The organism is Brevundimonas sp. (assembly GCF_036402095.1).
Classification (GTDB): Bacteria; Pseudomonadota; Alphaproteobacteria; order Caulobacterales; family Caulobacteraceae; genus Brevundimonas.
Map to the genome: position 1 here is coordinate 1 of NZ_DASWTO010000061.1, position 51167 is coordinate 51167.

Consider the following 51167-nt stretch of genomic DNA (forward strand, 5'->3'; position numbering starts at 1 on the left):
GGCCCGCGGCATCGCCCTCGACACCCGCGGCCGCCTGACGTCGTCGAACGGGCGCGTGACCTACGTCGCCGCGGCCTGCACGCCGGTCACGGTCGTGCGGCTCGAACTGGGCGAGAACGACGTCACCGACGTCTCCGGCCGGGCCTGTCCGACCGGCCGGCCGCTGGTCAGCATCGCCGACGGGCGCTGGCGCGCCGACGGCGCCCTGGCCGGCCTCGACGCCTCCGCCCCCTTCCTCGCCATGCACTTCCGCGACGCACGCGGGCGCTTCACCGCCACCGGCGGCCCGGCCGGACTCGGCCTCGAAGCAGGCATCGACGGCGCCACGGTCGAGGACGCCCCCACGCCGCTGCGCTTCAACCCGTTGCAGGCCTCAGGTTCGGCCCGGCTCGCCGGCGAGGACTGGACCGGCGCCTTCGACCTGTCGCGCGACCAGACCGCCCTCGGCCGCCTGACCCTCGCCCATGACGGCCCTTCCGGCGCCGGCGGCCTGACCATCGACGCCCCCTCCATCGTCTTCACGGAAGACGGCCTGCAGCCGGCCGACCTCAGCCCCCTCGCCGGCGACTTCGTCGGCTCGCCCGCGACCGGCTCGGTGTCGTTCGAGGGCCGGGTCGACTGGCTCGCCGACGCCGAGGGCTCCAGCTCCGGCCGCCTCACCATTCCCCACCTCGACTTCGTCAGCCCGGCCGGTCCGGTGAAGGGACTGAAGGGCGTCGTCGACTTCGTCAGCCTGGCGCCCCTCGTCACCGCCCCCGGCCAGCGGCTGACAGCCGACCTGCTCGAGTCCGTGGCGCCGCTGACCGACATCGAACTGACCTTCGGCCTCGACAAGTCCGCGGTGACCGTCGAGGGCGGCGACCTGGCCGTGGCCGGCGGCGTCGTCCGCGTCGAGCCCTTCGCCCTGCCGCTGGATCGCAGCCAGCCGTTCACCGGCGTCATCGTGCTGGACAAGGTCCAGCTGGGCGAGATCATCGCCGGCGCCGGATTCGGCGACAGGGTGGCGCTCGACGCCGTCGTCTCGGGACGCCTGCCCTTCACCTCCGACCCGACGGCGGGCATCCGCATCTCCGGCGGGACGCTGGCCGCCGTCCAGCCCGGCCGCCTGTCGATCCAGCGCGAGGCGCTCAGCGGCCTCGAGGCCGGCGGGGGCGGGGAGGGCGTGCCGCCCAACACGGTCCAGGACCTCGCCTACCAGGCCATGGAGAACCTGTCGTTCGACATCCTCTCCGCCGAGGTCAACAGCCTGGACGCCGGCCGCATCGGCGTCCTGTTCCACATCCGCGGCCGCCACGATCCGCCCGTGCACCAGGAGCTGCGCATCGGCATCGCCGAGTTCATCAGCCGCGAGTTCCTCAACCGCGAGCTGCCCCTGCCCTCGGGGACCGGCATCGACCTGACCCTCGACACCACGCTGAACCTGAACCAACTGGTCGGCGATCTGCTGGAGCTGAACCGGGCCCGCGCCGGCCAGCCTTCGCCCGGGGCCGCCGCGCCGCCGCCCGCCGACCCGACGCCGCCTTCACCCACGGCATGATCGCGCCGCCTTGGCCGTTCAGAACCCGTTCACCCTGTCCGGCGTTAGATCGCCGCGGATCAATACCGGAGACCCTGCCCATGACCCGGACGCGCGCACGTCTCGCCCTGATCGGCTTCATCGCCGCCGTCGGCGCGGGCGCCTGCACGCCCACGGTTCGACTGCAGGTCGATCCGATCCAGATCTACGCCAAGCTGGACGCCGATATCCGCGTCCGTCTCGACAAGGAGCTTCAGGACCTCCTCGCCGAGAACCCGAACCTGTTCTGATGCGAAAGCCGCTTCCGATGTCGTTCCGCAAGCTCTTCGTCATCACCGCCGCCGTCGCCGCCCTGGGCGTCGCCGCCGGCGCCGCCTTCGCGCAGACCTCGCAGCAGAAGGCGATGATCGACGCCGCCAAGGCGCAGGGGGTCGTGGGCGAACAGGCCGACGGCTATCTCGGCTTCCGTCAGCCTTCCTCCGACACCGCCCTGACCCAGGCGGTTACGGTGACCAACAACGCCCGCCGCGAAGGCTACGCCCGCAGCGCCCAGGCCGCCGGCGACGGCGCGACCACCGAGGCCGCCGGCGCGCGCGCCTTCCAGACCATCGTCATGCCCCGCATCCAGAGCGGTCAGTGGTACCGCAACGCCCAGGGCCAGTGGGTCCAGCGCTGACGGCAGGGGCCGCGAGGCGCGCACCTGCGTAATCCTACGAGGGTGCTCCCGGCGGCGGGGTCGGCGTAGGATCGACGGATGTCCCCAGTACGCATTGTTCTTGTCGCCGCCGGCGTCGCCGTCCTGTCGATCGCCGGCATCAGCTGGGCCTGGACCGCCATCGGCGGCGGCGCCATGCCCGCCCACGGTTTCGTCGCTCTCACCCTCGGCGTCCTCGGCACCATCGCCCTCGCCTGGATTCTGATGGCCCTGGCCTTCCGCTCAGATCGCGACGGCTGGGACGAACGCGCCGATCGCTCGGGCAGCGCCGACATCAAGAAGCTCGACGAGTCTTGAGCCCGCGCCCCGCCCGGGCGATAGGTCGCCGATGACCGACACCTCCGAACAGCGCCCGTCCGGGATCACCTACGCCGGCTATCTGGCGCTCGACGACCTGCTCTCGGCCCAGCATCCGCTGTCGGATCAGCACGACGAGATGCTGTTCGTCATCATCCATCAGGCCAAGGAGCTGTGGCTCAAGCAGATCCTGCATGAGGTGGCGCAGGCGCAGGCGCAGATCCGCGCCGGCGATCTGGTCCCCGCCTACAAGGGTCTGGCCCGGGTCAGCCGCATCCAGGCGGTAATGACCATGAGCTGGGACATCCTGGCGACCATGACGCCCGCGGACTACCTGCGCTTCCGCGGGGTGCTCGGCTCATCCTCGGGCTTCCAGAGCGACCAGTTCCGCCGCGTCGAATATATGCTCGGGCTCAAGGATGCGCGGTTCCTGCGCTTCCACGAGGACCGGCCCGCCGCCCATGCGGCGTTGAAGGCCGCGCTTGAGGCGCCCAGCCTCTACGACGACGCCCTCGCCCAGCTGGCCGCCGCCGGCCTGCCGGTGCCGGTCAGCGTGCTGAACCGTGACGTCAGCCAGCCGTACGAGGCGTCCGAAGGCGTCGAGGCCGCGTGGCTGGAGGTCTATCGCGACACCGCCCGATGGTGGCCGCTCTACCAGCTGGCTGAAAAGCTCGTCGATCTGGACGACGCCCTGCTGACCTGGCGGCACAAGCACGTGGTCACCGTCGAGCGCATCATCGGCCGCCGCCGGGGCACCGGCGGCACGGAGGGTGTCGCCTATCTGACGGAGACCCTGCAGCGCCGCTGCTTCCCCGAGCTGTGGTCGCTGCGCACCAGACTGTGAAGGAGGCCCGGATGCGTATCGTCCTGCTTGCCGCCGCCCTGCTCGGCCTCGCCAGCTGTGGCCGCGAGGAAGCGTCCGCCCCTCCCGCGCCGGTCGAGCCGCTCCCCATTCCTTCGAAACCGCCCCTCGTCCAGCCACCCGAGGCGCCCTCCGTCATGGCCTTCGTCGACGCCGGCGGCGTGGAACGCCTCCAGCTCGCCTGCCGCGCCGGCGATCCGGCGTTCCGGATCACCGTGCCCGGCTTCGAACCGATCGGCAGCGAGGACCGGCTGACGCTCGGGGCCGGCGACGAGGCCTTCGCCCATGTGGCCGACCTGGAGGCGTCCGGTCCGGGGGTCGCCGCCGGCGGGCCGATCGATGCCGACCTCCTCGACCGGCTGGCCCGGGGCGAGCCGGTCCGGGCCGTCTACGGCGCCCAGTCCGTGGGGCCCCTGCAGGCGGCGCGGCCGGAGACGCTGGCCGCCTTCGCCGGGCGTTGCCGCGGCCTGCGGGACAGCTGAACAGGCAACCAATACGGCCAAGGCGGGGTTTAAGGGCGGAGAACCCGCGGGGATTCCGTCATGTCCAACGCCAATCGTCACGACATCCACGTTCTGAACACCCTGATCCAGACCACCATCGATAGCGCAGACGGCTATCGCCTCGCGTCGACCGAGACCGACGACCCGGGGCACCGCGACCTGTTTGGCCGCCGCAGCTTCGAACGCCGCCAGGTCGCAGAGGAACTGCAGTCGACCGTCCGCGCCCTCGGCGGCGACCCCGCGGCCGAGGGCTCGATCCTGGCCAAGGCCCAGCGCGCCTTCGCCGACGTCAAGCACGCCCTGATGCGCGATGAGACCGGCATGATCGGCGCCGTCGAGACCGCCGAGGAGGCCGTCCGGGCCCGGTTCGAAAAGGCGCTGGAGGACAGTCACATCTCGGCCACGACGCGCGACACCATCCGCCGCGCCTTCTCCCGCGTGAGCGAGGGCCGCGACGAGGTGCACGAGCTCCGCCACAGCCTCGAAGGTCAGCGCGACGCGGGCAACCGGCTGTACCCCCACTAGCGGCGGCGCATGAAAAAGGCCCCGGCGTCTCCACCGGGGCCTTCGTCATTTCAGGACCGTGAAGCGGCTTACGCTTCGGTGTCGGCCGGGCCTTCGGCCTTGCCGGTTTCCGGCACCACCACGCCCTTGGGCGCGCGGACGGTCTGCTTCTCGGCGATCCGGGCCGACTTGCCGCGGCGATCACGCAGGTAATAGAGCTTGGCGCGCCGCACGACGCCGCGACGCTTGACCTCGATGGAGTCGATGTTCGGCGACAGGATCGGGAACACCCGCTCCACGCCCTCGCCGAACGAAATCTTCCGCACGGTGAAATTCTCGTTCACGCCGCCGCCGGCGCGGGCGATGCAGACGCCCTCGAAGGCCTGGATGCGTTCGCGCTCGCCTTCCTTGATCTTGACCATGACCCGCAGCGTGTCGCCGGGCTGGAAGTTCGGGATGTCGCGCTTGGCGATCAGGCGGGCTTTTTCTTCGGCTGCGATCGTCTGCAGGATGTTCATGTCATTCTCCTCGAGCTTTTGCGCTCTTTACCTGTGATTTGGCGGGCTCAAGTCCCGCAGGGTGTTTCGCCAGATGCGCCGCCCAGAGATCCGGCCGCCGCTCCCGCGTGGTCTTCGCCCGCTGCTCTTCGCGCCATTGTGCGACCTTCTTGTGGTCGCCCGACAGAAGCACCTCGGGTATCTCCAGCCCCTCGAACGTCCGCGGTCGCGTGTACTGCGGATATTCCAGAAGCCCGTCCTCGAAGCTCTCCGAACCCAGGCTTTCGGCCTGGCCCAGCACTCCGGGGATCAGTCGTACGCACGCCTCGATCACCACCATCGCCGCCGCCTCGCCGCCGGCGAGCACCGCGTCTCCGACGGAGACCTCCTCGAACCCGCGCGCGTCGAGCACGCGCTGATCCACCCCCTCGAACCGGCCGCACAGCACCGTGACGCCGTCGGCTTTGGCCCATTCCTTGACGCGCGCCTGGGTCAGGGGCCGACCCCGGGCGCTCATGTACAAAAGCGGCCGCGCCGGTCCGGAAACGCTGTCCAGCGCCCTCGCCACCACGTCCGCCTTGAGCACGGCTCCCGGTCCGCCACCCGCGGGGGTGTCGTCCAGGAAGCCGCGCCTATCCTCGCTGAAGCCCCGAATGTCAAGGGTTTCGAGGCTCCACAGGCCCTTCTCGCGCCACGCCGTGCCGATCAGCGACACGCCGAGCGGCCCCGGAAAGGCCTCGGGAAACATGGTCAGGACGGTGACGGTGAAGGGCGGGCGGGCGGTCATGGCGCGGCTCATAGCGCAATCGCGCCCAAGCAGCGAGCGACCGCGTCGTGCGCGTCAGCGCCCTACCGGCGTGACCCGATCCAGCCGTCGACCTGGTCCTCCAGCACGTCGAGCGGCACCGAGCCGGAGCCCAGCACCACGGCGTGGAAGTCGCGGATGTCAAACCGGTCGCCGAGCGCCGCCTGGGCCCGATGCCTCAGCTCCATGATCTTCAACTCGCCGATCTTGTAGCTGGTCGCCTGCCCGGGATTGGTGATGTAGCGCTCCACCTCCTTGACGATGTCGCGCTCGCTGAGCAGCGAGTTGGCCCGGAAATACTCGATGGCGTCCTCGCGGCTCCAGCGCTTGGCGTGCAGACCGGTGTCCGTCACCAGCCGCACCGCCCGCCACAGCTCGGTCGAGAGCCGGCCGAAATCCGAATACGGGTCCTGATAGAAGCCCATCTCCTTGCCCAGCCGCTCGGCGTACAGGCCCCAGCCCTCGGCGTAGGCGCCGTAGCCGCCGAAGCGGCGGAACGACGGCAGGCCCTGCATCTCCTGCGCCCAGGCGATCTGGAAATGGTGCCCCGGCGCGCCCTCGTGATAGCTGATGCCCTCGATCTGCGGCTTCAGCACCTGGGTCATGTCGGACAGGTTGACGTAGTAGATGCCGGGCCGCGAACCGTCCGGGGCCGGGGCGTTGTAGAAGGCGATCGAGGCCGTCGCCTCGCGCCACGGCTCCACCGCCCGCACCTCCAGCGCCGCCTCCGGGAGATCGCTGAACCACTGCGGCGCCGCCGCCATCACCTGGGCGATGAAGGCGCGGCTGTCGGCCAGATACTGCTCCTTGCCCTCCGGCGTGTCCGGATACTGGAAGCGCGGATCGGTCTTCAGCAGGGCGAACATCTCCTGCAGCGAGCCCTCGAACCCGACCTGGTCCATGATCGTCTGCATCTCGGCGTGGATGCGCGCCACCTCGTTCAGCCCGATCTGGTGGATCTGGTCCGCCGTCAGGTCGGTGGTCGTCGAAAGCCGCAGGCGGGCGTTGTAGTAGTCCTCGCCCTGCGGCAGCCGCCATACGCCCGCGTCGCGGTCCGGCATCGCCGCCGCCTGCGCCTGCACCTCGGCCAGCGCCGCCAGCACGTGCTCGTAGCCGCGCTTCCACTCGCCTGTCAGGGCCGCCCGGCCGTCGGCCAGCAACTGGTCCTTGGTGAAGGCGTCGACCTGCATCGGGTCGAGGGCTTGCACCTTCCTCTGGAAATCGGCCCAGACCGGGTTGTCGGCTCCGCCGTCGAACGGCGCGCCGGTGATGATGTTGCGGGTGTTGGCGATCGACGGCTCGAACACGAAATTCGGCGAGATCACGCCCGCCGCCGCGCGCTGGCGCAGTTCGGCCGCGATCTCGCCCATGACCCGCTCGGAGTCCCGCAGACGCGAGACATAGGCCTCGGCGTCGGCGACGCTGTCGACCCGGTGGTTGTTGATCATGAACACCGGCAGACCCGTGGTCGGATTGCCGTTCGCCGCGAACTGATAGCCCCAGTCCCGCCAGCGGTTCGACAGCCGCGCCTGTTCGACGCCGTACTCAAATAGCCGCCACGACATCCGGCTCTGTTCGCTCAGGGTCTGCGGGTTGAACTGGTCGTTCAGCTGCTCCAGCTGCCGCTCCATCAGCGCCAGGCCGCGTTCGGCGGCGGCGTCGGTGACCTCGTCCAGCTTGCCGTAGTCGCGCTTGATGCCCAGCGAGGTCATGGTCTGCGGCGACAGGGCGATCCGCTCCTGGAAGGCCTGTTCGAAGAAGGCCGCCAACCGCGCGTCCTCGCTCTGCGCGACGGCGGCCGGCGCGGCGGCGTCCTGCGCCAGAGCCATGGCTGGCGCGCCCGCCAGAACCGCGACCGCGCAGACGGTGGAGACGAGCAGACGACGCATGGAAACCCTCCCGGACACTTCAGCCCGGGACCATCACCGCTGACACGCCGCGGCGCAAGTTACGGCGGCGTCAGGATTCCCCTAGAACTCCCGCCAGCTGTCGCCGGGATCCCGTTCGCCGGGGTCGACGCTCTGCTGCCCCCAGGCGACGATCATCAGCAGCTTGTGGCTGCGGATGCGGAACTCGCCGGTCATCGGCAGGACCGCGCCCAGCGGGGCGCCCGTTTTCGGCTCGTAGAGGAAGGCCGAGAACTCGGCCACGCCGACCCGGTCGCGGCGGCTGTAGACCGACAGTTCCGGGACAGAGACGACGTTGAAGCTGTCGTTGATCGGGATGCGCATCTCCGGCACCCCGAACACCCGGCGCATCTGCTCCAGCGACAGGGCGCCGGCGCGCAGCTCCAGCACCGCCTCGGCCTCCTGCTTCGAAGACGCCAGCGCATAGCCTGCCTCCGACAGGGCCGCCCGCACCGCGCTGACGGCGTAGGGCGCGTTCTCTGCGCGGAAATAGGCGTCGTCGACGAACACCCGCGTCCCGTCCGGGATCGGCAGGGTCAGGCCCTCGACGGCGCGGTCGGCGGCGCGGGCGACCAGCAACTGCTCGGTGGCCGTGCGCGACGGATAGGTTTCGGAGGTCGAGGCGCAGGCGCCGAGGGCCAGCGCGCCCAGCAGCGCCAGCGACGCGGTGATGCGAATGTTCAGCTTACCAGCTCCCGGTGTTGGGCATGGAGGCCCAGGGCTCGGCGGGCGCCAGCGGCGCGCCCTCCTGCAGCAGTTCGATCGAAATCCCGTCCGGCGAGCGGACGAAGGCCATGCGCCCGTCGCGCGGCGGCCGGTTGATCGTCACCCCGCCGTCCATCAGCCGCCGGCAGGCGGCGTAGAGGTCGTCGACCTTGTAGGCCAGGTGGCCGAAATTGCGCCCGCCGCCATAGGGCTCCGGGTCCCAGTTGTAGGTCAGCTCGACCTCGGGCGACCGCTCCGCCTCGGAACGCGCCTGATCGGCGGGGGCGGCGAGGAAGACCAGGGTGTAGCGACCCGCCTCGTTCTCCATCCGCCGCATCTCCCGCAGACCCAGCAGGTCGCACCAGAAGCGCAGCGAGGCGTCCAGGTCCGTCACGCGGACCATGGTGTGCAGATAGCGCATGGGTCTTCCGGTCGTGGGGAGCGGCGGGAGGCGGAGGCGGCCTCTATAGCGGCCGATGGCCGCGATCGCGACTCACGCCCTGTTTCGACAGGTGCGCGGCGGCGCGGCGGCTGCTAGAGCCGGGGCTCTCGCGCCCGTTGGGCCACGACCGGGGACTGCATGCTTCGCAAGCTTTACGACTGGGTTTTCTCGCTGGCCCGGAGCCGGCACGCCACGCCGGCCCTCGCCGTCATCTCCTTCGCCGAGAGCTCGATCTTCCCCGTCCCGCCCGACGTCATGCTGGCGCCGATGATCCTGGCGCGGCCCGAGAAGGCCTATTTCTACGCCTTCGTCTGCACCGTCGCCTCGGTTCTGGGCGGCATCCTCGGCTACGCCATCGGCTACTATCTGACCGATCTCGGCCTGTGGCTGATGAATCTGCTCGGCCACTCCGACGGCCTGGCCGAGTTCCAGCACTGGTTCGACCAATGGGGTCTGGCGGTGATCCTGATCAAGGGCCTCACCCCCGTCCCGTACAAGCTCGTGACCATCGCCTCGGGCCTCGCGGCCTTCAGCTTCCCGGTCTTCGTCGCCGCCTCAGTGGTCACCCGCGGGGCGCGCTTCTTCCTCGAGGCCTGGGTGCTCCGGCGCTGGGGCCCGGCCATGCTGGCCCAGGTCGAGAAGCGGCTGGCCATGTGGAGCGTCATCGGCATCGTGGTGCTGGTCGGCGCCGTGTTGGCGGTGAAGCTTCTCTGAGCGGGCGAGCCGCATCGACGCCGCGCTCCGGCCCCGCTATGAACGGTGTCCGATGAGAGGCCTGTACCGACTCCTGACGCGGTGGTGGACCGCCTTCGCCCTTGCGGCCTCGCTGGCGCTGCTCGGCGCCGCGCACGCGTTCGAGCGCTTCGGCGGCCTCGCGCCCTGCAACCTCTGCCTCAAGCAGCGCGAGGTCTACTGGGGCGCCGTGGCCATCGCCCTGACCGCCACCCTCTGGCATGTGATCAGCCGCGGCAGCCGCGGCACCCCGCGCATCGCCGCCTTCCTGCTGGCGGTGGTCTTCACCACCGGCGCGATCACGGCCGTCTTCCACATGGGCGGCGAGAACGATTGGTGGGAGCTCCCGGCGGCCTGCATGGGCGGCGGCGACGTCAGCCTCGAAAGCCTCGCCGCCCTGGCCATGGGCACGGCCCCTGTCGAGGCGCCGGTCTACTGCGACGCGGTGACGTGGCGCTTCCTCGGGCTCAGCATGGCAGGATGGAACGCGCTGATCTCGGTCGCATTGGCCGTGTTCAGCCTGCTCGCCGCCAAGAGGCCCAAGGATGCCCGTGCCCCCCGCTCCTGAACCGGCTCCCGGGACGAAGTCCGAACGTCCGGTCCGCCTGGCTCATCCGGGCCGCGGCGCCAGCCGCCGGCGCCGCGCCGAAATCCTGCGCGTCGATCACGCCGGCGAATACGCCGCCGTCCACATCTATCGCGCCCAGAAGGCGGTCTTCGAAGGGCGCGCCGGCAAGGAGGCTATCGCCGCCGACATGGGCGAGATGCAGGCCCAGGAAGCCGTCCATCTCGCCCGCTTCGAGGCCCTGCTCAACGCCGAGCGCGTACGCCCGACCCTGATGACCCCGGTCTGGCGTCTCGCGGCCCTCGGCCTCGGGGCGGGCACGGCCCTGCTGGGCGAGAAGGCCGCCCACGCCTGCACCGAGGCGGTCGAGAGCGTCATCGAGGAACACTACGCCGACCAGATTTCCGAGCTGGCGGACCGGGACCCGGCGCTGGCCGCCGAGCTGGCGAAGTTCCGCGCCGAGGAACTGGCCCATCACGACCACGCTGTCTCGCACGGCAGCCGCGAGACGCCCGGCTACGGCCTGCTCAGCTCCGTCATCAAGGCGGGCTGTCGCGCCGCGATCAGGATCAGCGAACGGGTGTGACGTCGAAGGCCAGTAGCAGGGTCCGCTGCCGGGCGTGGCTGTTGTCGTCGGACAGGATGTAGACCCGCATCCGGTCCCCGCGCCCCGTCGCCGCGATCCCTTCGAAATCCTCGATGATCGACGGCAGGCTCAGCTCGACCAGCACCGGCCCCAAGGCGCCCGAGGGCTTCATCCGCCGGATGCGCGCCCGCATGTCGATCGGGCCCCGGAACCGCCGCTGGACCACGAACCAGCCCGCGCCAGCCGGATCGCGGTCCATGCCGGTGATGCGCCAGTCGGACACCGGGATCGGCGGAACCGGGGACGTCTCCACCGCGACACAGGCCTCGGGCCCGCAGTCCCAGACGCCACCGGCCTCGCCCGCCACGCGCCAGCCGTCGGGGGCCGCCGCCAGCGCCTCGATCCCCGCGTTGCCGTGGGGGACGGGCGGGGCCGCGAGGGCCCGAGGCCGGTCGCGGGGCTCATCGGCCGCTCCATAGGACCACAGCCGCGGCCGCTGCTCGAAGCCGACGATCAGCACGCCGTCGGCGGTCACCGCCAACGCTTCGGCGTCGCCGTCGGACTTGGTCGGGAAGGCGCGGCCGTCCTCGCCGGTCAGGGCGCGCATGCGCAGGTTGGACAGGCCTGCGGGACGTCGCCGGCCGTCCAGCAGCAGCCGGGCGCGGAACAGGTCCCCGGCGTCGCTGACCATCAGCAGGTCCTCGCCCCATAGCTTCAGATCTGAAAGGCCATGCAGACGCTCGCCCCTGAGCGCCAGTCCGCCGGCGAAACGGACCCCGGGAGCCAGCCGCACCCCGCCGGGAATCCCGAGCCCGACCGGGCGCGTCTCCACCGCCAGCGGCGTCCATCCGTCGGGCGCATCCGGCGCGGCCGGGTCGACGACCGCGGCGCCGGCGCAGGCTGACAGCAGGAGGCAGGCGGCAAACGGCGCCAGCCGCCTCAAGCCGCCCTCCGGCGCCGCGTCGGCGCCGCCTTCGGCTCGCTCTCGAACAGTTCGGCCAGCTTCTCGATCATCACACCGCCGAGCTGCTCGACATCGACGATGGTCACGGCGCGGCGGTACCAGCGGGTCACGTCGTGGCCGATGCCGATGGCGATCAGCTCGACCGGCGAGCGCATCTCGATCTCGGCGATCACCTGCCTCAGATGCTTGTCCAGATACAGGGCCGCATTGGCCGACTGGGTCGAATCGTCGACCGGCGAGCCGTCCGAGATGACCATCAGAATCTGCCGCGCCTCCGGCCGGGCCAGCAGCCGGTCGTGCGCCCAGTTCAGCGCCTCGCCGTCGATATTCTCCTTCAGCAGCCCCTCGCGCATCATCAGGCCGAGGTTCTTCTTCGCCCTCCGCCACGGCGCGTCGGCCGACTTGTAGATGATGTGCCTGAGGTCGTTCAGCCGCCCCGGATTGGCGGGCTTGCCGGCGCTGATCCACGCCTCGCGGGCCTGCCCGCCCTTCCACGCCCGGGTGGTGAAGCCGAGGATCTCGACCTTCACGCCGCAACGCTCCAGCGTCCGCGCCAGGATGTCGGCGCAGACCGCCGCCACCATGATCGGCCGCCCGCGCATCGAGCCCGAATTGTCCAGCAGCAGGGTCACCACCGTGTCGCGGAACGGGCTCTCGCTCTCGGCCTTGAAGCTCAGCGGGCTGGTCGGGTCGGTGATGATCCGGGTCAGGCGGGCGGTGTCCAGCACACCCTCTTCCAGATCGAAGGCCCAGCTGCGGTTCTGCTGCGCCATCAGGCGGCGCTGCAGCTTGTTGGCCAGCCGCGCGACCACCGACGACAGCGCCGTCAACTGCTGGTCGAGCAGGGCCCGCAGCCGCTCCAGCTCGTTCGGGTCGCACAGTTCGGCGGCGTCGATGATCTCGTCGTAGGCGGTGGTGAACACCCGGTAGGCGTCGACCGGCCGGCCGTCGTCGCCGACCTCCTGCCGGTTGGGCAGGGCGCCCTCGTTGATGTCCGGGCCCTCGTCCGAGGCGTCGCCGTCCGGGTCGGCCGGCGCCCCGTCCGGACGCGAGTCGCGTTCCTCGCCGGCGGTCTGGTCGTCGGTCGAGCCGTCCATCGACTGGCCCTCGCCGCCGCCGGCGTCGTCCTCCTCGTCCTGCTCGTCGGAGGCGTCGGGCTCCTGCGGATCAGGCTCCTCGTCGCCCTGGTCGTCCGAGAGGTCGTCGCCGCGCCCGTCGCCGGGATCGAGGTCCAGCGCCCGCAGCACCTCCTTCAGCCGCGCCGCGAAGGCGGTCTGGTCGTCCGCGACCTCGGTCAGGGCGTCGATCTTCGCCCCCGCCTTCGCTTCCAGCTCGCCCCGCACCAGGTCCAGCAGCGCCCCGGCCCCGTCCGGCGCCCGCTGGCCGGTCAGACGTTCGCGCACCAGCAGGGCCACGGCCTCCGCGGCCGGCACACGCTCCGCCTCCGTGACCCTCAGGGCTCCGGTCCGCTCCAGTCGCGTCAGCAGCGCCGCGTTCATATTGGCCCGTACGCCCGCCAGCGACTGCGACCCGACCGCCTCGACCCGCGCCTGCTCGACCGCCTCGAACACATCGGCGGCCTTGGTGTCGGCGGGCCGCAACCGGGCGTGCAGCGCCTCATCGTGATTGGCCAGCCGCAGCGCCAGCCGGTCGGCCTGCCCGCGCAGCGACGCGCTCTCGGGCCCGCCCGGATCGCGCGGCGGGTGCGGCAGGGTCAGGACGCCGTCGGCCAGCCTCGGTCCGTCGGAGCCGAACACCACCTCCAGCTCCGACTGCTCCGCCAGCGCTCGCGCGGCGTGGGCCAGCGCGCGCTTGAAGATTTCGGCGGGGGTCTCTGCGGAGGCCATGGCGTCCGGTCAGCCTTTCGCCTCAGTGCGCCTCGGGCGGCCGCGCGGCGGGGCTGAGATATTCGCTCTCCGGCTTCGGCTTCCGAGACAGGGCGAAGCGGCGGTCGCAGTAGGCGCATTCGACAAAGTCGTCCTCGCCCATGTCCATATAGACCAGCGGATGGCCCAGGGCGCCGCCGCCGCCGTCGCAGGCCACGCGCTTGGTCGAGACCACGATCTCTTCCGGCGGCGGGATGATCGCATCGGGATGGCGGGGCGGCATGATCGACCTTGGGCTGGGAGGGCGCGTCGGTGCGATTTCCTAGGCGGCGCGCCGCCCGCCGTCAAACCTCGCGCGGCTTGCGCCCGAACATCCGGTCGAACAGCGCCTTGCGCCGTCTGAAGATGGTCCAGCCCAGCGACCCGGCGGCGACCCACAGTCCGATTTCGCCGACTACCGCCAGCGGCCCGCCGTACATCAGCGCCTCGCGCAGATCGAAATGGCCCAGCTTGTAGAACACCGCCACGGCCGCCGAGGCCCCGTAGCCCAGCAGGCAGAAGCCGAAGGCGGTCCAGCCGATCAAACGAATGCGGCTCATCGAAATTCTCCGTCAAGCAGACTGTTCATAATGACAAGCAAACTGGACAATCCGAGGAAGCTTGTCAAGCATCATTGACACTATGACCGGCGTCCTTGTCAGAGGTGCGGCCCTTGGCCCCGGCGGCCGGCGCGCCTACCTAGGCGGACCGCTCCGCCTGAAAGCCGCCCATGTCCGCACCTGAACCGCTCCCCGCCAACGCCATCGAGGTCCGCGGGCTGGAGAAGACCTACGCCGGTTCGAAGAAGGCCCCCCCGAAGGTCGCCCTTCGCGGCGTCGATCTGGTCATCCCGCGCGGCTCCATGTTCGGCCTGCTCGGCCCCAACGGCGCCGGCAAGTCGACCCTGATCAACATCCTCGCCGGCATCGTCAACAAGACCGGCGGCACGGCGGCGATCTGGGGCCGGGACATCGACAGGCAGCCGCGCGACGCCCGCGCCGCCCTCGGCGTGGTGCCGCAGGAGATCGTCGCCGACGTCTTCTTCACCCCTCGCGAGGCGCTGGAGGTCCAGGCCGGCTTCTACGGCGTCCCCGCCAACGAGCGCCGCTCCGACGAACTGCTGGCCGCCCTCGGCCTGACCGACAAGGCCCACGCCTACGTCCGCGCCCTGTCCGGGGGCATGAAGCGGCGGCTGATGGTGGCCAAGGCGCTGGTGCACAATCCGCCGATCCTGATCCTCGACGAGCCCACCGCCGGCGTCGACGTCGAGCTGCGCCGCCAGCTCTGGGACTACGTCCGCCGCATTAACGCCGAGGGCGTCACCATCCTGCTGACCACCCACTACCTCGAGGAGGCGCAGGAACTCTGCGACACCATCGCCATCATGAACCGGGGCCAGGTCGTGGCCTGCGAGCCGACGCCCCAGCTGCTGCGCCGGCTCGACACGCGCCACGTCGTGGTCACTCCCGACGGCGAGCTCGCCGGTCCGCCCAGGCTGTCGGGCTTCGAGGTCACCCCCCGGCCCAACGGCGCCTTCGCGGTCAGTTACAAGAAGGGCCAGTCGTCGGTGGAACAGGTCCTCGCCGCCGTCCGCGCCGCCGGCGTCACCATCGCCGACATCTCGACGGAGGACCCGGATCTGGAAGACGTCTTCCTCGCCCTGACCTACGGCGACGCCGGACAGGGGGATCCGACGAAGGACTAGGGACCAGGCAGCAGGCAACCGGCAGCAGGAAGGCACGGCGGGCCGCTTCAGGCTCGCTGCCCCTGTTGCCAGTCGTCTGTGGCCTGCTGCCTCAGACCACCATCACCGTCCCGATCAACAGCCGCGCGCCCGCCCGGCCGACGGTCCGGTCGGTGGCCGCCTGCAGCTGGACGATCAGTCGCTCGATATCCGGCGGCGCGCCCGGCAGCAAAGCGTTGGCGGCCTGCTGGACCACCGCCGCATAGGCCGCCCTCAGGCGCGGCGCCGACTGGGCCACCCGCGTGCGCAGCGCCGCGTCGGGCGTGTCGACCCCGGTCTCCACGGTCATCACCCCGCGCCGTCCGCCCGCCCGCATGACATTGGCGGTGATGGTCGGCAGCCTCAGATAGCTGGCCTGCGGCGCGCCTCCGCCCCCGCCGCTGGTCTTGCGGGACGTGTCCTTCAATCCAAGCAGGGCGCGGCGATCCATTCGCCGACGCTAGCGGGCAGCGTTTAAGGCCCGGTTACGGGGTCCCACGGCAGGGTCGGCCAGCGCCGCCGGGCCTCGTCCCCCTGCGCCACCTCGATCAGGCGGCCGCTCTCCGGATCCGCGGCGGCGACGATGGAACGCACGTCTTTCCAGACGCAGGCGCCGGTCTGGCGCCGGATCTCGGCCCGCACATAGACGCGCGATCCATCCGGCGACCAGCCCATGCCGGAGGTGGCCGCGTCGGGCGCGGGGACGCTGTCGCACCCGTTGCGCCGCCCCAGCTCGGCGGTGACGGCTTCCCGGACGGCCGCGGACTCGACCGCCTGGGCCCGGGCGTTCACGGTCCACAGCCGGAAGCCGCTCCCGGCGGCGGCGCCGGAATCATTGACGTAGAAGCGGCGCGAGTCGGGCGACCACGAGAGCCGGGACGGGACATTGACCTCGCCGGCCCGGCTGCGCCGCATAAAGCCGGCGCTCAGCAGGAGGGTCGGATCGGAGCCGCCCCCATAGACGACGCTCATCGTCCCGGCCGGCGACTGGATCACGGCGGGCTGCATCTCCAGCGGCGCCGAGGCGCTGACCGGAGCTCCCTCCGCCGAAGGTTCGGGCGCACAGCCGGCGACGGCGAGCAGCGCCGCCAGCCCCCTGAGTCCGCGCCCGGTCACGCCGCCGCCTCGATCCCCCGGGGCTCCATCGGCTTCAGGTCCAGCAGGGTGAACAGGGCTGCGTCCTCGTCCTGCTCCGGATTCGGCGTGGTCAGCAGCTTGCCGCCGACGAAGATCGAGTTGGCCCCCGCGAGGAAGCACAGCGCCTGCATCTCCGGGCTCATCGTCTCGCGTCCGGCCGACAGCCGCACCATGGCCTTCGGACAGACCAGCCGCGCCACGGCGACGGTGCGGACGAATTCGATCGGGTCGATCTCGCCCTCGCGCTTCACCCGGTCGCCCAGCGGCGTGCCGGTCACCGGAACCAGCGCATTGACCGGCAGGCTGTCGGGGTGCTCGGGCAGGGTCGCCAGCGCGTGCAGCAGGCCGGCCCGGTCGCAACGCGCCTCGCCCATGCCGACGATACCGCCGCAGCAGGTGCTCATGCCGGCGTCCCGCACATGCTGCAGCGTATCCAGCCGGTCCTGATAGGTCCGCGTAGTCACCACCTCGGCGTAATAGTCCGGCCCGGTGTCGAGGTTGTGGTTGTAGTAATCCAGACCCGCCGCCTTCAGCTGCCGCGCCTGATCGGCCGTCAGCATGCCCAGCGTCGCGCAGGTCTCCAGCCCCAGGGCCTTCACGCCCGCGATCATGGCGGCCAGCTTCGGCGTGTCGCGGTCCTTCAGCTCGCGCCAGGCCGCGCCCATGCAGAACCGGCTGGCCCCGCCGGCCCTGGCCGCCATGGCCTCGGCCAGCACCGTCCGGGCGTCCATCAACTTTTCGGCCTTCAGCCCGGTCTGGAAGCTGGCCGACTGCGAGCAGTAGCCGCAGTTCTCGGCGCAGCCGCCGGTCTTGATCGACAGCAGCTGGCTCTTCTGCACCTCCGACGGGTCGAACCAGCGCCGGTGCACCGTCGCGGCCTCGAACACCAGCTCCATGAAGGGACGCGCGAACAGGGCCTCGACCTCGTCCAGGGTCCAGTCGTGGCGGGGGATCGACAGGTCAGGCGTCATGGTCGCTTCCCTGACGCAGGCCGGGGCGGGGGGCAAGCCCCCCGAACGCCCTAGACGTCCATGATGATCTCGCCGCGCTTCAGGTCGATGACCACGCGGTCGAACACGCCCAGCACGTCGACGCCCATGAGCATGGCCGGGGTGTTCTCCAGCCCCAGCAGCCGGAAGATGTGGAAATCGCCCATCAGCACGGCCAGCCGGTCCAGCACCAGCTCGTCGAAATGAACCGCCGACACCACCATGGCCTGGGCCAGCGCCGCCCGTCCGGTGGGCGACTGCACCAGCATCTCGCCGGTCGAGGCCGCGCGGCTCTGGAACGGGCGGGCGCCGGCGGCTGCGGCCAGGGCCGGATTGATCAGGGTGACCTGGGCCCCGGTGTCGACCACCGCCTGCACGGGCTGGCCGCGCACCAGGGCGTTCAGCACCATCAGCTCGGCCCCGCCCCCCTGCGGCGGCTGGAACCGCACCCGCGGCCGCACCACGCCGAGAAACTGGTCGGGATCAGGCCGCGAACGGTTGATGGACGACCGCCCCTGTCCCCGGAAGCGCATGACGAGCCGCTGATCGGCCAGCAGGTCGAGCCCGAGCAGGCCGTCCAGCCCAATCAGTCCGGGCCGGGATCCCACCGCCAGCCGCGCCTCGCCGACCGACAGGGCGCCGCTCGACAGGGTCCGCGCCCGCACAGCCGCCACGCGCTCCAGTCCGATCACCGTATGCATGTCCAGTTCGCCGGCCGGGGCGATCCCCAGCCGCTCGACCAGATCGCTGGCGACGACCGACGCGCTGGCCGCCGTGTCGACGGCGAACTGGAACGGGCCCTCTCCGTTGATGAACACCGGCACGGTCGAGCGGCGGACCCGGTCCGTCGTCTGGTCCGCGTGGAATTCGTCGATCTGCGTCTCTTGCGCCAGGGCCAGCCTTGGCGCGGCCACGGCCCCCAGCAGGGCGCCGCCCAGCACGCGGCGGCTCAGTCCGTTCACCGTCATCACGCTCCTCCCGGCGGCAGCGTTGCACGGAAATCGCCGCACGGCGACCCCGGCGGACTGTATTCGGGAAAGGCGCGTGTGAGCCGGGATGTTTTGATGTATGATCCGGCGTCCCCGCTTCAGGAAGCGGTCGTTCGTACCCCAGTATTCAGTGCCGCGTGCCGTTGGGCCCAGTGCAACCTTGGGGAAGATCATGCCAGATCAGACGCCGCGCATCAGCGCCAAAGCCCGCGCGATTCTGCGCGCCAATCCGTCGGTGCTCGGGTTTTCGGAATCCCTGAAACCGAAGCTCGAGCGAGGCCGGCCCGTCGGCCCGCTGGCGATCCGCGTCTACGTCGAGAAGAAGCGAGACAAGCCGATGGTGCCCGAGGCGGTCGACGGCGTCCCGACAGACGTCGTCGTCATCGGCAAGGTCGAGCCGACGGGTCTGCCGCCCCGCAATCGCGGCGCGTTCCGTCCGCTCGAGGGCGGAGCGTCCGGGATGTACAGGGGCGGCACCGCCGGGACGCTGGGATATTTCATGCGCGACCGGCGGCAACCGCCGCCGCCGAACAAGCCGCAGTGGTATGCGCTGTCCTGCGCCCACGTCCTCCACACGGGAACGGCCCAGAACGAAACCCTCCAGCCTTCCCCGCGCGACGGCGGCGCCGATCCGGTCGACCGCGTCGGTCGCGAGCGGCTGTGGACCTATTTCGGGGTGGACGCCGCCCTGTCGGCCCTCGACGAACGGGCGATCGCCGGCATCATCGACCTGCCCGCGCCGGTCGGGGCTTCCCCGCCCTTCGTCGGGAAGACCGTCGCCAAATCCGGCCGGACGACGGGCGTCACCTTCGGCAAGGTGTTCGACGACGGCGCCGAGTTCAAATTCCCGGCCTGGGCCACCTCGCCGGGGCCCGTCCGGTTCCGGGACGTGATCCTCGTCTGGCACAGGCGTCGGAACTTCAGCGAGGGCGGAGACAGTGGCAGTCTCGTGATCGATCCGGGCGACGACACCGCGGTGGGCATGGTTTTCGGCGGAAGCACCACCACGCCGAAATACACCCTTGTTGCGTCGATACGGTCGGTGCTGAAGGCGTTCCCGAACCAGATGCTGGTGCATGTGGGCGAGACCTGGCCGTAGGCGGCGCCTTCCCGGGCCGGGCAAACATATAAGGATATCCTTATATGCCCGTTGCCGGGCGGCGGTCGACGGGCTATAGCGGCGCCGACCCCGAGACCCGCCAGAGGCTTTCATGACCGACTACATCGTCCGCGACATTTCCCTTGCCGCCTACGGCGAGAAGGAAATCGCCATCGCCGAGACCGAAATGCCCGGCCTGATGGCGCTGCGGGCGGAATACGGCGCGGCCCAGCCGCTGAAGGGCGCCCGCATCGCCGGCAGCCTGCACATGACCATCCAGACCGCGGTGCTGATCCAGACGCTGGAAGCCCTCGGCGCCGAGGTCCGCTGGGCCTCGTGCAACATCTTCTCGACCCAGGACCACGCCGCCGCCGCCATCGCCGCCGCCGGCACGCCGGTCTTCGCCACCAAGGGGGAGACCCTCGTCGAGTACTGGGACTACGCCCACAAGATCTTCGAATGGGCCGACGGCGGCTATCCCAATCTGATCCTCGACGACGGCGGCGACGCCACCCTGCTGTGCGTGCTCGGGCCCAAGGCCGAGAAGGACATCTCGGTCCTGTCGAACCCGCAGAACGAGGAGGAAGAGGCCCTCTACGCCGTGATGAAGCGGTACCTGAAGGAAAAGCCGGGCTTCTATTCGGCCATCCGCGACGCCATCGGCGGCGTGTCGGAAGAGACCACCACCGGTGTCCACCGGCTGTACCAGATGGCCGAGCGCGGCGAGCTGCCGTTCCCCGCCATCAACGTCAACGACAGCGTCACCAAGTCCAAGTTCGACAACCTCTACGGCTGCCGGGAAACGCTGGTCGACGCGATCCGCCGCGGCACCGACGTCATGCTCTCGGGCAAGGTCGCCGTGGTCTGCGGCTACGGCGACGTCGGCAAGGGCTCGGCCGCCTCCCTGCGCCAGGGCGGCGCCCGGGTGAAGGTCACCGAGATCGACCCGATCTGCGCCCTGCAGGCGGCCATGGAAGGCTATGAGGTCGTCACCCTCGAGGACGCCGCGGGCGAGGCCGACATCTTCGTCACCGCCACCGGCAACAAGGACGTCATCACCGTCGACCACATGCGGGCGATGAAGAACAACGCCATCGTCTGCAACATCGGCCACTTCGACAGCGAGATTCAGGTCGCGGGCCTGAAGAACTTCAAGTGGGACGAGATCAAGCCGCAGGTCCACCACATCGAATTCCCGGACGGCAAGAAGATCATCCTGCTGTCCGAAGGCCGCCTGGTGAACCTCGGCAACGCCACCGGCCACCCGTCGTTCGTGATGAGCGCCAGCTTCACCAACCAGACGCTGGCCCAGATCGAGCTTTGGACCAACAAGTCGAAATACCAGAACCAGGTCTACGTCCTGCCCAAGCACCTCGACGAGAAGGTCGCCCGCCTGCACCTCGACAAGCTGGGCGCCAGGCTGACCACCCTGAAGCCGGAACAGGCCGACTACATCTCGGTCCCGGTCCAGGGCCCGTTCAAGCCCGACCACTACCGCTATTGATCGATCGCGCCGCCCGGGCGGACGGACCCCCCGGGCGGCCCGTCGGCCCGTCCAGCCAAGGCAGGGACATATCGCGTGGAAATCCTTCCCTTCTCAGACGACCTCGCCGGCGTCTTCCATGACATCAACGTGCAGTGGATCGAGACAATGTTCGCCGTCGAGCCCACCGACCGCGAGGTGCTGGAGAACCCCCGCAGCCGCATCCTCGATCCGGGGGGCGATATCCTGTTCGTCCGCGCCGGCGATCTCGGCGTCGTCGGGACCTGCGCGCTGCAGAAGACCGGGCCGGGCCAGTTCGAACTGACCAAGATGGGCGTTCTCGAAAACGCGCGCGGGCGCAAGGCCGGCGAGTTCCTGCTCCACGGCATGATCCGCCGCGCCGCCGACCTGGGCGCGACCCGGCTGTACCTGCTCACCAACGCCCGCTGCGCCCCGGCCATCCACCTCTATGAAAAGGCGGGCTTCCGGCACGACGCCGGGATCATGGCCGAGTTCGGCAGCCGCTATGCGCGCTGTGATGTCGCGATGCTGTACCAGGGCCCGCTACTGGCCTCGCCGCCGCCGCCCGCCTAGGGTGGGGCGATGAACCTGCTCGACGTCCTGATCATCCTCGCCATCCTCGCGGTGGCCGTCACCTTGGCCTTCGGCATCCGCTCGCTGTACCAGACCGGGCCGGAGGCGCGCTCGCGCAGCAACCGGCTGATGCGGCTCAGGGTCGCGCTGCAGGCCGTGGCCGTGGTGCTGCTCGTCGTCGCCATGTGGTGGAAATCGACCCACGGAGCCTGACCGCATGGTCGTCCTCAACCGCATCTACACCCGGACCGGCGACGGCGGCGAAACGCGGCTGGCCTCCGGCGCGCCGGTGTCCAAGACTGACGCCCGCGTGGAGGCCTACGGTTCGGTCGACGAGTTGAACGCCGTGATCGGTCTCGCCCGGCTGCACGCGGGCCAGAACGACCGCATCGACGCCCTGCTCGGCCGCATCCAGAACGAGCTCTTCGACCTCGGCGCCGACCTCGCCACCCCGCACGAGCCGCCCCCGAAATGGGAGGCCCTGCGCATCCTCGACAGCCAGGTCGAGCGTCTTGAGGCCGAAATCGACGCGATGAACGAGAGCCTGAAGCCGCTCGACAGCTTCATCCTGCCCGGAGGCTCGGCACTCTCGGCGCATCTGCACCTGGCCCGCACCGTCTGCCGCCGGGCCGAACGCGACGCCATCCGCGCCCGCGAGGCCGGCCGCGAGATCTCCCCGGTCGCGGTGCGCTACCTCAACCGCCTGTCCGACCATCTGTTCGTCGCCGCCCGCCGCGCCAACGCCAACGGCGCCGACGACGTCAAATGGGCCCCGGGCGCAACCCGCTGAAGGGCTAGCGCCCGATCAGTTCCTCACGCTGGCGCTCCACCTCGGCGTCCCGCGCCGACTTCGCCGCCGCCAGTCGGTCCTCCAGCTGGATCAGCTCCCGGTTCTTCGCGTTCGAGGCCTCGGCCCGGCTCTGGCCGTTCGGCCGGCCGGTGATCTCGGCGATGGCGATCGGCATGGCGCAGACCGCGCCCTCGCGGTCCCACCAGCCGCCGGCGGCCTCGCAGCGGTCCCCCGGCGCCACCACCAGCGCCTGCCAGGCGAAGGCCGCCCCGACCAGCACGGCGAACGTCGCCAGGAACAGCACGCTCAGTCGCTTCATGGTCAGCAGGCGGTGCATCGTCGATTTCCATTCCTGACCGCGACATCGGGCGGCAGGCCCGTTGACGCGGCGTTACGTTGACAGGCCGGGGCAGGCGTTCCATTCCCTGCCCGCACATTCCGGCGATCTCATGGACAGCGCAATGAAGGTACTCGTCCCCGTCAAACGGGTGATCGACTATAACGTCAAGGCCCGCGTCAAGGCGGACCAGACCGGCGTCGATCTGGCCAACGTCAAGATGAGCATGAACCCCTTCGACGAAATCGCCGTCGAGGAAGCGGTCCGGCTCAAGGAGGGCAAGGAGCATCACGCGGCGGGCACGGCGAGCGAGATCGTCGTCGTCTCCATCGGCGTGACCCAGGCCCAGGAGACCATCCGCACCGCCCTGGCCATGGGCGCCGACCGCGGCCTGCTGATCCAGTCCGACGCCGACCTCGAGCCCCTCGCGGTCGCCAAGCTGCTCAAGGCCGTGGTCGACGAGGAGAAGCCGGACCTGGTCCTGATGGGCAAGCAGTCCATCGATGGCGACAACAACGCGGTCGGCCAGATGCTCGCCGCCCTGCTCGACTGGCCCCAGGCCACCTTCGCCGGCAAGCTGGTCGTCGCCGACGGCAAGGCCACCGTGACCCGTGAAGTCGACGGCGGCCTGCAGACCGTGGCCGCGACCCTGCCGGCGGTGGTCACCGTCGACCTGCGCCTCAACACCCCGCGCTACGCCTCCCTGCCCAACATCATGAAGGCCAAGAAGAAGGAGATCGCGGTCAAGGCGGTCGCCGACTACGGCGTCGACACGGCGCCGCGCCTGAAGGTCCTCAAGGTGACCGAGCCGCCCAAGCGCGCCGGCGGGATCAAGGTCACCGACGCGGCCGACCTGGTCGCCAAACTCAAGACCGCGGGGGTGCTGTAATGGCCGTTCTCGTCATCGCCGACCGCGACGGGGATACCGTCCGCGACACCACCCACAAGACCGTCACCGCCGCCCTGAAGCTGTCGGGCGAGGTCGATGTCCTCGTCATCGGCCAGGGCTCGAAGGGCGCCGCCGACGCCGCCGCGAAGATCGCCGGCGTGCGCAAGGTGCTGCTGGCCGAAAGCGCCGGCCTCGGTCACCAGTTGGCCGAAGCCGTCGAGGCCACCGTCGTCGGACTCGCCGCCGGCTATGACGCCATCCTCTCGCCGGCCAGCACCGACGGCAAGAATTTCATGCCCCGGATCGCCGCCAAGCTGGACGTCGCGCCCATCTCCGACATCGTCGAGGTGGTCGCCCCCGACACCTTCGTGCGCCCGATCTACGCCGGCAACGCCCTGGAGACGATCCAGTCGTCCGACGGCAAGAAGGTCATCACCGTCCGCCCGACCGGCTTCGACGCGGCGGGCGAGGGCGGCTCCGCCTCCGTCGAGACCGTGGCGGGCGCCGACGCCGGCAAATCCGCCTTCGTCTCCGAGGAAATGGTCAAGTCCGACCGTCCGGAACTGGGCGCGGCGAAGATCGTCGTCTCCGGAGGCCGCGCCCTCGGCTCCGCGGAAGAGTTCCACGCCGTCATGGACCCGCTGGCCGACCGGCTCGGCGCCGCCGTCGGGGCCTCGCGCGCCGCGGTCGACGCCGGCTACGCCCCCAACGACTACCAGGTCGGCCAGACCGGCAAGGTGGTGGCTCCGGCCCTCTACATCGCCATCGGCATCTCGGGCGCGATCCAGCACCTCGCCGGCATGAAGGACTCCAAGATCATCGTCGCCATCAACAAGGATGCCGACGCCCCGATCTTCCAGGTCGCCGACTTCGGCTGGGTCGCGGACTACAAGACCGCCGTGCCGGAACTGATGAAGGCGCTGGGCTGACGGCCCCTCAATCCGCTCATCCCGGCTTTCGCCGGGATGAGCAGGTATGATTGAAATCGCGCGCCTCCCCGTCCGCCTGACCCCCGGCGCGTCCGCCGATCGCATCGACGGCTGGGACGTCGACGCCGACGGCCGCCCCGTCCTCAAGGTCCGGGTCCGCGCCCGGCCGGTCGAGGGCGAAGCCAACGCCGCCCTGCTCAAACTGCTGGCGAAGACCCTCGGCGTGCCGAAATCCGCCGTCACGCTCGACCGCGGCGGCCAGTCGCGCCTGAAGATGATCTCCGTCGCCGGCCTCGACGACCGCGCGCTCCGGGACCGTCTTACGGACTTGTAATATTTCCGGCCTTGTCGCGGCGCGGGCGAAGCCGTTGTAATCCGCACCGACCGGCGCCCCCATTTCTCGAGCCTGGGCGCAACAGGGGATGCTTCGATGAGACTTCAACGCCTGCGGGGCGCCAGCCTCGCCGCCCTCGCCTGCGTGGCCCTGACGGCCTGCGCCACCACCGGAACCGACGGATCGAACGGCGACGCCGCCGCTGACGACGCCAGCGAGGCCCGCGAACCGCTCGCCCGCGGGCTGGACGCCGCCGCCAATCCCGATCCCTTCCCCTCGACCTATCGCGGACTGCCGCGCGAGAACATGGCCATCGTCGGCGGCACCGTCTTCACCGGCGCCGGCCAGCGCATCGACAACGGCGTGGTGGTGGTCACCGACGGCCGCGTCGCCGCCGTCGGCGGACCCTCGACCCCCATCCCGGCCGGCCACCGCCGCGTCGACGCGGCCGGCCGCTTCGTCACCCCCGGCGTCATCGACACCCACAGCCACCTCGGCGTCTATCCCTCGCCGGGCGTCCAGGGCATGAGCGACGGCAACGAGGCCACCAATCCGAACACCGCCCAGGTCTGGGCCGAACACTCGATCTGGCCGCAGGACCCCGGCTTCAACGCCGCCCGCGCCGGCGGCGTCACCACCCTGCAGATCCTCCCCGGTTCGGCCAACCTGTTCGGCGGCCGCGGCGTCACCGTCCGCAACATCCCCTCGGTGACCATGCAGGGCATGAAGATGCCCGGCGCCCCCTACGGCCTGAAGATGGCCTGCGGCGAGAACCCCAGCCGCGTCTACGGCGGTCGCAACTCGTCGCCCGCCACCGGCATGGGCAATGTCGCCGGCTACCGGGCCGCCTTCATCGCCGCCCGCGAGTACAAGGCCAAATGGGACAAGTGGCGCGAGGACGGCGAGGGCTCGCCCCCGACCCGAAACCTGCAGCTCGAGACCCTCGCCGGTGTGCTGGACGGCTCGGTGCTGATCCAGAACCACTGCTACCGCGCCGACGAAATGGCGGTGATGATCGATATCGCCAAGGAGTTCGGCTACCGGATCACCGCCTTCCACCACGCCGTGGAGGCCTACAAGGTCGCGCCGCTGCTGGCCCGCGAGGGCATCTGCGCCGACATGTGGACCGGCTGGTGGGGCTTCAAGATGGAAAGCCTCGACGGGGTCGAGGCCAACGCCGCCCTCGTCGACGCGCCCGAGGGCTCCTGCGCCGTCATCCACTCCGACGACGCCGAACTGACCCAGCGCCTCAACCAGGAAGCCGCCGCAGCCCTCGCCGCCGGCCGCCGCATCGGCATGAACATCCCCGAAGAGCGCGCCATCGCCTGGATCACCCTGAATCCAGCCCGGTCTCTGGGCATCGCCGACCAGACCGGCTCCCTCGAGGCCGGCAAACGGGCCGACGTGGTGATCTGGAGCGCCAATCCGTTCAGCGTCTACGCCCGCGCCGATCAGGTCTTCATCGACGGCGGCCTCGCCTTCGATCGCTTCAACCCGGCCTACCAACCGGTGTCGGACTTCGAACTCGGCCAGCCCGGCTACGGCGTGTCCGCCGCCAACGTCACGCAGGGAGCCCGCTGATGCGCCTCAGGACCCTCATCCTCGCGGCCGCCTCGGCCGCCGCGCTCGCCTCGCCCGCGCTGGCCCAGGAACTGACCGCCATCACCGGCGGCCGGGTGCTGACCGGGACCTCCGTCATCGAGAACGGCACGGTGGTGATCCAGAACGGCCGGGTCGTCTCGGTCGGGACCGGGGCCGCCCCCTCGGGCGCCCGCGTCATCGACGCCCGCGGCAAGGTCGTCGCCCCCGGCTTCGTCGCCGTCGACTCCGGCCTCGGCGGCTCGGAGGTCTCGTCCGTCGGAGCCTCGGACGACCTGACCAACGGTGCCAACTCCATCAGCGCCTCGTTCGACGTCTCGTGGGGCCTCGACCCGTGGTCCTTCACCCTGCCGGTGGCCCGCCTCGGCGGCATCACCCGCGCCATCGTCGTACCCGGCCACCCGGGCGGGTCCGGCGGCCACAACCACCAGGACGACAGCGACTTCGCCGGCGTGGGCGACGGCGGCTTCCAGTCGCCCAGCCTGTTCGCGGGCCAGGCCGCCATCATCCACCTGGCCGAGGGCTCCGACATCCTCGTCAAGCCGCGCGTGGCCATGGTCGCCCCGTTCGGCGAGGCCGGCGCCGGCGTTTCCGGCGGCGCGCGCGGGGCCGAGTTCGTCCAGTTCAGGGAAACCCTGGCCGAGGTCCGCCTCTACGCCCGCAACCGCGCGGCCTACGACCGCGCGGGCCTTCGCGACCTGTCGCTGTCGCGCGCCGACCTCGAGGCCCTTATCCCGGTCGCCAACGGGACCATGCCGCTGATCGTCACGGTGCATCGCGCCGCGGATATCCAGCAGGTCCTGCGCCTCGCCCGCGAAGAGGGGGTGAAGGTCATCCTCGACGGGGCCGAGGAGGGCTGGCTGGTCGCCGGCCAGATCGCCGCCGCCGGCGTGCCGGTGCTGCTCAACCCGATCTCCAACCTGCCCGGCAGCCTCGAGACCCGGGCGGCGCGGATGCAGAACGCCGCCGCCCTCGACGCGGCCGGCGTGCTCATCGCCATCAAGGGCAACGAGGGCTCGATCCATCGCGCCCGCGAGACCCGCTACAACGCGGGCAACGCCGTCTCGCACGGCCTGCCCTACGACGCCGCGATCGAGGCCATCACGGTCAATCCGGCGAAGATCTTCGGCATGGCCGGCCAGTTCGGCGAGTTGCGTCCCGGCGCCGCCGCGGACGTGGTCATCTGGTCGGGCGATCCGCTGGAGCCGCTCAGCCTCGCGGAGACCATCTTCGTCAACGGCCAGGAACAGGCCCCCACGAGCCGCCAGTTCCTGCTCCGCGACCGCTACCGCACCGGCGGCGAAGGGGCGATGCCGCCGGCGTACAGCCGCTAGCCATGCTTCCTCCTCCCGTGGGGAGAAGGTGGCTCGCGGAGCGAGACGGATGAGGGGAAAGCCGCTTGCGCCCGCCGGGCGGACGGCCTGGCGCGAACAGCCCCCCTCATCCGAGGCGCTTTGACAACCGAATCCCGAAGCGCCAGTCAGGCCGCATGAGCCCGCCGCGCATCTTCATCGACGCCGACGCCTGCCCGGTGAAGGACGAGGTCTATCGGGTGGCCGCCCGCTACGGCCTGCGCGTGTTCGTGGTCTCCAACGCCTTCGTCAACACGCCCCGCGAGGCGTGGATCGAGAGGGTCCTCGTCGAGGCCGGTCCGGACATCGCCGACGACTGGATCGCTGAACGGGCCGGGCGGGGCGACATCGTCATCACGTCGGACATCCCGCTCGCCGACCGCTGCCTCAAGTCCGGCGCCCAGGCGCTGAAGGCCAACGGCCAGTTCTTCACCCCCGACTCTATCGGCTCGGCCCTGGCCGGACGCATGGTCGGGGAACACCTGCGTTCGATCGGCGTCGCCACGAGCGGCCCGGCCCCGTTCGGACCGAAAGACCGCTCCGCCTTTCTTCAGGCGTTGGATCGGGCCGTGGTCATCGCCAAGAGATCGCCCCGATGACCACGATCCCGGAAAACGAGCTTGAGTTCCGCTTCTTCCGCGCCGGCGGCCCCGGCGGGCAGAATGTCAACAAGGTCGCCACCGCGGTGCAGATGCGCTTCGACGTGCGGAACTCCCCGTCCCTGACCGAGGCGGTGAAGGCCCGGCTGATGAAGCTGGCCGGCAGCCGGCTGACCCTCGACGGCGTCATCGTCATCACCGCCGCCCGCTTCCGCACCCAGGAGCGCAACCGGGCCGACGCCGTCGAGCGGCTGCAGGGTCTGGTCGACAAGGCCTCGGTCGCGCCGGTCTATCGCGTGCCGACCCGGCCCACCCGCGCTTCGAAGGAGCGCCGGCTGGAAGGCAAGGCCAAACGGTCGACGATCAAGAGCGGCCGCGGCAAGCCGGGCCTGTCCGACTGAGGCGCGGGGCTATTGCCCGGCCGGGCGGAACAGCAGGGCCGACACCTCGCCCGCGTCGTTATGGCCGATCAGCCACTGGGTCGCGGCGTTGGCGAAGACGACGTTGAACACGTCGATGCCGTTCTGGCTGCCGACGAAATCCACCGACACCACCGCACCGAAGCCCTGGATGATCGGGACGACCGTCGCCTCCTGCTCGCGCACCCGGGCGGCCAGTTCGTCGGTCATCTCCGAATAGTCGAGAGCCCCGGCCTGGGCGGCGGCGATGATCGCCCGCACCGTCTCTTCAGAGGCGTCGTTGGCCGGCGTCGACGAGACCGGGCCCGCCGGCGCGGGGGCAGGGGTCACGGTCTGGGGCCGCGCCGGGCCGTCGAAGGTGTTCGGCACCGTGCCGGCGGCCACCTGGGCGTGGGCGGCGGGCGCGAGCAGGGCGAGGGCGGCGGCGAGCAGAAGGGGCTTCATGGGATCGTCTCCGGACTGGGTTCAGACGATGGCGGGCCAAAGCGACAGAACAAGGGCGGCCGCGGCGGCCACGGCCGCTAGGGTGACGCAAACGGCCATCCACGCCGGGATCCGGCTCTCGCGGATGACCATCGTCTGCGCGGCCGGAGGATTCTGGGCCAGCCGCGACAGGGCCTTCAGCGTGGCTCTCAGCTCCTCGACGGCGTCGCGGATCTGGGCCTGCGGCCCCAGCTCGCGCCGGATCCAGCGCTCGACCACCGGCTGTGACGCCGCCCACAGGTCGTGGTCGGGATTGAGCCTTCGCGCCACCCCCTCGACCGAGACCATGGTCTTCTGCAGAAGGATCAGCTCGGGCCGCAGATGCATGTCGAACAGGGCGGTGATCTCGAACAGCTGGCCCAGCAGCCGCCCCATCGACACCTGCGAGGCCTGTTTGCCGACGACCGGTTCGCCGACCGCCCGCAATGCCTGGGCGAAGGCCTCGACCGAATGCTCGGGCGGCACATAGCCGGCCTCGAAATGCACGCGGGCGATCCGCTCGTAGTCGCGGCTCAGGAATCCCCACAGGATTTCCGCCAGATAGCGCCGCTCCGACGGTCCCAGCCGACCGACGATGCCGAAGTCGATCGCCGTGAGCTCCGCCGGTGCGTGGCAGAACAGATTGCCCTCGTGCAGGTCGGCGTGGAAGGCGCCGTAGTCCAGCGCCTGGGTCAGGAAGGCCTGGACCACATTGTCGGCCAGCAGGTTGCGGTCCAGCCCCGGCTGCTCCACGGCCAGTGGATCGGTCATCGGCAGGCCGGGGGCCCACTCCAGCGTCAGCACCCGCTTGCCGACCCCGTCCCAGACCACGGCCGGGGCCGTCATATGCCCGCCGCCCGAGCCGCGCGCCTTGTCCATGATGTCCTTGAGCTCGGACGCCGCCGCCGCCTCCAGCCGCATGTCCAGTTCCAGCTGCAGCGCCCGGGCGATCGTCTCGACGAAGGCCGAGGGCTCCAGCCGCCGCGCCGGGGCCACGAAGCGCACCGCCAGCCGCGCCGCCAGCCGCATCGAGTCCAGCCCCTGCGCCACCCGCCGTTCGACGCCGGGCCGCAGCACCTTGACCGCCACCTTGCGTCCGTCGGCCAGCCAGGCCGGATGCGCCTGCGCCAGCGACGCCGCGGCCACCGGCGGGCCGAAATCGGTGAACAGCGACTCGACAGGCCGGCCCAGCGAGCGCTCGACCTCGCGCCGCGCCTGGTCGACGGGGAAGGGCTCCAGCGCGTCCTTGAGCCGGCCAAGGTCCCGCGCGAACTCGACGCCGAAGATGTCGGCCCGGGTGGCCAGCACCTGGCCCAGCTTGATGGCCACGGGCCCCAGGTGTTCGAAGGCCTTGCCCAGCCTCTGCCCCGGCCGCCCCTCGCGCGCCTCGCGGCCGGCGAAGGCGTGCAGCATGTGGGCGATCCAGCGCACCCAGACGGGCAGCAGCGCCGTGATCTCGCGCGGCAGCAGGGCGTCGTGGCGCACCAGCACCCAGCCCCAGCCGAGCAGGCGCACGAAGGCCTCCGCCGGATGCCGCACGGGGACCGTGGCCGGCGGCGGCGGCGGGGTCGCGGGATCGATCCGGCGCGTCAGATCGCCCACCCGTGATGGATCGCCGCCACGCCGCCCGACAGATTGGTGACCGTCACCCGGCTGAATCCCGCCGCCTCGATCATGCCCTTGAAGGTCGGCTGGTCGGGGAAGCGCCGGATGCTCTCGACGAGGTACTGGTAGCTGTCGCGGTCTCCCGCCACCCAGCCGCCGATGCGGGGGATGGCGTGGAAGGACCAGGCGTCATACGCCTTGCGGATCGCCGAGGCCGTGGGACGAGAGAACTCGAGACAGAGGAAGCGCCCGCCCGGCTTCAGCACCCGCCGCGCCTCGGCCAGCGCCTGCGGAATGTCGGCCACGTTGCGGATGCCGAAGCTGATCGAATAGGCGTCCACCGAGGCGTCCGGCAGCGGCAGGGACATGGCGTCGCCGACGCTCCACGACATCTCCGGCTCGCCGCCCTTGCCGACCCCCGCCATGATCATTTCGGCGTTGTAGTCCAGCACGATGACCGAGGCGTCGGGGCCTCCGCGTCGCTGCTGCGCGGCCCGCGCCATCTTCGCATAGCGCCGCGCCATGTCGCCGGTGCCACCCGCCACGTCGAGGATGGTCTCGCCCGGACGCGGGTTCAGCTTCGCCGCCGCCGCGTCCTTCCACAGCCGATGCACGCCCCCGCTCATCAGGTCGTTCATCAGGTCGTAGTTCGAGGCCACGCTGTCGAACACGCCGCGGACCAGCCGCACCTTTTCCTTCGCGTCGACGTCGCGAAAGCCGAAGGAGGAGGTCTTGCCTGCAGGGGCGTCGGAAGAGGCCGCGTCGGTCATCCCGGCGGTCTAGCGTTTCCGGGAAGGCGCGTCATCCGTCCGCATGGCCGCAGCACGCGCCTCAATGCGCCGGGGTGCTTGGGCGGGGCACGCCCAGATCCTTCATCACCCCGCGCATCAGGGCGTAACAGCCGCAGGAGGCCTTCTCGAGAGCCTTGCGATCCAGCACCTCGACCCAGCCGCGTCCGCGTCGGATCAGACCCTTTTCCTCGAGCGCCGAGCCGACCTCGGATACGGTGGCGCGGCGCACGCCCAGCATGCCGGCGATGTCGGACTGGGTCAGGGCGAAGCGGTCCGCGTCGGCGCGGTCGTGGATGGTCAGCAGCCAGCGCGCCAGCCGCTCGTCCAGCCGGTGCTGGGCGTTGCAGGCCGCCGCCTGCTGCACCTGGGCGAACAGGCTTTCGGTGAATTTCGACAGGGCCGTGCGCATGCGCTCGCTGTGGCTGAGCGCGTCCGCGAACACATCCGCAGGACAGCAGGCCGAGACCCCGTCGACCTGGGCGATGGCGCGACTGGCCGCGCGGGCGTTCAAGGGGCCGCAGGTGACTCCGACCAGACCCTCGCGTCCGATGGCCGCGGTCTCGATCATCCGGTCCTCGTCGACAAGGGTCATCAGCGAGACCACGCCGCTCATCGGGAACCAGACCTCCTCGACGGCCTCGCCGGCGTCATACAGCATCTGCCCCTGGGCGAAGGGCCGCTCGGTCAGGTGCGGTTCGATCCGCTTTCGATCGGCGGGGTCGAGCGCCGCGATCCACAGATTGTCCATGTCCGGAGCTCCACGTTCGAATGGGTCCGCCGTGTAACGCCAAGCTTGCTCCCGCGTTCCTGAGTCGGAAATCGGCGTCTTGTGGGCCGGCCCGCCGCGCGATACGGCAGTCGGACGGAGGCCCGTCGACGCGGTCCTACGGCGATGAGGCGGACATGACCGGGCGGCTGGATTTGAACGAGGTTCTCGACGCCCTGCCGTTGTGGCGGGCCCACCCCGGCGATCGCCCGGCGATCGAGCGCAAGCTGGTCTTCGCCGACTTCAACGCCGCCTTCGGATTCATGACCCGCGTGGCCCTGCTGGCGGACAAGGTCGACCATCATCCTGAATGGTTCAACGTCTACAATCGGGTCGAGGTGGTCCTCACCACCCACGACGCCGGCGGGGTGACGCGGCGCGACCTCGACATGGCCCGCTTCATCGACGAGACCGCCGCCGCCATGGGCGTGACGGCGTGAGCGGCCGCGTCGCCGGCAAGGCGGCCCTGATCACCGGCGCCGCCGGCGGTCTCGGTCAGGCGATGGCGCGGATGCTGGCGCGGGAAGGCGCCCGGGTGGCCCTGACCGACATGAACTTCGAGGGCGTTGAGGCGCTGGCGGCGGAGATCAACGCCGATCGTCCCGGGACCGCCTTCGCGTTCGCTCACGACGTCACCGACGAGGGGCAATGGGCGTCCGTGATCGCCCAGGGCCTCGAGGCCATGGGCGGGCTGTCGATCCTCATCAACAACGCCGGAATCGGCGGCGAGCTGACCTGGGTCGAGCAGGACACCCTGGAGAACTGGCGCCGTGTCCAGGCCGTCAACGTCGAGTCGATCATGCTCGGCTGCAAGCACGCCATGCCGCATCTGCGGGCCTCGGGCGCTGGCTCGATCGTCAACATCAGCTCGGTCGCGGGCCTCGCCGCCGCCCCCGGCATGGGGGCCTACAACGCCACCAAGGCCGCCGTCTGGATGTACACCAAGACCATCGCGCTGGAGGCGGCGAAGGCCGGCTGGAACGTCCGGTGCAACTCGGTCCATCCGGTCTTCATCAGGACCCCGATACTCGACCCGTTCGTGGCCATGGCCGGCGGCGACGAGACGCTGGCGCACGAGAAGCTGGCCCGCGGCATCCCGCTGAAGCGCATCGGCGAGCCCGACGACGTAGCCTACTGCGTCCTCTATCTGGCCTCCGACGAGTCGAAATTCGTCACCGGCGCCGAGTTCAAGATCGACGGCGGCATGCTGGCGCAATAGGCGGTCTCACGTCGCCGCCGCTCCCTGTGATCCAGCCTGTCCACGGCGGCGCTTCCACTCGGGCCAAAGCGCGTCCAGCAGCAGCAGGGCGACGCCGATGTTGACGCCGCAGTCGGCGACGTTGAATACCCACGGGAACACGCCGCTTCCCGACACGTCGATAAAATCAACGACGTAGCCGAAACGGATGCGATCAATGGCGTTTCCGATCGCCCCGCCGATGATCAGGCCGATGGCGACGACCTGCAGACGCCGGTCGACCCGGAGCGCCCACCAGCTCATGACTGCGGCGACGACGAACGGAAAGACGCTGAACACCCACCGCCCCGCGCCGCCGCCGAAGAGGCCGAAGCTCACGCCGGTGTTCCGGACCATGGTGAACCTGAGCAGGCCGGGCACCACCTCGCCGAACAGGTGGCCGTCGGGAATCTGCGCGATGCCCCCGGGACCGGCCGAGCCGACCACCCACGCCTTGGTCAACTGATCGAGAACGATGACGGCCAGGGCGAGACCCCAGGCGAGGACAGCAAGGCGGGTGACCCTGATGCTCATTCGTCCGCTATTCCAGAATATCCGCCGGCAGGATCTGGCTGCTGAGCAGCGTCTCCATCGCCTCCCAGCGGTCAGAGCCCTGCCGCTCGACCCAGGCCTGCACCACGTCGCGGCCCAGGCCGTAGTTGATGATGTAGCTGCGGTAGGTGTCGATGAAGCGCAGCCGCTGGGTCGCCTTGGCCTGGTCGGCGAGGCTGTATTTCATCAGCAGTTCGATCGCCCGTTCGCGGCCGATGCGGCCAGCCAGATAGTCGTCGGCGATGGTGTATTCGGCCCGGGCCAGTCGCCGCGTCAGCGCCCCCAGTTGCGCCTTCTTGTCCGCCGTCGAGGGGTCCAGACCGGCCAGAGGGAACAGCACTTCACGCTCGAACTCCGTGCCCTCGTCGCCCGGGAAGGCCAGGTCGATGCCGTAGTTGGCGCTGCCCTCGGCCACGAACGACATCGGGCTGAACAGCGGATAGACGCTCATCTCGACCCAACCCCGGTCGGTGACGAAGGTCTTCTCCAGCAGGGCATTGTAGACATGGTGGCCGGGGTAGCCCTCGTGGCACCCCAGATCGATCGCCCGCTCGGTGTAGATCGGGAAGTCGGCGTTGATCTCGATCTTCGACTGCGAATTGCCCTGGTAATAATTGTACCCGGACCACGGCTTGTCGCTGACGAAGGCGAGGGTGAAGTTCTCGTTCGCGGGCAGGGCGATGTGGCGGGCGGTGCGGCGGCGGCATTCGGCGATGGCGGCGTCCATCACCACCTGCAGCCGGTCTTTCGGGATCACATAGTGCGATTTGAATTCTGTGACGCGCTCGGCGAGCGTGCCCGGCCCCGGCAGCAGGGCGTCGATCTCGGCCAGAACCGGATCGTAGGAGGACAGGGGGCGCAGTTCGGGGCGGACGCCGAACAGGGCTTCGGCCTCGTCGGCGAAGCCCATCTTCTCGCCCGACAGCATCCGCAGCCGTGCGGCGGCCGCCGAGACGTGCGCCAGCAAATAGGCCGTGCGTTGCGCCACGGCGGACTCGGCGCCAGCCGTCGAGACGGCGTTCAGTCGGTCAGTCAGCGAGGCGGCGCCCTGGATCAGCTGCGGCACGGTGCGGGGGTTGGCCTCGGCCGCCGCGGCCCACTCCGGCGGGCCGTAGTAGGCGTCGACATAGCCCTCTTCCCGCTCGCCGATCTCGAGGGTCAGGGCGACGTAGTCGCGGGCGATCGCGTCGAGGCTGTCGCCGGACGGGTCGGGCGCGGCCCCCGGCCCGGTGGCGCAGGCGCCGAGCAGGCACAACAGGCTGATAAGGATCGCGCGCATCGGAAACTCCCGTCGGTGAGCGGCCGCACGCTAGGCGACGGGAGGGCGCTCGCCAAGCCGGTTGCGCATTCGGGATTGAGGGCGGCGCGGTCCTGCTGTAAGGCCCTTCGTCCCGGCTTTTCGCCGCCAGACGCACCCGTAGCTCAGCTGGATAGAGTACTGCCCTCCGAAGGCAGGGGTCAGAGGTTCGAATCCTCTCGGGTGCGCCATTTCTTCCTCACGATCAGGCGGAACGGCGCGCGGCTCTTGCCAAGAGCCCGGCGCGGCGCATCATGGCGGCGTTGATCTGGGGAGGTCGCAAATGAGAATCGCCGCACTGGTGGGCGTCGTCGCCCTCACGCTCGCGGGGCCGGCCGCCGCCGAAACATGGCAGGCGTTTTCCCGCAGCACGAACAACGCCTTCATGGCCGATACGGACAGCATCGCCACGCAGGGCGAGATCACCTCGATCCGCGTGGCCACTGTGCCCCGAACCGGCGAAGCGGGCGACCTGAGCCATTCGATCGAGACCTATGAGTTCCGCTGCCCCGCCAGCCAATGGCGCACGGCGGGCGTGGTCGAGTTCGGCCCGGACGGGGCCGAGGCCGGCCAGTATCCGGAAGCTGACGCCGCATGGGAGCCTGTCCGGAACGGCACGATGCCGGCCTACCTGAAGGAGATCGCCTGCGAGGGCACGCGCGCCGTGCCGCCGCACTGGCCCACCATCCAGGCCTTCATCGAGGCCGGCCGGCCGTAGCGCCGGTCAGGCGTCGACGGCGGCGTCCAGGGCGTTGGCCTGGATGAACTCGCGGCGTGGCTCGACCACGTCGCCCATCAGCTTGGCGAACAGGTCCGAGGCGTCCTCCTGGTGCTCGACCGACACCTTCAGCAGGGTGCGGGCGTTGGCGTCCAGGGTGGTCTCCCACAGCTGCTCGGGGTTCATCTCGCCCAGACCCTTGTAGCGCTGGATGGCGATGCCCTTCTTGCCCGCGTCCAGAACGGCTTCCAGCAGGTCCAGCGGACCGCGCACGGTCACCGTCTTGTCCTTGCGGCGGTAGACGGCGGGCTTGTCGAACAGGCCCTCGAAGGCGGCCGAGCGCTCGGCCAGGCGGCGGGCGTCCAGCGAGCGGATCAGCGCCTCCTCCAGCACGATGCGCTCGGTCACGGCGCGGCGCACGCGCTCGAACACCACCGCTCCCTGCGCGCCCGGCGAGCCGGCCCAGTCGCCGTCGCCTTCCTCGGCGTAGAGATTGAGGCGTGCGGCGGCCTTCGCCGGGTCGGCGGCGGTCTCGTCGAACAGGCCGGCCAGCGCCGCCTGCTCGATGGCGAAGGCGGGCGCGCGCTGCGACAGACGGTCGACGCCGGCCTTGAAGGCCTTGGCCTCCCGCACCAGCGCCTGCAGGTCCAGGCCGACGCGGCGCTCGCCGTTGGGCAAATCCAGCTCGGCTTCGGACGAGCCTTCCTCGATCAGGTAGGAGTCCATCTCCGCCTGGTCCTTGAGGTAGCGCGACTGCTTGCCCTTGGAGACTTTGTAGAGCGGCGGCTGGGCGATGTAGACGTGGCCGCGCTCGATCAGCTCCGGCATCTGCCGGTAGAAGAAGGTCAGCAGCAGGGTCCGGATGTGGGCGCCGTCGACGTCGGCGTCGGCCATCAGGATGATCTTGTGGTAGCGCAGCTTGTCGGCGTTGAAGTCGTCGCGGCCGATGCCGGTGCCCAGCGCCAGGATCAGCGTGCCGATCAGCTCCGAAGATAGCATGCGGTCGAAACGGGCGCGCTCGACGTTGAGGATCTTGCCGCGCAGCGGCAGGACGGCCTGGTTCTCGCGGTTGCGAGCCTGTTTGGCCGAGCCGCCGGCGGAATCGCCCTCGACGATGAACAGTTCGGACTTGGCCGGATCGCGCTCCTGACAGTCGGCCAGCTTGCCGGGCAGGGAGCTGATCTCCATCGCCGTCTTGCGCCGGGTCAGGTCGCGGGCCTTGCGCGCGGCCTCGCGGGCGGCGGCGGCCTCGATGATCTTGGCCACGACCTGCCGGGCCTCGACAGGATGCTCCTCGAACCAGGTCGAGAGACCCTCGGTGCACAGGGCCTCGACCGCCGGACGCACCTCCGAAGAGACCAGCTTGTCCTTGGTCTGGGAGCTGAATTTCGGATCCGGCACCTTGACCGACAGCACGCAGGTCAGGCCCTCGCGGGCGTCCTCGCCCGAGACCGAAACCTTCTCCTTGCGGGCGGCGCCGGCCGCGTCGATGTAGCTGCCCATGACCCGCGTCAGCGAGGTCCGGAAGGCTGACAGATGGGTGCCTCCATCCCGCTGAGGGATGTTGTTGGTGAAGCACAGCATGGTCTCGTGGTAGCTGTCGTTCCACCACAGGGCGAGATCGAGCTCGATCCCTTCCTTCTTGCCGCGAATGACGATGACGTCCTTCAGAATCGGCGTCTTCGACTTGTCGAGGTGGCGCACGAAGGCCTCGACCCCGCCCTCGTAGTGCAGGATTTCCTCGAAGGGCTCGGCGTGGCGATTGTCACGCAGCTTGATGACCACGCCCGAGTTCAGGAAGGCCAGCTCGCGCAGCCGGTGCTCGAGCGTCTTCAGGTCGAAGTCGATGTGCGAGAAGGTCGTCACCGACGGGTAGAAGGTCACCTCCGTGCCGGACAGCGGCTGTCCCGCTCGCTCGCCCGTGTCCCGCAGCGGCGCGTCGCCCGTGACGCGCAGGCTCTCGACCGTATCGCCGCGCTCGAAGCGCATCTCATGCCGCTTGCCGTTGCGATAGATGACCAGCTTCAGCCAGTCCGAAAGGGCGTTCACCACCGAGACGCCGACGCCGTGCAGGCCGCCCGAGACCTTGTAGGAGTTCTGGTCGAACTTACCGCCGGCGTGCAGCTGGGTCATGATGACCTCGGCCGCCGAGACGCCTTCACCCTCGTGGATGTCGGTGGGAATGCCGCGGCCGTTGTCGGTCACCGTCACCGAGCCGTCGGCGTTGAGGATGACCTGGACCAGGTCGGCGTGGCCGGCCAGGGCCTCGTCGATGGCGTTGTCGACCACCTCGTAGACCATGTGATGCAGGCCCGAACCGTCGTCGGTGTCGCCGATGTACATGCCGGGGCGCTTGCGCACCGCGTCCAGGCCCTTCAGGACCTTGATCGAGTCGGCCCCGTAGGCGGCCTCTTCGGCAGTGTCTTCGTGGCGCGCGGTCGGGGTCTGGTCGGTCATATATTCGGTCGGATCATCGCCCGGATCGGGCCTGAGAGGACGGCGCTCGCGCCACCCGGAATCGTCTGTCTCCGGACGGCGAATCTGGTCCGCGCCGGAACCGGCAAGATATAGGATTTTCCGGGGAAATTGCGAGCGAAACCGACGCCGACGCGCGGCGCTTCAACCGCTCACCGGGGGGGCGTCCTGGCGGGCCTGTAGGCTTTAGCCGGGGCCGAGGGCGCAACGCAGCGCCCCGGCCTGCATCGGAACGTGGTTACGGCCCACGACGGCGAACACCCGCTCGCCGGATCGCGCCGCGCGGGCGAGCATGCGGTACATGTGGACGTCGCGGACCTCGCTGGAGGCGGCGTTGATCGCCGCCATGAACCGACCGCCGGTCACGGCGTCGTCCGTGGCCGGATCGAACCAAGCCGAGGGCGCGGCTCGCCAGTCGGACCCGTCGGTCCAGTACGCGGCGAACGCGGTCTGCAGGCCGCCGAGATCGGTGAAGGCCAGGTCCAGGCTTGCCTCTGCGGCTATGCCGTTCAGACGCGTCAGCAGGGTCGCAACAGCCTCGTCCAGCGCCGCGGGCGACAACCGCTCGCGATCGCGCAGGCGGGCGGCTTCGCGAAGAACGAAGAACAGTTCGACCTGGTCGGCTGGAAACCGTTCCTGCAGCGCCCTGAACTGCTCGACCGGCGACGGCTCGAGAGGGGCGGTGCGGGCTCCGTGCCGGGCCGCCAGCCAGCGCACGAAGCCGGACTCGCCGCGCGTCGTGATCGTGTCGGCGCCGTCGACTCCGACACCGCGATCCGGTCCCTCGTAGAAGACCACGGTGGGCGCGGCCGCGCGAAGGGCGGCTTCGATCCCGGCGAACTGCGGATCGGCCGCATCCCGCGAGTGACGGGCCCCGACATAGGTGAGCCGTCCGCCTCCCTCGGCGGAAATGTCGAGGTCCCAGACGGTGTCCGGCGTTTCCCGCCAGTCGGCGTAGGACAACAGACGCCCCTCGCACGCGGCGATCGGATCGGCGGCCAGCAGGGCGGAGGCGGCGAGGATGGCGAACATGAAAGGACCCGTCTGTTGAGACGGGCCCCTCATGCCGTTCCCGATGTGGGGCGTCAGCTTAAGCTTTGGTCATGCCGCCGCTCAGGCGAGCGACGGATCGGCCGCCTTGCAGGCTTCGATCAAGCCCTTCACCGAATCGACCGACCTGGCCAGCATCGCCTTCTCGTCGTCGTTGGTGGTGAATTCGATCACCTTCTCGACGCCGCCGGCGCCGATCAGGGCCGGCACCCCGACGTACAGGTCCGACAGGCCGTATTCGCCCGACAGCCAGACCGCGCAGGGCAGGACGCGCTTCTGGTCCAGCAGGTAGGAGCGGGCCATGGCGATGGCGCTCTCGGCCGGGGCGTAGAAGGCCGATCCGGTCTTCAGCAGGGCGACGATCTCGCCGCCGCCCTTGCGGGTGCGCTCGACGATGGCGTCCAGTTCGGCCTGCGACAGGAAGCCGGCCTTGACCGCGTCGGGCAGGGGCAGGCCGCCGACCGTCGAATGGCGCACCATCGGCACCATGTCGTCGCCGTGGCCGCCCAGGGTCCAGGCGTGGATGTCCTGGATCGACACCCCGGTCTTTTCCGCGAGGAAGTAGGCGAAGCGGGCCGAGTCGAGCACGCCGGCCATGCCGATGACCTTCTCCTTCGGCAGGCCCGAGAATTTCTGCAGCGCCCAGACCATGGCGTCGAGCGGGTTGGTGATGCAGATGACGAAGGCGTTGGGGGCGTGCTGTCTGATGCCCTCGCCGACCGCCTTCATGACCTTCAGGTTGATACCGATCAGGTCGTCGCGGCTCATGCCCGGCTTGCGCGGCACGCCGGCGGTGACGATGCAGACATCGGCGCCGGCGATGTCGGCGTAGTCGTTGGCGCCCTTCAGGGCGACGTCCGTGCCGATGACGGCGGTGGCCTCGGCGATATCCAGGGCCTTGCCCTGGGGGGTGCCCTCGGCGATGTCGAACAGGATGACGTCGCCCAGCGCCTCGCGCGCGGCCACGTGGGCCAGGGTGCCGCCGATCATGCCGGCGCCGATAAGGGCGATCTTCGCGCGAGCCATACTGTTCGTCTCCGGGAGGAAGGTTGTGCGGTCGGAAAACCGCTGTCGGGCGGGGTCTAGACCCGCCGGCGCGGCCCTGCAACCGTGACGCCGCGTCACGCAGAAGACGGGCTTCGGCCGCGATAAATCCGTGCCCGGTTCGACCTGCGGGAAGGCTCCGCCGACGGGGACTCCCGGTGCAGCTTCAGACGACGCCCGGCAGCACCCGCGGCTTGCGGTCGTCGCCGATGGCGACATAAGTGAACACGCCCTCGGTCACCCGCACGGCTTCGGCATGGGCGGCGTTGCGCGACCGTTTCCAGGCCTCGACATGGACCCGGATCGACGTGCGGCCGGACCGGATCACCGTGGCGTGCAGCGACACCTCGTCACCGACCGAGACCGGCTGGTGAAAGACCATGGCGTCCAAGGCCACCGTCACGCATCGCCCCTGCGCCAGTTCGAACGCCGGCGTCGCCCCGGCCAGGTCCATGTGGGCCAGCAGCCAGCCGCCGAAGATGTCGCCCTCGGGGTTGGTGTCGGCCGGCATGGCGATGACCCGGCCAACGAGGCGGCCTTCCGGCGCATCGCCCATCAGAAGGCGCTCTGGCCGGTGATGGCGCGGCCGAGGATCAGGGCGTGGACGTCATGCGCCCCTTCATAGGTGTTGACCGTCTCGAGGTTCATGGCGTGGCGCATGACGTGCATCTCGCCCGTGATGCCGGCGCCGCCGTGCATGTCCCGCGCCGTTCTGGCGATTTCCAACGCCTTGCCGCAGTTGTTGCGCTTCATCATCGAGATGGCTTCCGGGACCCAGGCCCCCTGGTCGAGCAGGCGGCCCAGCGCCAGCGCCCCCTCGAAGCCGAGGAAGATCTCTGTCTGCATGTCGGCCAGCTTCTTCTGAACCAGCTGCCGCGACGACAGCGGGCGGCCGAACAGCATGCGCTCGCCGACATAGTCGCGGGTCAGGTGGAAACAGGCCTCGGCCGCGCCCATGGCGCCCCAGGCGATGCCGTAGCGGGCCTTGTTGAGGCAGGAGAAGGGGCCGCGCAGGCCCTTGACCCCGGGCAGCAGGTTCTCCTCCGGCACGAAGACGTCGTTGAGGCCGATGTCGCCGGTGATCGAGGCGCGCAGGCTCAGCTTGTCGCCGATCTTGTCCGTGGTGAAGCCGTCCATGCCGCGCTCGACGATGAAGCCGCGGATCGTGTCGTCCAGCTTGGCCCAGACCACGGCGAGGTCGCTGATGGGGCTGTTGGTGATCCAGTATTTGGCGCCGTTCAGGCGATAGCCGCCGTCGACGGCCACGGCTTTCGTTTTCATCGAGGCGGGGTCCGAGCCGCCGTCGGCCTCGGTCAGGCCGAAGCAGCCGACCAGCTCGCCGGCCGCCATGCGCGGCAGGAAGCGCATCTTCTGCTCTTCCGAGCCGAAGGCGTAGATCGGGTACATGGCCAGCGAGGACTGCACGCTCATGGCCGAGCGGTAGCCGCTGTCGACCGCCTCGATCTCTCGCGCGATCAGGCCGTAGGCCACGTGGCTGACCGACGAGCCGCCGTACTGTTCCGGCAGCATGGCCCCGAGGAAGCCCATCTCGCCGAGCTCGGTCATGATGGCCTTGTCGAACACCTCGTCGCGGAAGGCGGCGATGACGCGCGGCAGCAGCTTCTCGCGGGCGTAGGACCGCGCCGCCTCCTGGATCATCCGCTCGTCGTCGGTCAGCCGGCCCGACAGGTCCAGCGGGTCGTCCCAGCGGAAGGTCTTGGCGGGAGTAGCGGAGCCGTCGGCCATGAGTGGTCTTTCCTGAGCGGGCGCGGATTTCGGCGGTCCTGACTCAGACCCCCTGTTCTGCGGCGCGGTTTAGGCCAGAATGGCGCGCGCGGGTAGAGGGAGCGCCCGCGACCAGCTAGGCTGTCGGCATGATCCAGACCTTCAATCGCCTGTTCGTCGAGCATCCGCGCGAGGTGAACGAAAGCTACCTGCATCACATGGCGGCGTCGTCGCGATTCGGTTTCCGCCTGCTCAAGCTGGCCGGCTGCGCCTTCCTGCACGCCCTTGTGCCCGGGGTGCACAAGGCCACGGTGTCGTCCTCGATCTGTTGCATGGCCGACGAACTGGGCGGCCGCGCCCGCGAGGCCCGCGAGTGCCGCATGCGCGACGCCGGGGTGTGGGATCCGGGGCTTTAGCCGGCGGCGCCGAACCGCTAAGCACGGCGCATGACCCATGGCCCCCTCTCCGGCGTTCGCGTTCTCGATCTCAGTCGCGTGCTGGCCGGGCCGTGGGCGACGCAGACCCTGGCGGACCTCGGGGCCGAGGTGATCAAGATCGAGCGGCCGGGCGCCGGCGACGACACCCGCCACTGGGGCCCGCCGTTCACGACGAAGGCCGACGGCTCGAAGGGCGACGCGGCCTATTTCCTCTGCGCCAACCGGGGCAAGAAGTCAGTCGAGCTGGACATCGCCACGCTCCAGGGGGCGGAGATCGTCCGTGAACTGGCGAAGACCTGCGACGTCGTGGTTGAGAATTTCAAGACCGGCGGGCTGAAGAAGTACGGCCTCGATCATGCGGCCCTGTCGGCGGTCAATCCGAAGCTGGTTTACTGCTCGATCACCGGCTTCGGGCAGGACGGGCCCGACGCGCACCGCGCCGGTTACGACTACATGATCCAGGCCATGGGCGGGCTGATGTCGATCACCGGCCAGCCCGATGGTTCGCCGGGGGCGGAGCCGATGAAGGTCGGCGTGGCGGTGGTCGACGTGTTCACCGGCCTCTACGCCTCCAACGCCATCCTCGCCGCCCTGTTGCATGCCCGCGCGACGGGGCAGGGTCAGCACATCGACATCGCCCTGTTCGACGTGCAGGCGGCCATGCTGGCTAATCAGGCGACCAATTTCTTCGTCAGCGGCAAGGCCCCCGCGCGGATGGGCAACGCCCATCCCAACCTCGCCCCCTACCAGCCCTTTCCGTGCACGGACGGCATGGTGGTCATCGCAGTCGGCAACGACGGCCAGTTCCGGGCGCTGGCGCAGGCGCTGGGCGCGCCCGGCCTCGGCTCGGATCCGCGATTCACGACCAACGCCCTGCGTATCGAGCACCGCGCCGATCTGACCGCCGATCTCTCGTCCCTGACGGCGGGTCTGACCATGAAGGCGCTGATGACGGCGCTCGAGGCGGCCGGGGTGCCGTGCGGTCCGGTCAATACGGTCGATCAGGTCTTCGATGAGCCGCAGGCGAAGCATCGCGGGCTGGAGGTGACGCAGAGCCGCGGCGACCTGTCCGCCCCGGTCCGCACCGTCGCCTCGCCGATCCGGATGTCGGCGACCCCGGTCGCCTACGACCTGCCGCCGCCTGCGCTGGGCGAACATACGGACGAGGTGCTGCGGCAGGTGCGGTCGGGCGATCGGCCCTAGGGCGGGTCCAGAAGCAGTTTCACGACGGCCACGACGGCGAGGGTCCCGGCCGCAAGGCCCACCACGGTTCCGGCGACCGCCAGCAGCATGCCTTGCCAGGCGACGGGGCGGAACCGGCGCGGCAGGCTGTTGCCCCAGAAGCCGCCGGTGGCGAAGGCCGCCAGGGCCATGACCGTCCCGGCTGCGCGGGTTCCGATCTCCATTTCGGTCAGATCGTCGCCCTCGTCCGTGGCGAACTCGCCGGCCTGCACGCGCGCCAGCAGGGCGCGCGCCTCCTGGATCAGCGAGGCGGGCGCCATCAGCCGGATACCGAGGGCCCGCTGCATCAGCGGGTCGACGGTAGTCTGGAACCGCTCCGTGACGGTGGCGTCGATGCCGTGCGAGGCGAGGAAGGCCGAGGCGAGCTCAGCCTCATAGACGTCGGTGAAACGGACGATCTCGCGGAGGCTCATGGGGCGAGCCTAGCATGACCCAGAAGCGGCGCTATAGGCCCCTACAGGTCCAGCAGCGCCCGCGCCGGATCCTCGAGCAGCTCCTTGACCCGCACCAGGAAGGTCACCGCCTCCTTGCCATCGACGATGCGGTGGTCGTAGCTCAGGGCCAGGTACATCATCGGCCGGATCTTGACCTCGCCGTTCACCGCCATCGGCCGCTGGACGATGTTGTGCATGCCGAGGATGCCCGACTGCGGCGCATTCAGGATCGGCGTCGACATCAGCGAGCCGTAGGTGCCGCCGTTGGTGATGGTGAAGGTGCCGCCCTGCAGATTCTCCAGGGTCAGCTCGCCGTCCCGGGCCGCCTTGCCCAGCGCCGCGATGCCCTTCTCGATTCCGGCCAGCGACAGTTGATCGGCATCCCGCAGCACGGGCACGACCAGACCCTTCTCGGTGCCGACGGCGATGCCGATGTCGTAGTGGTTCTTGTAGATGATGTCCGTGCCGTCGATCTCGGCGTTGACCGCCGGGATCTCGTGCAGGGCCTGCACCACGGCGCGGGTGAAGAAGCTCATGAAGCCCAGCTTCACCCCGTGGCGCTTCTCGAAAGCGTCCTTGTACTGGGTGCGCAGGGCCATGACCTCGGTCATGTCCACCTCGTTGAAGGTGGTCAGCTGGGCGGCGGTGTTCTGCGACTCTTTCAGGCGGCGCGCGATGGTCTGGCGCAGCCGGGTCATCTTGACCCGCTCCTCGCGCGGCTGATCGGCGCGCGGCGCGGTCTGGGCCGCCGGGGCCGCAGCCGCGGCCGGAGCCGGCGCCGCCTTCGGCGCGGCGTTGATGGCGGCGAGGGCGTCACCCTTGGTGATGTTGCCCTTGGGCCCGGTCGCCGCGATGGCCTTCGGATCGAGGTTGTTCTCGCTGACCACCCGCTGGACGGCCGGCGACAGGTGCGGCGCGTCCGTACCGGGGGCGGGGGCGGCGCTGGTCGAGGGTGCGGCTGGCGCAGCCGGAGCCGCAGCAGCGCCGGAAGTCGCTATGCTGCCGATCTGCTGACCGGGGGTGACGGTCGCGCCGGCCCCGGCGTCGATGGTCAGCACGCCGGCGGCCGGGGCGGAAACCTCGACGGCGACCTTGTCGGTCTCGATCTCGACCAGCAGTTCGTCCTTGGCGACGGTGTCGCCCGACTTCTTCAGCCAGGTCCCCATCGATCCCTCGGCGACGCTCTCGCCCATGACCGGGGTCATGATCGGCACGGTCCCGCCAGAGCCGGCGGCCGGAGCCGGGGCCGGGGCCGGGGCGGACGCGGGCTCGGCCGCGGGGGGCGGAGCCGCCGAGGCCTTGGCTCCAGCCTCGGGAGCCGCAGCGGCAGGCGCGGCGGTGGCGCCCTCGCTGACCACTCCCAGCACGGCGCCCGGGGTCACCGTCTCACCGTCCGGGGCCTTGATCTCGGCCAGCACGCCGTCGGCGGGGGACACCACTTCCAGCGAAACCTTGTCGGTCTCCAGCTCGACCAGCACCTCGTCTTTCTTGACCGGATCGCCGGCCTTCTTCGTCCACTTGCCGATAGTGGCTTCGGTGACGGATTCGCCGAGGGCGGGGGTCAGGATGTCGGCCATGTCGGTCCAGGTCTCGTTCGGTTCTACGGGTATCAGGCGAAGGCGTCGGTCAGGAAGGCGTCGAGTTCTTTCAGGTGCCGGCTCATCAGGCCGGCGGCGGTTGAGGCCGAGGCCGGGCGGCCGACATAGCGGGCCCGCTTCGACTTCACGTTCAGCTTCTCCAGCGTCAGTTCCAGCCACGGATCGACGAAGGTCCAGCCGCCCATGTTCTTGGGCTCTTCCTGGCACCAGACCAGTTCGGCGTTGGGGAAGCGGCCCAGTTCGGCCATCAGCGACTTCATCGGCCACGGATAGAACTGCTCCAGCCGCATCAGATAGACGTCGTCGACGCCGTCCCGTTCGCGCCGCTCCAGCAGGTCGTAATAGACCTTGCCCGAGCACAGCACGACGCGGCGGATGTCCTTGTCGGCCCTGATCTTGATCCCGGCGACCTCGGGCCGCGTCTGGGCGTCGTCGTGCAGCACGCGGTGGAAGGAGCTGCCCTCGGCCATGTCGGCGATCGTCGACACCGCCTTCTTGTGCCGCAGCAGCGACTTGGGCGTCATGATGATCAGCGGCTTGCGGAACGGCCGGTGCATCTGGCGGCGCAGGATGTGGAAGTAGTTGGCCGGCGTGGTGCAGTTGGCGACCTGGATGTTGTCCTCGGCGCACTGCTGCAGGAAACGCTCGAGACGGGCCGAGGAGTGTTCCGGGCCCTGCCCCTCGTAGCCGTGCGGCAGCAGCATGGTCAGGCCGCACATGCGCAGCCATTTGCGCTCGCCCGAGGTGATGAACTGGTCGATCACCACCTGGGCGCCGTTCACGAAGTCGCCGAACTGGGCTTCCCACATGACCAGCGTATTGGGGTCGGTCAGGGCGTAGCCGTACTCGAAGCCCAGCACCGCCTCTTCCGACAGGGCCGAGTCGATCACCTCGAACTCGGCCTGGCCTTCGCGCAGGTTGTTCAGCGGTACGTAGCGAGCCTCGGTCGTCTGGTCGACGATGCCCGAATGGCGCTGGCTGAAGGTGCCGCGCACCGAGTCCTGGCCGGACAGGCGGACCGGGAAGCCCTCGTCCAGCAGCGAGGCGAAGGCCAGGCTCTCGGCCGTGGCCCAGTCGATGTTCTCGCCCGTCGCGATCATCTCGCGCCGGCCGTCCATGACCCGCTTCAGCGTCTTGTGCATGTCGACGCCGTTCGGAATGGTCGTCAGCCGGTGGCCGAGGTCCTTCAGCTTCGCCGCCGGGACCGAGGTCGCGCCGCGCCGCTCGTCGCCCTCGGGCAGGCCGATGCCCTGCCACTGGCCGTCCATCCAGTCGGCCTTCCGGGCTTCGAAGGCCTTGCCCGCCTCGAACTCGGCGTCGAGGAACGCCTCGAACCGTTCGATCTCGGCGTCGACCGCCGCCTGGTCGATCACCCCTTCGGCGATCAGCCGCTCGGTGTAGATTTCCCGCGTCGAGGGCAGGGCGCGGATCTTCGAATACATCACCGGCTGGGTGAACGTGGGGTCGTCGCCCTCGTTGTGGCCGAAGCGGCGGTAGCAGAACATGTCCACCACCACGTCCTTGTGGAACTTCTGCCGGAACTCGGTGGCCACCTTGGCGGCGAAGACTACCGCTTCCGGGTCGTCGCCGTTGACGTGGAAGATCGGGGCCTGGACCATCAGGGCCACATCCGACGGATAGGGCGACGAGCGCGAGTTCCGCGGGCTGGTCGTGAAGCCGATCTGGTTGTTGACGACGAAATGGATCGTCCCGCCGGTGCGGTAGCCCTTCAGCCCCATCAGGGCGAAGCATTCGGCCACCACGCCCTGGCCGGCGAAGGCGGCGTCGCCGTGGATCAGCAGCGGCACGACCTTCGAGCGGTCCAGCGCCCATTGCTCTTCCGGCTGGCCGGCGTTGGCCTCGCGAATGTCGAAAGCCTGTTTCGCCCGCGCCTTGCCCAGGACCACCGGGTTGACGATCTCGAGGTGTGAGGGGTTGGCGGTCAGCGACAGGTGGACCCGGTTGCCGTCGAACTCGCGGTCCGACGAGGCCCCCATGTGGTATTTGACGTCGCCCGAGCCCTCGATGTCGGACGGCACGGTGGAGCCGCCCTGGAACTCGTGGAAGATGGCGCGGTAGGGCTTGCCCATCACCGCGGCCAGGGTGTTCAGCCGCCCGCGGTGGGCCATGCCCAGCACGATCTCGTCGACGCCCAGCGCCCCGCCACGCTTGATGATCTGCTCCAGCGCCGGGACCATGGCCTCGCCGCCGTCCAGGCCGAACCGCTTGGTGCCCGGGAAGCGCTTGTGCAGGAAGCGCTCGAAGCCTTCGGCCTCGATCAGCTTGTTCAGGATCGCCAGCTTGCCTTCGCGGGTGAAGGCGTTGCGCTCGAACTTGTCCGACCCCTCGAAGCGCGCCTGCAGCCAGGATTTCTCCTCCGGCTCGGCGATGTGCATGAACTGGATGCCGATATGGCCGCAGTAGGTGCGCTTCAGGATCGCCAGCACCTCGCGGATAGTGCCGGTCTGCAGGCCCAGCACTCCGTCCAGATAGATCGGCCGGTCGAGGTCGGCCTCGCTGAAGCCGTAGAATTCCGGCGTCAGCTCCGGGTTTTCGGTCGGCTGCTCGATGCCCAGCGGATCCAGCGTCGCCTGCAGGTGGCCGCGAACGCGGTAGCTGCGGATCAGCATCAGGGCCCGGATGGAGTCGTGGGCGGCCGCCCGGATGGCCTCGGCGGACACCTCGGCCGAAGCCTTGGCGGGCGCGGCGCCCTCCTTCTTCGGATCAGGCTTGGGAGTCGGCCAGCGGCCGTCGAACACGGCGGCCTCCTCGGTCGGCTCCGCTGCCGCAGAACGGCCCCAGGCCCCGGCGCCGCTGGCGGCCATCACCGTCTCGGCGTTGTCCCGCAGCTGGTCGAAGAAGGCACGCCATTCGCCGGAAACCGACGACGGATCGGCGGCCCATTTCTCGTGCAGGTCCTCGATGAACGAGGCGTTGGAGCCATACAGGAAGCTGGTCTCGGCAAAGACCTGGTTCAGCCGACCGGCATCGTCCGCCCTTGTTCTCGTCGCGTCCCTTGGGCGGCGCGCGCACGTCTGCCCGCTGCCGGCGCCGCTGATATAGGCGCTGTTTCCTTATGGGTCATGACCGAATGGGGGCGAAGGGGCGGAATTTGTCGCAAATTCCGCGAAATCCCCCCGTTTCGTGCCCCACAAGTGGGACATCGTGCGGCTCGCCTTCATCCGCCATCCTCGGGTCAGGCCCGAGGACGACGGCTCGCGGAAGGGGGACCCTACCCCTTCAGCACCTCGACCAGCGTCGCACCCAGACGGGCCGGGGACGGCGAGACGCGGATGCCGGCGGCTTCCATCGCCGCGATCTTGGACTCCGCGTCGCCCTTTCCGCCCGACACCACGGCCCCGGCGTGGCCCATGGTGCGACCCTTGGGCGCGGTGCGGCCGGCGATGAAGCCGACCATCGGCTTCTTGCGGCCCTTCTTCGCCTCGTCGATCAGGAACTGGGCCGCGTCCTCCTCGGCGCCGCCGCCGATCTCGCCGATCATGACGATCGACTGGGTCTCGTCGTCGGCCAGGAACAGCTCCAGCACGTCGATGAATTCGGTGCCCTTGACGGGGTCGCCGCCGATGCCGACGGCCGTGGTCTGGCCCAGGCCTTCGTTGGTGGTCTGGAACACCGCCTCATAGGTCAGGGTGCCCGAACGCGAGACGATGCCGACATTGCCCTTCTTGAAGATCGAGCCCGGCATGATGCCGATCTTGCACTCTTCGGGGGTCAGGATGCCGGGGCAGTTCGGGCCCAGCAGGCGCGATTTCGACCGGTCCAGCCGGGCCTTGACCCGCACCATGTCCAGCACCGGGATGCCCTCGGTGATGCAGGTGATGAACGGCACCTCGGCCTCGATGGCCTCGATGATGGCGTCGGCGGCGCCCGCCGGCGGGACATAGATGACCGAGGCGTCGGCGCCGGTGGCCTCCTTCGCTTCCGCCACGCTGGCGAAGATCGGCAGGGTCTCCCCCTCCGACCCGTGCCACAGCTCGCCGCCCTTCTTCGGGTGCACGCCGCCGACCATCTTCGTCCCGTAGTAGCGGAGCGCCTGTTCGGTGTGGAAGGTCCCGGTCTTGCCGGTCAGGCCCTGGACGATGACCTTGGTGTTCTTGTCGACGAGGATGGACATTCTAGTTTCCCGGGGGAGAGGCAGGGGCCGTTTCGGTGGTCACGATCTGGCGTGAAAGAGAGACTGTCGCGCGTCCGTCGGGGGCGGCGGCATAGCTGAGGGTGACGTCGCCGAACCGCGACCATGAGCGGATCGGGATCGGGCTGCCGGGAAAGCCCGTGACCGGTCCTTCGGCGTCAAGTTCCAGACTGGCCGCGAGGGCGGCGACCTCGTCCCCGAGTGCGGGCTCGGCGCGTTCCACCGACACCGTGCAAACCGATCCCAACGAAGGATCGTCCGACCCGAATTCGCGGACCTGGGTCAGCATGACGACGGCTCCCTCGCCACGATAGAAGAGGTTCCAACCTCCCGCCGGTCCCGTGTGGGAGGTGGTGCGCGCCTGCCGCCACCGGCGCTGGCGGGCCAGCCGCTCAAAGGCGTCCCGCCGCATCCCGGTTTCCACGCAGGCGTCTCGCACCAACTGCGGTACGTCGGCCCGTTGCGGCGCGGCGGGAACCGCGCCGGCCGACGCCAGAACGATGGCAGCAGCGAGCCCGGCCGCCATCACCCGACCGCCGCGACGATCTTCTGGGCGGCGTCGTCGAGATCGTCCGCCGCCGTGATGGCGAGGCCGGATTCATTGAGAATCTTCTTGCCGAGCTCGACGTTGGGGCCCTCGAGGCGGACGACCAGCGGGACCTGCAGGCCGACTTCCTTGACCGCCGCGACCACGCCCTCGGCGATGACGTCGCAACGCATGATGCCGCCGAAGATGTTGACCAGAATACCCTGCACGGCGGGGTCGGCGGTGATGATCTTGAAGGCCGCCGCCACCTTCTCCTTGCTGGCGCCGCCGCCGACGTCGCAGAAGTTGGCCGGCTCCTTGCCGTACA

General features: G+C 69.9%; 58 protein-coding genes, 1 tRNA gene and 1 pseudogene. 29 read left to right on the top strand and 31 right to left on the bottom strand.

What is annotated here, in order from left to right:
- The 7 genes from VGD32_RS05100 to VGD32_RS05130 form a co-directional block, all read left to right on the top strand.
- Positions 1 to 1537 (top strand): intermembrane phospholipid transport protein YdbH family protein (locus VGD32_RS05100; protein ID WP_331030823.1); only part of this gene is annotated, 1537 nt, incomplete at its 5' end.
- 80 nt (positions 1538 to 1617) lie between these two features.
- The gene (locus VGD32_RS05105) at positions 1618 to 1806 is read left to right on the top strand and encodes a YnbE family lipoprotein (RefSeq protein WP_331030824.1); all 189 of its coding nucleotides are present in this window, start codon (positions 1618 to 1620) and stop codon (positions 1804 to 1806) included.
- Entirely contained in the window at positions 1806 to 2192 is a 387-nt protein-coding gene (locus VGD32_RS05110; RefSeq protein ID WP_331030825.1) for a YdbL family protein, read from the top strand. Before VGD32_RS05105 ends, VGD32_RS05110 begins: the two co-directional genes overlap by 1 nt.
- Positions 2193 to 2270: 78 nt before the next feature.
- Entirely contained in the window at positions 2271 to 2528 is a 258-nt protein-coding gene (locus VGD32_RS05115; protein ID WP_331030826.1) for a hypothetical protein, read from the top strand.
- Between the two features lie 31 nt (positions 2529 to 2559).
- On the top strand, positions 2560 to 3372 hold the full coding sequence (locus tag VGD32_RS05120) for a tryptophan 2,3-dioxygenase (RefSeq protein WP_331030827.1): 813 nt from the start codon (positions 2560 to 2562) through the stop codon (positions 3370 to 3372).
- An 11-nt stretch (positions 3373 to 3383) separates the two neighbouring features.
- A complete protein-coding gene (locus tag VGD32_RS05125; protein ID WP_331030828.1) occupies positions 3384 to 3872 on the top strand; it encodes a hypothetical protein in 489 nt (162 codons plus the stop codon).
- A 60-nt stretch (positions 3873 to 3932) separates the two neighbouring features.
- The gene (locus VGD32_RS05130; RefSeq protein ID WP_331030829.1) at positions 3933 to 4418 is read left to right on the top strand and encodes a PA2169 family four-helix-bundle protein; all 486 of its coding nucleotides are present in this window, start codon (positions 3933 to 3935) and stop codon (positions 4416 to 4418) included.
- A gap of 68 nt (positions 4419 to 4486) precedes the next feature.
- Here VGD32_RS05130 and rplS read toward each other — a convergent pair whose 3' ends face one another.
- From rplS to VGD32_RS05155, 5 genes are all read right to left on the bottom strand, one after another.
- Positions 4487 to 4915: a 50S ribosomal protein L19 gene (rplS, locus tag VGD32_RS05135; RefSeq protein WP_331030830.1), complete on the bottom strand. Its 429-nt coding sequence runs from the start codon at positions 4913 to 4915 to the stop codon at positions 4487 to 4489.
- Between the two features lies 1 nt (position 4916).
- On the bottom strand, positions 4917 to 5681 hold the full coding sequence (gene trmD, locus VGD32_RS05140; protein WP_331030831.1) for a tRNA (guanosine(37)-N1)-methyltransferase TrmD: 765 nt from the start codon (positions 5679 to 5681) through the stop codon (positions 4917 to 4919).
- 62 nt (positions 5682 to 5743) lie between these two features.
- Positions 5744 to 7588: a DUF885 domain-containing protein gene (locus tag VGD32_RS05145; protein ID WP_331030832.1), complete on the bottom strand. Its 1845-nt coding sequence runs from the start codon at positions 7586 to 7588 to the stop codon at positions 5744 to 5746.
- 81 nt (positions 7589 to 7669) lie between these two features.
- The gene (locus tag VGD32_RS05150; protein WP_331030878.1) at positions 7670 to 8290 is read right to left on the bottom strand and encodes a DUF6655 family protein; all 621 of its coding nucleotides are present in this window, start codon (positions 8288 to 8290) and stop codon (positions 7670 to 7672) included.
- Position 8291: 1 nt separating this feature from the next.
- The gene (locus tag VGD32_RS05155; RefSeq protein ID WP_331030833.1) at positions 8292 to 8732 is read right to left on the bottom strand and encodes a VOC family protein; all 441 of its coding nucleotides are present in this window, start codon (positions 8730 to 8732) and stop codon (positions 8292 to 8294) included.
- Between the two features lie 159 nt (positions 8733 to 8891).
- Between VGD32_RS05155 and VGD32_RS05160 the strand changes: the two genes are divergently transcribed.
- The 3 genes from VGD32_RS05160 to VGD32_RS05170 are packed head-to-tail and all read left to right on the top strand — an operon-like array spanning position 8892 to position 10636.
- Entirely contained in the window at positions 8892 to 9467 is a 576-nt protein-coding gene (locus VGD32_RS05160) for a YqaA family protein (RefSeq protein ID WP_331030834.1), read from the top strand.
- A gap of 52 nt (positions 9468 to 9519) precedes the next feature.
- On the top strand, positions 9520 to 10053 hold the full coding sequence (locus tag VGD32_RS05165; protein WP_331030835.1) for a disulfide bond formation protein B: 534 nt from the start codon (positions 9520 to 9522) through the stop codon (positions 10051 to 10053).
- Positions 10031 to 10636: a demethoxyubiquinone hydroxylase family protein gene (locus tag VGD32_RS05170; protein ID WP_331030836.1), complete on the top strand. Its 606-nt coding sequence runs from the start codon at positions 10031 to 10033 to the stop codon at positions 10634 to 10636. The genes VGD32_RS05165 and VGD32_RS05170 overlap by 23 nt, the downstream gene beginning before the upstream one ends.
- On the opposite strand, the gene VGD32_RS05175 is transcribed toward VGD32_RS05170, so the two are convergent.
- The 4 genes from VGD32_RS05175 to VGD32_RS05190 all read right to left on the bottom strand — a co-directional run bounded on the left by VGD32_RS05175 (position 10620) and on the right by VGD32_RS05190 (position 14025).
- Positions 10620 to 11579 (bottom strand): esterase-like activity of phytase family protein, encoded by a 960-nt coding sequence (locus VGD32_RS05175; protein ID WP_331030837.1) that lies wholly within the window; start codon positions 11577 to 11579, stop codon positions 10620 to 10622. The two genes, VGD32_RS05170 and VGD32_RS05175, sit on opposite strands and share 17 nt — an antisense overlap.
- The gene (gene cobT, locus VGD32_RS05180; protein WP_331030838.1) at positions 11576 to 13447 is read right to left on the bottom strand and encodes a cobaltochelatase subunit CobT; all 1872 of its coding nucleotides are present in this window, start codon (positions 13445 to 13447) and stop codon (positions 11576 to 11578) included. Before cobT ends, VGD32_RS05175 begins: the two co-directional genes overlap by 4 nt.
- 22 nt (positions 13448 to 13469) lie before the next feature.
- Positions 13470 to 13709, bottom strand: a complete 240-nt coding sequence (locus tag VGD32_RS05185; protein ID WP_331030839.1) for a zinc-finger domain-containing protein — start codon at positions 13707 to 13709, stop codon at positions 13470 to 13472.
- A 61-nt stretch (positions 13710 to 13770) separates the two neighbouring features.
- Positions 13771 to 14025 (bottom strand): hypothetical protein, encoded by a 255-nt coding sequence (locus VGD32_RS05190; protein WP_331030840.1) that lies wholly within the window; start codon positions 14023 to 14025, stop codon positions 13771 to 13773.
- Positions 14026 to 14195: 170 nt separating this feature from the next.
- On the opposite strand from VGD32_RS05190, the gene VGD32_RS05195 reads away from it, so the two are divergent.
- Positions 14196 to 15170 (top strand): ABC transporter ATP-binding protein, encoded by a 975-nt coding sequence (locus VGD32_RS05195; protein WP_331030841.1) that lies wholly within the window; start codon positions 14196 to 14198, stop codon positions 15168 to 15170.
- A gap of 91 nt (positions 15171 to 15261) precedes the next feature.
- On the opposite strand, the gene VGD32_RS05200 is transcribed toward VGD32_RS05195, so the two are convergent.
- The 4 genes from VGD32_RS05200 to VGD32_RS05215 are packed head-to-tail and all read right to left on the bottom strand — an operon-like array spanning position 15262 to position 18282.
- A complete protein-coding gene (locus VGD32_RS05200; protein WP_331030842.1) occupies positions 15262 to 15639 on the bottom strand; it encodes a Tat pathway signal protein in 378 nt (125 codons plus the stop codon).
- A 23-nt stretch (positions 15640 to 15662) separates the two neighbouring features.
- Positions 15663 to 16304 carry a hypothetical protein gene (locus VGD32_RS05205; protein WP_331030843.1) on the bottom strand — a complete coding sequence of 214 codons (642 nt, stop codon included), beginning with the start codon at positions 16302 to 16304 and terminating at the stop codon, positions 15663 to 15665.
- Positions 16301 to 17296 (bottom strand): biotin synthase BioB, encoded by a 996-nt coding sequence (bioB, locus tag VGD32_RS05210; protein WP_331030844.1) that lies wholly within the window; start codon positions 17294 to 17296, stop codon positions 16301 to 16303. Before bioB ends, VGD32_RS05205 begins: the two co-directional genes overlap by 4 nt.
- A 50-nt stretch (positions 17297 to 17346) precedes the next feature.
- Positions 17347 to 18282 carry an aspartyl protease family protein gene (locus VGD32_RS05215; protein WP_331030845.1) on the bottom strand — a complete coding sequence of 312 codons (936 nt, stop codon included), beginning with the start codon at positions 18280 to 18282 and terminating at the stop codon, positions 17347 to 17349.
- A gap of 193 nt (positions 18283 to 18475) precedes the next feature.
- On the opposite strand from VGD32_RS05215, the gene VGD32_RS05220 reads away from it, so the two are divergent.
- The 5 genes from VGD32_RS05220 to VGD32_RS05240 all read left to right on the top strand — a co-directional run bounded on the left by VGD32_RS05220 (position 18476) and on the right by VGD32_RS05240 (position 22269).
- A complete protein-coding gene (locus VGD32_RS05220) occupies positions 18476 to 19402 on the top strand; it encodes a hypothetical protein (RefSeq protein WP_331030846.1) in 927 nt (308 codons plus the stop codon).
- Positions 19403 to 19514: 112 nt separating this feature from the next.
- On the top strand, positions 19515 to 20906 hold the full coding sequence (ahcY, locus tag VGD32_RS05225) for an adenosylhomocysteinase (protein ID WP_331030847.1): 1392 nt from the start codon (positions 19515 to 19517) through the stop codon (positions 20904 to 20906).
- Between the two features lie 75 nt (positions 20907 to 20981).
- Positions 20982 to 21479 carry a GNAT family N-acetyltransferase gene (locus tag VGD32_RS05230; protein ID WP_331030848.1) on the top strand — a complete coding sequence of 166 codons (498 nt, stop codon included), beginning with the start codon at positions 20982 to 20984 and terminating at the stop codon, positions 21477 to 21479.
- A gap of 9 nt (positions 21480 to 21488) precedes the next feature.
- Positions 21489 to 21692, top strand: a complete 204-nt coding sequence (locus VGD32_RS05235; RefSeq protein ID WP_331030849.1) for a twin transmembrane helix small protein — start codon at positions 21489 to 21491, stop codon at positions 21690 to 21692.
- A 4-nt stretch (positions 21693 to 21696) separates the two neighbouring features.
- Entirely contained in the window at positions 21697 to 22269 is a 573-nt protein-coding gene (locus tag VGD32_RS05240) for a cob(I)yrinic acid a,c-diamide adenosyltransferase (protein WP_331030850.1), read from the top strand.
- A 4-nt stretch (positions 22270 to 22273) separates the two neighbouring features.
- Here VGD32_RS05240 and VGD32_RS05245 read toward each other — a convergent pair whose 3' ends face one another.
- Entirely contained in the window at positions 22274 to 22606 is a 333-nt protein-coding gene (locus tag VGD32_RS05245) for a hypothetical protein (RefSeq protein WP_331030851.1), read from the bottom strand.
- Between the two features lie 124 nt (positions 22607 to 22730).
- Between VGD32_RS05245 and VGD32_RS05250 the strand changes: the two genes are divergently transcribed.
- From VGD32_RS05250 to arfB, 7 genes are all read left to right on the top strand, one after another.
- Positions 22731 to 23495: an electron transfer flavoprotein subunit beta/FixA family protein gene (locus VGD32_RS05250; RefSeq protein ID WP_331030852.1), complete on the top strand. Its 765-nt coding sequence runs from the start codon at positions 22731 to 22733 to the stop codon at positions 23493 to 23495.
- On the top strand, positions 23495 to 24424 hold the full coding sequence (locus VGD32_RS05255; RefSeq protein WP_331030853.1) for an electron transfer flavoprotein subunit alpha/FixB family protein: 930 nt from the start codon (positions 23495 to 23497) through the stop codon (positions 24422 to 24424). Before VGD32_RS05250 ends, VGD32_RS05255 begins: the two co-directional genes overlap by 1 nt.
- Positions 24425 to 24470: 46 nt before the next feature.
- Positions 24471 to 24758: a DUF167 family protein gene (locus VGD32_RS05260; protein WP_331030854.1), complete on the top strand. Its 288-nt coding sequence runs from the start codon at positions 24471 to 24473 to the stop codon at positions 24756 to 24758.
- A 96-nt stretch (positions 24759 to 24854) separates the two neighbouring features.
- Positions 24855 to 26339, top strand: a complete 1485-nt coding sequence (locus VGD32_RS05265; RefSeq protein WP_331030855.1) for an amidohydrolase — start codon at positions 24855 to 24857, stop codon at positions 26337 to 26339.
- The gene (locus VGD32_RS05270) at positions 26339 to 27691 is read left to right on the top strand and encodes an amidohydrolase family protein (protein ID WP_331030856.1); all 1353 of its coding nucleotides are present in this window, start codon (positions 26339 to 26341) and stop codon (positions 27689 to 27691) included. The genes VGD32_RS05265 and VGD32_RS05270 overlap by 1 nt, the downstream gene beginning before the upstream one ends.
- Positions 27692 to 27846: 155 nt before the next feature.
- Positions 27847 to 28308 (top strand): YaiI/YqxD family protein, encoded by a 462-nt coding sequence (locus VGD32_RS05275; protein WP_331030857.1) that lies wholly within the window; start codon positions 27847 to 27849, stop codon positions 28306 to 28308.
- Positions 28305 to 28709: an alternative ribosome rescue aminoacyl-tRNA hydrolase ArfB gene (gene arfB, locus VGD32_RS05280; protein WP_331030858.1), complete on the top strand. Its 405-nt coding sequence runs from the start codon at positions 28305 to 28307 to the stop codon at positions 28707 to 28709. Before VGD32_RS05275 ends, arfB begins: the two co-directional genes overlap by 4 nt.
- Before the next feature lie 9 nt (positions 28710 to 28718).
- Here arfB and VGD32_RS05285 read toward each other — a convergent pair whose 3' ends face one another.
- The 4 genes from VGD32_RS05285 to VGD32_RS05300 all read right to left on the bottom strand — a co-directional run bounded on the left by VGD32_RS05285 (position 28719) and on the right by VGD32_RS05300 (position 32333).
- Complete coding sequence (locus tag VGD32_RS05285) at positions 28719 to 29171, bottom strand: hypothetical protein (protein ID WP_331030859.1); 453 nt, start codon at positions 29169 to 29171, stop codon at positions 28719 to 28721.
- 21 nt (positions 29172 to 29192) lie between these two features.
- On the bottom strand, positions 29193 to 30791 hold the full coding sequence (gene ubiB / locus VGD32_RS05290; protein WP_331030860.1) for a 2-polyprenylphenol 6-hydroxylase: 1599 nt from the start codon (positions 30789 to 30791) through the stop codon (positions 29193 to 29195).
- A complete protein-coding gene (locus VGD32_RS05295) occupies positions 30779 to 31564 on the bottom strand; it encodes a class I SAM-dependent methyltransferase (RefSeq protein WP_331030861.1) in 786 nt (261 codons plus the stop codon). The genes ubiB and VGD32_RS05295 overlap by 13 nt, the downstream gene beginning before the upstream one ends.
- Positions 31565 to 31625: 61 nt before the next feature.
- Positions 31626 to 32333 carry a Crp/Fnr family transcriptional regulator gene (locus VGD32_RS05300; RefSeq protein WP_331030862.1) on the bottom strand — a complete coding sequence of 236 codons (708 nt, stop codon included), beginning with the start codon at positions 32331 to 32333 and terminating at the stop codon, positions 31626 to 31628.
- A 155-nt stretch (positions 32334 to 32488) separates the two neighbouring features.
- Here VGD32_RS05300 and VGD32_RS05305 point away from each other — a divergent pair, with 155 nt between their 5' ends.
- Together VGD32_RS05305 and VGD32_RS05310 are read left to right on the top strand one after the other, a co-directional pair.
- The gene (locus tag VGD32_RS05305) at positions 32489 to 32791 is read left to right on the top strand and encodes a 4a-hydroxytetrahydrobiopterin dehydratase (protein ID WP_331030863.1); all 303 of its coding nucleotides are present in this window, start codon (positions 32489 to 32491) and stop codon (positions 32789 to 32791) included.
- Complete coding sequence (locus tag VGD32_RS05310; protein WP_331030864.1) at positions 32788 to 33570, top strand: SDR family oxidoreductase; 783 nt, start codon at positions 32788 to 32790, stop codon at positions 33568 to 33570. The genes VGD32_RS05305 and VGD32_RS05310 overlap by 4 nt, the downstream gene beginning before the upstream one ends.
- A 6-nt stretch (positions 33571 to 33576) precedes the next feature.
- Here the strand turns inward: VGD32_RS05310 and lspA are convergent, their stop codons facing one another.
- On the bottom strand, positions 33577 to 34122 hold the full coding sequence (lspA, locus tag VGD32_RS05315; protein ID WP_331030865.1) for a signal peptidase II: 546 nt from the start codon (positions 34120 to 34122) through the stop codon (positions 33577 to 33579).
- Between the two features lie 7 nt (positions 34123 to 34129).
- Entirely contained in the window at positions 34130 to 35419 is a 1290-nt protein-coding gene (locus VGD32_RS05320) for a hypothetical protein (RefSeq protein ID WP_331030866.1), read from the bottom strand.
- Positions 35420 to 35551: 132 nt separating this feature from the next.
- Between VGD32_RS05320 and VGD32_RS05325 the strand changes: the two genes are divergently transcribed.
- Positions 35552 to 35628, top strand: a tRNA-Arg gene (locus tag VGD32_RS05325).
- A 92-nt stretch (positions 35629 to 35720) separates the two neighbouring features.
- Complete coding sequence (locus VGD32_RS05330; protein ID WP_331030867.1) at positions 35721 to 36155, top strand: surface-adhesin E family protein; 435 nt, start codon at positions 35721 to 35723, stop codon at positions 36153 to 36155.
- A gap of 6 nt (positions 36156 to 36161) precedes the next feature.
- Here the strand turns inward: VGD32_RS05330 and gyrB are convergent, their stop codons facing one another.
- From gyrB to VGD32_RS05355, 5 genes are all read right to left on the bottom strand, one after another.
- The gene (gene gyrB, locus VGD32_RS05335; protein WP_331030868.1) at positions 36162 to 38612 is read right to left on the bottom strand and encodes a DNA topoisomerase (ATP-hydrolyzing) subunit B; all 2451 of its coding nucleotides are present in this window, start codon (positions 38610 to 38612) and stop codon (positions 36162 to 36164) included.
- Between the two features lie 204 nt (positions 38613 to 38816).
- Positions 38817 to 39662: a hypothetical protein gene (locus VGD32_RS05340; protein ID WP_331030869.1), complete on the bottom strand. Its 846-nt coding sequence runs from the start codon at positions 39660 to 39662 to the stop codon at positions 38817 to 38819.
- Between the two features lie 81 nt (positions 39663 to 39743).
- Positions 39744 to 40706: a malate dehydrogenase gene (gene mdh / locus VGD32_RS05345; RefSeq protein WP_331030870.1), complete on the bottom strand. Its 963-nt coding sequence runs from the start codon at positions 40704 to 40706 to the stop codon at positions 39744 to 39746.
- A gap of 184 nt (positions 40707 to 40890) precedes the next feature.
- Positions 40891 to 41280 (bottom strand): acyl-CoA thioesterase, encoded by a 390-nt coding sequence (locus VGD32_RS05350; RefSeq protein ID WP_331030871.1) that lies wholly within the window; start codon positions 41278 to 41280, stop codon positions 40891 to 40893.
- Positions 41280 to 42470 carry an acyl-CoA dehydrogenase gene (locus VGD32_RS05355; protein WP_331030872.1) on the bottom strand — a complete coding sequence of 397 codons (1191 nt, stop codon included), beginning with the start codon at positions 42468 to 42470 and terminating at the stop codon, positions 41280 to 41282. The genes VGD32_RS05350 and VGD32_RS05355 overlap by 1 nt, the downstream gene beginning before the upstream one ends.
- A 128-nt stretch (positions 42471 to 42598) precedes the next feature.
- Between VGD32_RS05355 and VGD32_RS05360 the strand changes: the two genes are divergently transcribed.
- Positions 42599 to 42865 carry a DUF6356 family protein gene (locus VGD32_RS05360; protein ID WP_331030873.1) on the top strand — a complete coding sequence of 89 codons (267 nt, stop codon included), beginning with the start codon at positions 42599 to 42601 and terminating at the stop codon, positions 42863 to 42865.
- Positions 42866 to 42895: 30 nt separating this feature from the next.
- On the top strand, positions 42896 to 44089 hold the full coding sequence (locus VGD32_RS05365; RefSeq protein WP_331030874.1) for a CaiB/BaiF CoA-transferase family protein: 1194 nt from the start codon (positions 42896 to 42898) through the stop codon (positions 44087 to 44089).
- Here the strand turns inward: VGD32_RS05365 and VGD32_RS05370 are convergent.
- The 6 genes and pseudogenes from VGD32_RS05370 to sucC all read right to left on the bottom strand — a co-directional run.
- Entirely contained in the window at positions 44086 to 44541 is a 456-nt protein-coding gene (locus tag VGD32_RS05370; protein WP_331030875.1) for a hypothetical protein, read from the bottom strand. The genes VGD32_RS05365 and VGD32_RS05370 overlap by 4 nt on opposite strands.
- A 41-nt stretch (positions 44542 to 44582) precedes the next feature.
- On the bottom strand, positions 44583 to 46139 hold the full coding sequence (gene odhB, locus VGD32_RS05375; protein WP_414644347.1) for a 2-oxoglutarate dehydrogenase complex dihydrolipoyllysine-residue succinyltransferase: 1557 nt from the start codon (positions 46137 to 46139) through the stop codon (positions 44583 to 44585).
- Positions 46140 to 46171: 32 nt separating this feature from the next.
- On the bottom strand, positions 46172 to 49138 hold the full coding sequence (locus VGD32_RS05385; RefSeq protein WP_331030880.1) for a 2-oxoglutarate dehydrogenase E1 component: 2967 nt from the start codon (positions 49136 to 49138) through the stop codon (positions 46172 to 46174).
- Between the two features lie 254 nt (positions 49139 to 49392).
- A complete protein-coding gene (gene sucD, locus VGD32_RS05390; RefSeq protein WP_331030876.1) occupies positions 49393 to 50295 on the bottom strand; it encodes a succinate--CoA ligase subunit alpha in 903 nt (300 codons plus the stop codon).
- 1 nt (position 50296) lies between these two features.
- The gene (locus tag VGD32_RS05395) at positions 50297 to 50839 is read right to left on the bottom strand and encodes a hypothetical protein (RefSeq protein WP_331030877.1); all 543 of its coding nucleotides are present in this window, start codon (positions 50837 to 50839) and stop codon (positions 50297 to 50299) included.
- Positions 50839 to 51167 (bottom strand): annotated as a pseudogene (gene sucC / locus VGD32_RS05400) (succinate--CoA ligase subunit beta); the annotation flags it as partial. The pseudogene sucC and the gene VGD32_RS05395, both read right to left, overlap by 1 nt.

Coding starts and splice junctions, on each gene's coding strand:
- VGD32_RS05105 (WP_331030824.1), top strand. CDS start 1,618: ATGACCCGGACGCGCGCACGTCTCGCCCTGATCGGCTTCATCGCCGCC.
- VGD32_RS05110 (WP_331030825.1), top strand. CDS start 1,806: ATGCGAAAGCCGCTTCCGATGTCGTTCCGCAAGCTCTTCGTCATCACC.
- VGD32_RS05115 (WP_331030826.1), top strand. CDS start 2,271: ATGTCCCCAGTACGCATTGTTCTTGTCGCCGCCGGCGTCGCCGTCCTG.
- VGD32_RS05120 (WP_331030827.1), top strand. CDS start 2,560: ATGACCGACACCTCCGAACAGCGCCCGTCCGGGATCACCTACGCCGGC.
- VGD32_RS05125 (WP_331030828.1), top strand. CDS start 3,384: ATGCGTATCGTCCTGCTTGCCGCCGCCCTGCTCGGCCTCGCCAGCTGT.
- VGD32_RS05130 (WP_331030829.1), top strand. CDS start 3,933: ATGTCCAACGCCAATCGTCACGACATCCACGTTCTGAACACCCTGATC.
- rplS (WP_331030830.1), bottom strand. CDS start 4,915: ATGAACATCCTGCAGACGATCGCAGCCGAAGAAAAAGCCCGCCTGATC.
- trmD (WP_331030831.1), bottom strand. CDS start 5,681: ATGACCGCCCGCCCGCCCTTCACCGTCACCGTCCTGACCATGTTTCCC.
- VGD32_RS05145 (WP_331030832.1), bottom strand. CDS start 7,588: ATGCGTCGTCTGCTCGTCTCCACCGTCTGCGCGGTCGCGGTTCTGGCG.
- VGD32_RS05155 (WP_331030833.1), bottom strand. CDS start 8,732: ATGCGCTATCTGCACACCATGGTCCGCGTGACGGACCTGGACGCCTCG.
- VGD32_RS05160 (WP_331030834.1), top strand. CDS start 8,892: ATGCTTCGCAAGCTTTACGACTGGGTTTTCTCGCTGGCCCGGAGCCGG.
- VGD32_RS05165 (WP_331030835.1), top strand. CDS start 9,520: ATGAGAGGCCTGTACCGACTCCTGACGCGGTGGTGGACCGCCTTCGCC.
- VGD32_RS05170 (WP_331030836.1), top strand. CDS start 10,031: ATGCCCGTGCCCCCCGCTCCTGAACCGGCTCCCGGGACGAAGTCCGAA.
- cobT (WP_331030838.1), bottom strand. CDS start 13,447: ATGGCCTCCGCAGAGACCCCCGCCGAAATCTTCAAGCGCGCGCTGGCC.
- VGD32_RS05185 (WP_331030839.1), bottom strand. CDS start 13,709: ATGCCGCCCCGCCATCCCGATGCGATCATCCCGCCGCCGGAAGAGATC.
- VGD32_RS05190 (WP_331030840.1), bottom strand. CDS start 14,025: ATGAGCCGCATTCGTTTGATCGGCTGGACCGCCTTCGGCTTCTGCCTG.
- VGD32_RS05195 (WP_331030841.1), top strand. CDS start 14,196: ATGTCCGCACCTGAACCGCTCCCCGCCAACGCCATCGAGGTCCGCGGG.
- VGD32_RS05200 (WP_331030842.1), bottom strand. CDS start 15,639: ATGGATCGCCGCGCCCTGCTTGGATTGAAGGACACGTCCCGCAAGACC.
- bioB (WP_331030844.1), bottom strand. CDS start 17,296: ATGACGCCTGACCTGTCGATCCCCCGCCACGACTGGACCCTGGACGAG.
- VGD32_RS05215 (WP_331030845.1), bottom strand. CDS start 18,282: ATGACGGTGAACGGACTGAGCCGCCGCGTGCTGGGCGGCGCCCTGCTG.
- VGD32_RS05220 (WP_331030846.1), top strand. CDS start 18,476: ATGCCAGATCAGACGCCGCGCATCAGCGCCAAAGCCCGCGCGATTCTG.
- ahcY (WP_331030847.1), top strand. CDS start 19,515: ATGACCGACTACATCGTCCGCGACATTTCCCTTGCCGCCTACGGCGAG.
- VGD32_RS05235 (WP_331030849.1), top strand. CDS start 21,489: ATGAACCTGCTCGACGTCCTGATCATCCTCGCCATCCTCGCGGTGGCC.
- VGD32_RS05240 (WP_331030850.1), top strand. CDS start 21,697: ATGGTCGTCCTCAACCGCATCTACACCCGGACCGGCGACGGCGGCGAA.
- VGD32_RS05245 (WP_331030851.1), bottom strand. CDS start 22,606: ATGCACCGCCTGCTGACCATGAAGCGACTGAGCGTGCTGTTCCTGGCG.
- VGD32_RS05250 (WP_331030852.1), top strand. CDS start 22,731: ATGAAGGTACTCGTCCCCGTCAAACGGGTGATCGACTATAACGTCAAG.
- VGD32_RS05255 (WP_331030853.1), top strand. CDS start 23,495: ATGGCCGTTCTCGTCATCGCCGACCGCGACGGGGATACCGTCCGCGAC.
- VGD32_RS05260 (WP_331030854.1), top strand. CDS start 24,471: ATGATTGAAATCGCGCGCCTCCCCGTCCGCCTGACCCCCGGCGCGTCC.
- VGD32_RS05265 (WP_331030855.1), top strand. CDS start 24,855: ATGAGACTTCAACGCCTGCGGGGCGCCAGCCTCGCCGCCCTCGCCTGC.
- VGD32_RS05270 (WP_331030856.1), top strand. CDS start 26,339: ATGCGCCTCAGGACCCTCATCCTCGCGGCCGCCTCGGCCGCCGCGCTC.
- VGD32_RS05275 (WP_331030857.1), top strand. CDS start 27,847: ATGAGCCCGCCGCGCATCTTCATCGACGCCGACGCCTGCCCGGTGAAG.
- arfB (WP_331030858.1), top strand. CDS start 28,305: ATGACCACGATCCCGGAAAACGAGCTTGAGTTCCGCTTCTTCCGCGCC.
- VGD32_RS05285 (WP_331030859.1), bottom strand. CDS start 29,171: ATGAAGCCCCTTCTGCTCGCCGCCGCCCTCGCCCTGCTCGCGCCCGCC.
- VGD32_RS05295 (WP_331030861.1), bottom strand. CDS start 31,564: ATGACCGACGCGGCCTCTTCCGACGCCCCTGCAGGCAAGACCTCCTCC.
- VGD32_RS05300 (WP_331030862.1), bottom strand. CDS start 32,333: ATGGACAATCTGTGGATCGCGGCGCTCGACCCCGCCGATCGAAAGCGG.
- VGD32_RS05305 (WP_331030863.1), top strand. CDS start 32,489: ATGACCGGGCGGCTGGATTTGAACGAGGTTCTCGACGCCCTGCCGTTG.
- lspA (WP_331030865.1), bottom strand. CDS start 34,122: ATGAGCATCAGGGTCACCCGCCTTGCTGTCCTCGCCTGGGGTCTCGCC.
- VGD32_RS05320 (WP_331030866.1), bottom strand. CDS start 35,419: ATGCGCGCGATCCTTATCAGCCTGTTGTGCCTGCTCGGCGCCTGCGCC.
- VGD32_RS05330 (WP_331030867.1), top strand. CDS start 35,721: ATGAGAATCGCCGCACTGGTGGGCGTCGTCGCCCTCACGCTCGCGGGG.
- gyrB (WP_331030868.1), bottom strand. CDS start 38,612: ATGACCGACCAGACCCCGACCGCGCGCCACGAAGACACTGCCGAAGAG.
- VGD32_RS05340 (WP_331030869.1), bottom strand. CDS start 39,662: ATGTTCGCCATCCTCGCCGCCTCCGCCCTGCTGGCCGCCGATCCGATC.
- mdh (WP_331030870.1), bottom strand. CDS start 40,706: ATGGCTCGCGCGAAGATCGCCCTTATCGGCGCCGGCATGATCGGCGGC.
- VGD32_RS05350 (WP_331030871.1), bottom strand. CDS start 41,280: ATGGGCGATGCGCCGGAAGGCCGCCTCGTTGGCCGGGTCATCGCCATG.
- VGD32_RS05355 (WP_331030872.1), bottom strand. CDS start 42,470: ATGGCCGACGGCTCCGCTACTCCCGCCAAGACCTTCCGCTGGGACGAC.
- VGD32_RS05360 (WP_331030873.1), top strand. CDS start 42,599: ATGATCCAGACCTTCAATCGCCTGTTCGTCGAGCATCCGCGCGAGGTG.
- VGD32_RS05365 (WP_331030874.1), top strand. CDS start 42,896: ATGACCCATGGCCCCCTCTCCGGCGTTCGCGTTCTCGATCTCAGTCGC.
- VGD32_RS05370 (WP_331030875.1), bottom strand. CDS start 44,541: ATGAGCCTCCGCGAGATCGTCCGTTTCACCGACGTCTATGAGGCTGAG.
- odhB (WP_414644347.1), bottom strand. CDS start 46,139: ATGGCCGACATCCTGACCCCCGCCCTCGGCGAATCCGTCACCGAAGCC.
- sucD (WP_331030876.1), bottom strand. CDS start 50,295: ATGTCCATCCTCGTCGACAAGAACACCAAGGTCATCGTCCAGGGCCTG.
- VGD32_RS05395 (WP_331030877.1), bottom strand. CDS start 50,839: ATGGCGGCCGGGCTCGCTGCTGCCATCGTTCTGGCGTCGGCCGGCGCG.